This window comes from Paraburkholderia sp., assembly GCF_035501035.1.
Taxonomy (GTDB): domain Bacteria; phylum Pseudomonadota; class Gammaproteobacteria; order Burkholderiales; family Burkholderiaceae; genus Paraburkholderia.
On sequence record NZ_DATJWR010000288.1, the window covers coordinates 1 to 45,551 of the forward strand.

The following is a 45,551-nucleotide window of genomic DNA, read 5'->3' on the forward strand; positions in this document are numbered from 1 at the left end:
GAGCTCTTCGAGATCGGCACCCTCTTCGCCTTCGCCCAGTTCCTTCTGGATCGCCTTGACCTGTTCGTTCAGGTAATACTCGCGCTGGCTCTTCTCCATCTGGCGCTTCACGCGGCCGCGAATGCGCTTCTCCACCTGGAGGATGTCGATTTCGGCTTCGAGCTGCGCGAGCAGATGCTCCAGACGCTCCACGACCGGGAACATCTCGAGGATATGCTGCTTCTGGTCGAGCTTGAGCGGCAGATGCGCGGCGATGGTGTCGGCAAGACGACCAGCCTCGTCGATGCCCGACAACGACGTCAGGATCTCCGGCGGGATCTTCTTGTTCAGCTTCACGTACTGGTCGAACTGCGAGACGATCGCACGGCGCAGCGCTTCGGTTTCGGCGCTGTCGGCGTGATCGGGCTCGAGCGGCATCACTTCGCACGAGAACTGCGTTTCCTGCTCTTCGATAGAGAGCGTCTTCGCGCGCTGCAGGCCTTCCACGAGCACCTTCACGGTGCCGTCGGGCAGCTTGAGCATTTGCAGGATGTTGGCGATACATCCCACTTCGTACATGTCTTTTTCGGTCGGCTCATCCTTCGCGGCGGTCTTCTGCGCGACGAGCATGATGTGCTTGCCGCCTTCCATTGCCGCTTCGAGGGCCTTGATCGATTTCGGCCGGCCCACGAAAAGGGGAATCACCATATGCGGGAAGACTACGACGTCTCGCAGCGGCAGCAGCGGGAGCGTGGTGCGTTCCGGCGGGAGGAGTTGGGTTCCTGACATTTCATTTCCCCATGAGTGGAATCAATTGTTCGGTAAGTGAGGCCTGGCAAACCGATTGCAAGCCTCGCGCGTGTGGGAAAAGTTCAGTGACTCCAAAATAGTGCGCCATCGACCACAAGATTAAACGAAAAAGCCGTTCATCCCATTGCATGAACGGCTTTTTCCCGGAACTCTTTAGCCGATCACCACCATCAGTTCGACCCTGCAACCTTCGGAGCGTCCTCGTATATCAACAGTGGCTTGCCGTCGCCCTCGATCACGTTGTCGTCGATGATGACCTTGCTCACGCCCTTCATGGCCGGCAGTTCGTACATCACGTCGAGCAACGCCTGTTCCAGGATCGAGCGCAGGCCCCGTGCCCCGGTCTTGCGGCGGATCGCCTTGCGGGCGATGGCCTGCAGCGCGGCCGGGCGAATCTCCAGTTCCACGCGCTCCATGTTGAAGAGCTTGTGATACTGCTTCACGAGCGCGTTCTTCGGCTCGACCAGAATCTTCATGAGGGCGGCTTCGTCGAGCTTGCCGAGCGTGGCGACCACCGGCAGACGGCCGATCAGTTCGGGGATCAGGCCGAACTTGATGAGGTCCTCCGGCTCCGTCTCGCGCAGCACTTCGCCCGCGTCGCGTTCCTGCTTGCTCTTCACGCTCGCGCCGAAGCCGATGCCGGTCTTCTCGGTGCGGTCCGTGATGACTTTTTCGAGGCCGTCGAACGCGCCGCCGCAGATGAACAGGATGTTGGTCGTATCGACCTGGATGAAGTCCTGATTCGGATGCTTGCGGCCGCCCTGCGGCGGCACCGAGGCCATCGTGCCTTCGATCAGCTTGAGCAGCGCCTGCTGCACGCCTTCACCCGACACGTCGCGCGTGATCGACGGGTTGTCCGACTTGCGGCTGATCTTGTCGATTTCGTCGATATAGACGATACCGCGCTGGGCTTTGTCGACCTCGTAATTGCAGTTCTGCAGCAACTTCTGAATGATGTTCTCGACGTCTTCGCCCACGTAGCCGGCTTCGGTCAGCGTGGTCGCATCCGCGATCACGAACGGCACGTTCAGAAGGCGCGCGAGCGTCTGCGCGAGCAGCGTCTTGCCCGAGCCCGTGGGCCCGATCAGCAGGATGTTACTCTTGGAGAGTTCGACTTCGTCCTTCTTGTCGAGGTGCTTCAGACGCTTGTAGTGGTTGTACACCGCCACTGCGAGAATCTTCTTCGCGCGCTCCTGCCCGATCACGTACTGGTCGAGGATGTCGCGGATCTCCTGCGGGCTCGGCAGGTCCGAGCGCGACAGCGCCGCGTCGACGCCCGCACCTGCGGCCTCGTCGCGAATGATCTCGTTGCACAGGTCGATACATTCATCGCAGATGAACACCGACGGGCCAGCAATCAGTTTCTTGACCTCATGCTGGCTCTTGCCGCAAAACGAGCAATACAACAGCTTCTCGCTGTTAGAACCTTTTTTGTCCGCCATGGATAGATGAGCCTCCGGACACTCTGTTACATGATACGCCGTTTCCCCCAGCGAGGACCGGGGGGCGCGTGAACCGCTTGCTGTGACGGCGTTGGGGCCGCAGGCCGCGAAGCGCGTTTGCCGATTATTTCACAAGGTCTGCGCGGCGCCGACTATCCCCTTTTGTACGGGGGCGAATCGTCCCTGAACATCCCTTGGCGTCGATTTTTCGCCGCCGGATCGCGTTCCCCGCTTGCCGTGCACGGGGAACGACCCGGAATGCCGCTAGCGCCGGATCACGGACGCTTGTGCAGCACCTGGTCGACGAGACCGTACGCCTGCGCGTCGTCGCCGGACATGAAGTTGTCGCGGTCGGTGTCGCGGGCGATGCGCTCGACGGGCTGGCCGGTATGGTGCGCGAGCAACTGGTTCAGGCGCTCCTTCAGATACAGGATTTCGCGCGCCTGGATTTCGATGTCCGACGCCTGGCCGCGCGCCCCGCCGAGCGGTTGGTGAATCATCACGCGCGAGTTCGGCAGCGCGAAACGCTTGCCCTTCGCGCCCGATGCGAGCAGGAACGCACCCATGCTGGCCGCGAGGCCCATGCAAAGGGTCGAAACGTCCGGCTTGATGAACTGCATCGTGTCGTAAATCGCCATGCCGGCCGAGACCGAACCGCCCGGGCTGTTGATGTACAGGCTGATGTCCTTGTCCGGGTTTTCGCTTTCGAGGAACAGCAACTGCGCAACGACGAGGTTCGCCGTCTGGTCGTTCACTTCGCCAACCAGGAACACCACGCGCTCCTTCAGGAGCCGCGAGTAGATGTCATAGGAACGTTCGCCGCGGCCGCTCGTTTCGACGACGATCGGCACGAGGCCGAGCGCCTGCGGGTCGAAGTCCCGCGATGCGTGGGAGGTCAACGTATCCAGCGATTGAGCGCGAATGGTCATGCGGTGCATCCTTGTCTGGAAAGGTTATTCTGATAAACCCGTATGGCGACGGACCCCGGTTAAATCAACCACACAGTCAGCATGGCCAAGAACCGCAGATACAAAAACGGCGTGCTGACCGTCGGTGGCTCCGACAGCCGGCACGCCGAAAGCGGGCAGATTTAAGCCTGCGCCGTTGCGCTTGCCAGTTCTTCGAAGCTAACTTGCTTGTCCGTCACCTTGGCCTTGCCAATGACGAAGTCCACGACGTTCGATTCGACGACATAGGCTTCCATTTCGGCAAGACGCTGCTGGTTGGAATAATACCAGCGCACGACCTCCTTCGGGTCCTCGTAGCTTTTCGCGAATTCATCGACTTCAGCACGGATCTGCTCGGGCTTCGCCTCGAGGCCGTTGGCCTTCACGAGCTCGGCCAGCACCAGGCCCAGCTTCACGCGGCGCTCGGCCTGCTCCTTGAACATTTCGGCCGGGATCGGCGCGTCCTTCGCATTGGGCACGCCGCGCTGCGCGAGGTCGGCACGCGCCATTTCGACGAGGCGCTGCTGGTCCTGCTCGACGAGTGCGTTCGGCACGTCGAGTTCTGCGATCTTCAGGAGCGCGTCCATGACCTGGTTCTTCACGATGGCCTGCGTACGGCGCTTTGCCTCGCGCTCGAGGTTGTCCTTGATTTCGCCGCGCATCTTCACGAGGTCGCCATCGGCGATGCCGAGCGACTTCGCGAATTCAGCATCGATTTCCGGCAAGTGCGGCCACTCGATCTGCTGCATCGTGATCGTGAACTTCGCGGTCTTGCCCGCGACGTCCTTGCCGTGATAGTCCTCGGGGAAGGTCAGGTCGAATTCGCGCGCCTCGCCCTTCTTCAGGCCGAGAGCGGCCTTCTCGAATTCCGGCAGCATGCGGCCTTCGCCCAGCACGAACGCGAAGCCTTCAGCGCTGCCGCCGGGGAACGCAACGTCGTCGATCTTGCCGACGAAGTCGACCGTCACGCGGTCGCCTTCCTTCGCTGCGGTGTCGGCGCCGCCGTCACCGTGCTCGCCGGCTTCGCCGCGTGCGTGGAAGTGCACGCGCTGCTTGCGCAGGATGTCGAGCGTACGGTCGATTTCGGCTTCGGTGATGGTGGTGGTCGTGCGCTCGATTTCGGCCGCGCCGACGTCGCCGAGCTTCACTTCCGGGTAAACCTCGAAGGTCGCGTCGAACGCGTAGTCGCCCTCAGCGGCTTCTGCCTTCGGCGCGAAGCTCGGCTGGCCGGCGACGCGCAGGTTCTCGGCGCGGCTGATGTCGAAGAATTCCTTGCCGACCTTGTCGCTCAGGACTTCGGCTTCGACCTGCCCCGAATACTGCTGGGTCACCATCTTGAGGGGCACCTTGCCCGGGCGGAAACCCGGCATGCGCACGTTCTTCGCGAGTTTACGAATGCGCGACTCGACTTCTTTCTGCACGGCATCCTTCGGCAGGGAAATCGTCACGCGGCGTTCGAGCTTGCCGAGGTTTTCAACAACGTTAGCCATGGCTTCAATCGTCCTAAAATTGTTCGAGCGAATCAGTAATCTGTGGTCTTTGCGTGCCGCAGTCCGCTGGGGTCGTTCCGCTGGGGTGCTCCGCAGAGGCCGTCCCAATGTGGCAACCCGCAACGCCGGCGCCTCGGTGCGCTGCCCAACAGCGCCGAAATGGGCGGTTTGCAGTGCGGTTCCGTCAAAAGAGCCAAGTATTTTAGCAAACTATTTCGCGGACCCCATGGAATTGCCTTTCGGGCCTGCGATGCGAACTGCCTTGCGCGTGCGCGGGCCATCGGCGCCAGCCCATTCCGGCTCATTGCCAGCCGCCCCGCCTTGCTCTTCTTGTGCCCTTCGTGCGGCCGCGCGGCGCATCCCGCACCACCCCCGATGCGCGCTATCGCAACGCCGGTATCCAGCGCACGCGGCGAGGCTGTTAAGCTTACGCTCGCGCTGGACGCCCCGCCGGCCGCAGCCGCTCCCTACTATTCTTCCAGCAGAGACACCATGCCGAATTCGTCGACTGACGCTCCCGTTATCGTCATTGCTCCTGACTCGTTCAAAGGCTCGCTCAGCGCGGACGGGGTCGCCGCCGCGATCGCCGAGGGCATCCGCCGCGTGCGCGCCGACGCCGACATCCGCATACGCCCCATGGCCGACGGCGGCGAAGGCACCCTCGACGCAATGCTCTCGGTCGGCGGCGAGCGCCGCGTGATCACCGTCGAAGGCGCCGCGGGCCCGAAGCGCGATGCCGCCGTGGGCCTGCTGCGCGACGGCAGCGCAATCATCGAGACCGCCGAGATCGTCGGCATCACGGACCCGGTGGGCATGGGCGTGCCGGTGGCCGCGCGCAGCACACGCGGCATGGGCGAAGCGATCCGCGCGTTGCTCGACGAGGGCGTGCGGCGCTTTTACGTCGCGCTTGGTGGCAGCAGCACCAACGATGGCGGCGCGGGCCTGCTCGCGGGCCTCGGCCTGCGACTCTTCGATGCCGCCGGCAAACCGCTCGAGCCCACGCCCGAAGCGCTTGCGCAGGTGGCGCGCGTTGACGTCTCCGGGCTCGATGCGCGGCTTGGCGAAGCATCGTTCGTCGGCATGTCGGACGTCGACAATCCGCTGACCGGCGAGCACGGCGCCACCCCCGTGTTCGGTCCGCAAAAAGGCGTGACGCCCGAGCAGGTCGCGCCGATCGACGCCGCGCTCGGTCGCTTCGCCGACCTGCTCGAAGCCGCGCTCGGCCGGCATGTGCGCGACGAAGCGGGCTCGGGCGCCGCCGGCGGCCTCGGTTTCGCGTTGCGCATGCTCGGCGCGAGCTTCGAGCCCGGCGCCGAAGTGGTTGCGCGCACCATCGGTCTGGACGAAGCCCTCGAAAACGCGGACTGGCTCATCACCGGCGAAGGCCGCTCGGACGTGCAAACGCTACACGGCAAGGCCCCGTTCATCGCCTGCCGCCACGCCGCGAGCGCCGGCGTCGCCGCCACGCTGCTCTCGGGCGCCGTGGACCCGGCTGCGCTGCCGCGCCTTGCGCAGCACTTCAGCGGCTGCTTCTCGCCGGCGCCTGGCCCCATCACGCTCGAAACGGCGATTCGCGACGCGGCGCGCCTGCTCGCCAACGAAGCCGAACAACTTGCGCGCCTCAAATACGCTGCGCGTACACACATCTGAACTTTCGCGCCGATCGGACCTCGCTGACAAAATCTGCGCGGGCCCGATCGGCAGCCCGCGCGCGCCGCGCATTCCGCAGTAAGCGATTAATAGATTCGTGCGCTGCGCGGCCCTTTCCGAACAAGGGTTCGGATGCGTTGACCCGCGCGCCGGAAGGGACAACAATCATGGAAGCGCGACACGATCGCGTCCTTCCCAAGCGACCAGACCAGGACTCCCATGAAGGCAAGCAAAGCCGGACTCGAACAATTCCTCACCTATCGGCTGCATGTCCTGAACAAGCTCTCCGAACGGGGTGCCAGCGAACGCTACCAGGCCAAGCTTGGCATCACGCTGCCGGAGGCCCGGCTCATTGCAGCTGTGGGTGCGTTCGGCCCGTTTTCCGTGATGGAACTTGCGCGCCACGCGAATCTCGACAAGAGCCAGGCGAGCCGTGCCGCCGAGGCGCTGATGCGCCGAGGTCTCATGCGCCGCGACGCAAGCGAGGAAGACGGACGCCTCGTACTCGTTTCGCTCACACCCGACGGGCGCGCGCTCTATCGCAAGGTCATGCCCATCGCACGCAAATGGAATGTCGACCTCTTCGCGAGCCTCGACGACAAGGAACGTGACACGCTCGCGCGTGCGCTCGACAAGGTGATCGAAGCGATGCAGGCCGAGCTGTGACGCGGCAGGGGCAATAAGCGAAACAGATGGGGGGCCGCAGCGGGCCGCCATCGTCCGCGTGCGGGCCTGGAGAATCGATGCATTTCGTTTCGGGGCCACCAAAACAAAAAGGCCATGTACCGTTGGGTACATGGCCTTTTTGTTTTGGTGCGTGAGGCCGGACTCGAACCGGCACACCCTTGCGGGCGTCAGGACCTAAACCTGGTGCGTCTACCAATTTCGCCACTCACGCGAATTCTTGCGCTTGCTTCGTGCGCCTGGCAGGACCGCTGCGAATAACGCGTGCGATACAACCCTCTGCGACATGCCGACTGATCGAGTCCTCGTGAGACATCGGGCCGGTGTGTCGCACCTGGCCCGCAATCCGGCTTGCTTTCTGGCATTGCGCTGGCTTTGCGCGCCTGCAGCCACGCTTTTTTCCGCTTCTGACTCGCTTGTTACTCGCTTGTTACTATAAGCCAGCTTCACGCCAAGAAAGCGCAAGCGCGAGATTCTAACCGATTGCCCGGCGCTTGTCTGCACCCTGAAAACCAGGCGCGGCGATGCTTTGGCCGGGCTGCCGGCAAGCCCACCCGGGCCGGCCGAAAGTCGCCCCGATGCTAGAATCGCGGCTCTGCTGTCGTAGCGGCCTCCGGCCGGCACGCGAACGGCATCGCCACATACCCTCCGAACGCCGTGAACTTCGACGACTACTGCCAGGAAAAGGCGGCTCCTCCCGGATCGAGCACTTACTATGCGCTGCGCGAGGCCCGCGCCGCGCGCCAACCCCTTCTCACGGCCCTCTTCGCGTTGCGCCGCGAGTTCGAGGAATCCGCGAAGGAAACGAGCGATCCCACGGTCGGCCGAACGAAGCTCGCCTGGTGGCAAAAGGAACTGGCCGCGCTCGCCGCGGGCAATCCCTCACACCCGGTCACGCAGGCGCTCGCGCAGCATCTCGACGACACGAGCGCCGTTTATCCCGATCTGCAGGGGCTGCTCGCGGGCTTTGAAATGGATTTCGAGCAGGCACGCTATCTCGACCTGCCGAACCTGCGTCGCTATATGGATGGCGTGGGCGGTACGTTCGCCTCGATCGTCGCGCAACTAAGCGCTCGCACCGACGAGGACCGCCGCGACGCCGCGCGCTGGGCCGCGCCGCTCGGCAATGCGCTGATGCTCGCGCAGTTCGTGCCTGAAATCGGCAACGATGCGCGGCACGGTCGCATCTACGTCCCCATCGACGAACTGCAGCGATACAACGTCACCGCCGCCGATCTGATCAACCGACGCTACAGCGCGGAATTCACGGAGCTGATGCAGTTCCAGACCTCGCGCGCGCGCGAATCGGTGCAAGCCGCGCTCGACGCGATTCCCGCCGCCGCGCGCCGCGACCAGCGCACCTTGCGCTCGCTCGCGGCGCTCGCACTCGCGCTGCTCGACGAAGTCGAGCGCGAGGGCTTCCAGGTGCTGCATCAGCAAATCGTGCTCACACCCATCCGCAAACTCTGGATCGCCTGGCGCGCCGCCCGGCGCGGCTGATTCCGACGATGAGGCAGACGCCACCGTGGCTTGAAACGCCTGTGGGGTCCGATATCCCGTCACGCCCGCAACAGCGGCAACGGATCGAAGCGCTGCTGCAGCACGGCCTGCGCGTCGAGCCCCCACCAGGGCCCAAGCACTGTCGCGTAGATCTGCCTGAAGTCGACGCCCACTGGCAAGTTGCCGTTGCCGTCGAGACGCGCAAGCTGCGGAGCCTGCCCGTAAAGCCCACCCGCCACTCGCCCACCCGCGACGAAATGCGCCGACGCCGTGCCATGATCCGTACCGCGGCTCTGGTTCTCGCGTACGCGCCGGCCAAATTCCGCATACGTCACGATGAGCGTGCGGTCCCAGCGCCCCAGTTCGACGAGCGCAGAGCGCATCGACACCATGCCGGCCGCGAACTGGCGCAGCAGGTCGGCGTGACGCTGCGGCTGGTTCTGGTGCGTGTCGAAACCGTTTAGCGTCAGACGAATCGCGGCGACGCCGCGCCCCGGCATCGGCGCGCCTTGCGGCGTGTCGGCCGAGGCGAGCGCCTGCATGGCCGTCTTGATCGAGGCGCCGAACGCGCCCGGCGCGAACGCGGTCTTCAGCGCGTAGTCGCCCGTACGCGGCCGCAATTGATCGGCGGCGTGCACGATGTCGTTCTCGACGTCGAGAATATGCGCGAGCGCCGGGTTGCGCTCCTTGAGCGAGACCGGCGTGACCAGCCGCGAAGCGCGCGCGAACTGCGCGGGATTCACGAGCGCAATGGCGCGCGCGCCATTCGAAAGCGGCCCCATCTCGGCACTGCCCAGCACGAGCGCATCGGCGGCGAAACCGCCCGGCACCGGCTCGTGCGCGAACGCTCGCGTGAGCCAGCCTTCGCGCAAATATTGATCGGAGCGCGAAGCCGTGTCCCAGATCTCGATCGAGCGAAAGTGCGAGAGATTCGGCTGCGCGTAGCTCACGCCCTGAACGATCGCCAGTTCGTGCGCGCGCCACATCGGCATGAGCGGCGCGAGCGCCGGGTGCAGCGCCGTGCGCTCGTCGAGTTGCACCGCGTCACCGCGCGGCACGCCGATGGTCTGTCGATAGCTGTAGTAGAGCGGATCCGCGAAGGGCACGACGGTATTCAGGCCGTCGTTGCCTCCTTTGAGCTCGACGAGAATCAGCAGATTCTCGTAGCCGTTCGCACCGCCCGCGTGCGTGAGCGCCGCACCTTGCGCGCGCGCCACGCGCGGCAACCAGAGCGCCGAGCCGGCCATCGTGGCCGCGGCCGCAGCCGTTGCGCCGGCGGCAAGAAATTCGCGTCGCTTCATGTCTTGCCTCGCTCGTCTGTGCGGCGGCGAACGTTGCCGCCTCGAATTCGGCTGTTCATTTCAACGCTTCACTTCAACTGATACACAGGATCCGTCAGCAGTGCCTGGAGATACGAACCCGCACTGCTGCCCGCCGCGATCGCATCGACGGGAGCGAGCGGCAACAGTGCATGCTGCATCTGCAACTGTGCCGAGAGCCCCGGCGTGGCGTCGGCGGTGAGGCCGAAGTGCGAAAGCCAGGCATCCAGATCGAAGTGCAAACCGCCCTGCGATGCGTCGCGCCGCGGCGCGTTCTGCGTGTCTTGCGCGTCTTGCTGCATCGCCGCCGCGATCTTCGTCATGGTGCCTCGCGCGTGCGAAGGTCCCGCTTGCGTCGCGCGAAACAACTGCTCCACGAACTGCTTGCGCGAGAGCAGCGACGAGCTGTTGATCCATGCGGCCCCGCCCGGCCAGCCCTTCACGTTCGGCGGATTGAACAGGTTCTCGCCCAATGCGGCCGATCGGCGCGCGAGCGGCAGCGTGTCGCCATAAGCCAAGTCGAAGCGTCGTATCGTACCGGCGATGAACTCCACTGGCGAACTCACGAGCACGCCGCGATTACGCTCGTCCCAGAACGCGGGCGTCATGAGCAACGCGCCGAGCGCCGCCTTGTTGTCGTAGCCGCTCGCGCGAAAACGCTCGGCGACGACTGCGAGCTGCGCGTCGTCGGGCGTGTCGGAGACGAACTCGCGCCAAAGCTTCGCCGCCACGTAACGCGCAGTTTGCGGCTGCTCGAGCAGGATGTCGAGCACCTGGTCGCCACCGAATGCGCCGCTGCGCCCCAGCACGGTCTTTTCGCCGTCATCGTGCAGGTCGGGACGCCAGACGAAACCCAGCGTATCGGGATCCAGGCTCCAGCCCGTGTACGCGCGCGCGGCTTCGGCAACGTCGCGCTGCGTGTACTGCCCTTCGCCGAGCGTGAACAGCTCCATGACTTCACGTGCGAAATTCTCGTTCGGCCTGCCCTTGCGATTGCTCGCCCCATCGAGGTAAAGCAGCATCGCCGGATTCTTCGCGACGGCATGCAGCAGCGTCGCGAAACTGCCCAGCGCGTCACGGCGCAAGAGCACGTTCTGCGCGGCCATCAACTGCGGCTCGTAGACCTTGTCCTGCCCCGAAGCGAAGTGGTTGTGCCAGAAGAGCGTCATGCGCTCGGTGAGCGGCGCAGGCGTGTCGAGCATTTCGCGCATCCACCACGCGCGCAGCTCGTCGTAGCGCGCGCCGCGCTGGCGCTGCGCCTCGCGGCGCTCGTCGGGTGTCCACGCGCGGCGCTGGGCGCGGCTCGGCGGCACTTCGGCGGTCCATGCGGGCAGCGGCGTGAGTGCCTCATTGCGTGCCGTGCCGATGAGACGCGCGACGGCCTGCGCGCGCGTCAGTCCCACATAAGGCGAGACTTCGCTCGCGCGCGGCGCGAAGCCCGTGCGGATGATGAGATGGCGGGCGTCGTCGGCATCGAGTAGCGCGGCATCGCCGTCGCTGTCAGCATCGCCGGATGCCGATGCCGATGCCGATGCAGATGCCGATGCCGCGGCGCGAGACATCGCGTTCGGTCTGGACCGTCTGGAGTCGCTCATGATGAATGGGCGCACGACGAAACCGCCGGCGCATCAAACGAATGTACCGGCTTAACGGCCGCCCGAGAACGCATGTTGACCGCGCAATTGCTACGATATTTTTCAGCGCGATTCGAAACCCGGCCGATATCAGCGCTTATACAGTTCGCGCACGGCGTCTTCGATATGCTGACGCAAAAGGCGACGCTCTTCGGGCGTCATATGGCCGTCGCGGCGACGCTGATCGAGATCGGGGGGAACGGCAGGACGTGGGTTGATGTCAGAGGCGGGACGCGGAGGGGAATCGCTGCGAAAGCGCCGTGCCGGGTATTTACCGTTTGGCCCGCGAGCGGGAGGCTGCGCGTCCTCGTACCGGTCTGAGGAGGGCTGGGCCCGGACCGGCGCCGACTCCAATGCGGCTACCACGCCACCGGCAAGCGCCAGTGCAAGCATGGTGTGGCGCATTGTCGGCCTGACCCCTCCCATCGTTTTGTTCCCTTCTTGACGCGGCAAACGGCTACCTCGAATACATGTGCGAACCCAACTGTGCGTGGGCCTGGAATATAAAGTCGATTGAAGTATCTACCGAACAGCCGCTTTACGCAAAATAGTCTATCTGTCAGTGGTTGATGCCGTGGCACAGCACGGGTAAATTTTGTAACTGACTGTAACCCGATAATTGGTGCAAACTCGCATCACTATCCAATCGCGCTAAGATGCCAGGCATGGAAACCAAAAACCCGTCCAAAATTCTCGTTGTCGATGATGATCCCCGGCTTCGGGACCTGCTGCGCCGCTACCTCGGCGAACAGGGCTTCAACGTGTACGTAGCCGAAAACGCGCCCGCCATGAACAAGCTGTGGGTGCGCGAACGTTTCGACCTGCTGGTGCTCGACCTGATGCTGCCCGGCGAAGACGGCCTGTCCATCTGCCGGCGCCTGCGCGGCAGCAACGACCGCACGCCCATCATCATGCTCACTGCCAAGGGCGAGGACGTGGATCGCATCGTCGGCCTCGAAATGGGCGCCGATGATTACCTGCCCAAGCCCTTCAATCCTCGCGAGCTGGTCGCGCGTATTCACGCCGTGCTGCGCCGCCAGGCGCCGTCTGAATTGCCGGGTGCGCCCTCGGAAACCACCGAGGTATTCGAGTTCGGCGAGTTCGCGCTGAATCTCGCCACGCGCACGCTCACCAAGGCCGGTCAGGAAATTCCGCTCACCACGGGCGAATTCTCGGTCCTCAAGGTGTTCGCGCGTCATCCACGCCAGCCGCTCTCGCGCGAAAAGCTCATGGAGCTCGCACGCGGGCGCGAATACGAGGTGTTCGACCGCAGCCTCGACGTGCAGATCTCGCGCCTGCGCAAGCTGATCGAGCCCGATCCGGGCAGCCCGCGCTTCATCCAGACGGTCTGGGGCCTCGGCTACGTATTCATTCCCGACGGCGCCGCCTGACCCCTGGATGGATGGCGTAGCGTTGCCTGCACTACCTCTGTTGACGGGAAGGGCCCATGCGGATTGACCGGCGTTTGCTCACGCTCGCGTTCGGCGACCTGTTCTGGCGCACCTTCCTGCTGATCGCACTGCTCATCGCGGTCAGTCTCGCGGCATGGTTCCAGAGCTTTCGCGTGATCGAGCGCGAGCCGCGCGCGCAGCGCGTGGCGTTGCAGCTCGTCGCGGTCGTCAAGCTCACGCGCACCGCGCTCCTCTACTCCGATCCCGATCTGCGCCGCGCGCTCTTGCAGGATCTCGAGAGCAACGAGGGCGTGCGCGTGTACCCGCGCGAAACCACGGACAAGTACAAGCTGCAGCCCGACGAGTCGCTCAATCGCCTGATCGAGCATGACATTCGCGGGCGCCTTGGCGACGACACCGTGATCGCGCAATCCGTCAACGACATTCCTGGCGTGTGGATCAGCTTCAAGATCGACGACGACGACTACTGGGTCGCGCTCGACCGCGACCAGCTCGACAACGTCACGGGTCTGCAGTGGGTCGGCTGGGGTATTTCGGCGCTCGCGCTCTCGCTGTTCGGCGCGGCCTTCATCACGAGTCTCGTGAACCGGCCGTTCGCGCGGCTCGCCATGTCGGCGCGCATGCTGGGCTCCGGCCAGTCGCCCGCGCCGCTGCCCGAAAGCGGCATGGGCGTGGCGGCCGAAACCAATCGCTCGTTCAACCAGATGGTGCGCGACCTCGAGCAGCTGGAAGCCGACCGCGCGCTCATGCTCGCGGGCATTTCGCACGACCTGCGCACGCCGCTCGCGCGCCTGCGGCTCGAAACGGAGATGAGTCCGTCCGATCAGGCGACCAAGGACGCCATGATCGACGACATCGAGCAGATGGATTTGATCATCGGCCGCTTCCTCGATTACGCGCGCCCCGTGCAGCGCATGCCCGAGCGCGTCGATCTGTCGGTCATCGCCGGCGAGATGGCCGCGCGCATGGCGAGCGAAGATGGCGTGCGTCTGATCACACGGCTCGCGCCCTCGGCCCTCATCGAGGCCGACGACACCGACATGCGCCGCGTGGTGGGCAACCTGATCGAAAACGCGCGCAAATATGGCGCAAGCGAAACAGATGGCATTCCGCACATCATGCTCGAAACGCGCGTCTCGCATTCGCGTGTCGAGCTTTCGGTAGTCGACGAAGGCCCCGGCATTCCCGAAGATCAGCTCTCGCTCGTCACGCGCCCGTTCTACCGCGTCGATACCGCCCGCACTCAGGCGAACGGCACCGGCCTCGGCATGGCCATCGTGCAGCGGCTCGTGGGCCGCTATCGCGGCGCGCTGCGGCTGCGCAACCGCCTGCCCGGCCCGGGGCTAGAAGTGACGATCGAATTCCCGCTCGCCAAAGGCGCCTGAGCCCAACCCGGATTCAATGCGCCGCCGCCGCGGCGCATGCTCACGGCGCGCACCGGGCGCACCTGCCACAATCGCGTTCATGGGGACGCGCATGCATGCGCCGTCGAAACGGGCCGACCGGCCCGCCTCTCGCCTGAGGAACTGCGCCATGAAAACCGTCGGCGACAAGCTCGAAGCCTTCACCGTCACAGCCGCGAAGCCTGGCTTCAACCATCCCGAAGAAAACGGCGAAACCGCATTCGTCGAAATCACCGAGCAATCCTTCCCGGGCAAGTGGAAGGTTCTCTATTTCTACCCGAAGGATTTCACGCTCGTCTGCCCGACCGAGATCATTGCTTTCGCCCGCCTGATCAAGGAATTCGACGATCGGGAAACGGTCGTGCTGGGTGGCAGTTGCGACAACGAGTACGTGAAGCTCGCCTGGCGGCGCGAAGACAAGGAACTCGACCGCCTCAACCATCTTTCGTTCGGCGACGTGAAGGGCGAGCTCATCGACCAGCTCGGCATACGCGACCAGGAGGCCGGCGTCGCGTTGCGCGCGACGTTCATCGTCGATCCCGACAACACGATCCAGCATGTCACGGTGAACAATCTGAACGTCGGGCGCAGCGCCGAGGAAGTGCTACGCGTGCTCGATGGCCTGCAGACCGGGGAGTTGTGCCCGAGCGGCCGCGAGATTGGCGGCGCGACGCTTTAGGGCGTTGCCAGAGGGCGACGCTTGTCGCGACGCTGCGTCGTGCGTCACGTCTGGCTTGCCGCCGCGCGTGCGGGCAGGCGGTTGCGGATCGCCGTTTCGAGCGGCCGCTTCCATTCGAGCACGCGCTTTTCCAGCACCTGCCACGACAGATGGGCAAGCAGCACGGCCAATGCGAACTGCAGCGCGAGCGCGAGGACAGGCTGCGCGGCATCGGGCACTTGCAGCCGCGCATAGAGCCCAGGCGCCACGCCGAGGCGCGACGGCACGAGGTTGTGGAACAGATAGAAGCCATAGCTGATGGTGCCGAGATGCGCGAGCGGACGCACTTCGAGCGCCGCAACGAACGCGCTGTCCTGGCGACGCACGAGCCACAGGAACAGCGCGCCGAGCGAGAGCGCGAGTCCGATGTCGAAAAAGCCGGGCAACACCGCGCTCGCTTGCACCGCGCCCGGCAGGCTGCACGTGCAATCGGCATGCGCCAGCGCGAAGCCGGCGATGGCCGCCCAGGCCCCGGCGAACCATACGAGGCCCGCCGCCCCTGCCGGCAACGGCACGCGCTCGCCGCCGATCGCCAGCGCGCCGCCCAACGCGAGCATGGCGAAATTCCAGGGCGAAAACGCATAGATGAGCGGCGCGCTCGCTCCTTCCCGATAAAGCGCGAGATGGGCGAGCGCGGCAGCCGCGATCACCACCGCGCATAACGTGAGATGGCGCGAGGCGCACGTGAACAGCAGTGCGAACGGCGCGACCAGATAGAACTGCTGTTCGACCGCGAGGCTCCAGAAGTGCGAGACAGTGCCGGGCCAGCCGTCGTGCACCACGCCGATCCAGTAATTGGAGAGGAATGCGAAATGCCAGGCGAGGCCAAGCTCGACATCGCGCTGATAGAAGCTCGCGTGCGCGATGGTGAGCGCGACGAGCAGGAGGTAATACACGGGCAAGATGCGCAACGCGCGCTTCATGAAGAAGACGTACAGTAGCGCAGCCGTGCGCGCGCCGTGCTGCTCGAAGCGCAGCCGGCTACGATGCAAATCGCCGACGATGAGATAGCCGCTGATCAGAAAGAACAGCCAGACGCCAATCTTGCCCGCATCGACCATGTCGACGTGGGCCTTGTGCGAGAGGAACACTAGCACCACCGCGAGCGAGCGCATGCCGTCCAGGCCTTTCACGCGTCTTTCAACTGCCGCCATTGCCCTCCCCACTTCCGTTACCGGCTCAGTATGGGACGAAAAAAACGGAAATTAATCGGCAAGAAAAGCCGCGGCGACGATTGCAAGTGCAACCATCGCCGCGATGCCGCGAGTGGGCACGCGCCCTGCTCCCGCTGGCCAGCCCCGGAAATGCGAGGCTCGGAAGCCCGTCAAGCGCGCATGATCAGCACGGCGGCCTGCGCTTCGATGCCCTCGCCGCGGCCGAGATAGCCGAGCTTCTCGTTCGTTTTCGCCTTCACGTTGACGCGATCGATCGGCAGGTTCAGGTCTTCGGCGATCGTCTTGCGCATCGCCTCGATGTGGGGCGCGAGCTTGGGCGCCTGCGCGATCACCGTGGTATCGACGTTGATGAGCGTGAAGCCCGCCTCCTGCACGCGGCGCAGGCATTCGCGCAGCAGCACGCGGCTGTCGGCGCCATAGAACTGCTTGTCGGTGTCGGGGAAATGGCGGCCGATGTCGCCTAGCGCAGCGGCGCCGAACAGCGCGTCGGTGATGGCGTGCAGCAGCACGTCCGCGTCCGAGTGGCCGAGCAGGCCGCGATCGTAGGGCACCGTCACGCCGCCGATCACGAGCGGGCGTCCGGGCACGAGCGCGTGCACGTCGTAGCCTTGTCCGATTCTGATGTCCATGTGTGGGGTTCCGGGTTGAGGGGTTGCGGGACGCGTCATCTGCCAGGCGTGCCCGGAGCGCTTATTCAGCGGGCCGGCTGAGGATCGCCTCGGCGAGCGCGAAGTCCTCGGGGTACGTCACCTTGAAGTTGCGCAGGCTCCCCTGCACGAGACGCGGCGCGTGGCCGAGCCACTCGATCGCGCTGGCTTCGTCGGTGAGGTCGTGGCCGTCCTGTTGCGCGCGTTCGATGGCGCTGCGCAGCATGCCGATGCGGAACATCTGCGGCGTCTGCGCCTGCCAGAGACCGTCGCGCGCCTCGGTGCGAGCGATGCGCGCGACGGGTGCGGCGTCGTCTTTTGGCGCGACGCGCTTGAGCGTGTCCGCCACGGGCAGTGCCATGATCCCGCCCACGGGGTCGTCCCTGAGCGCCTCGACGAGCGTGCGGATCAGCGCGGGCGTAATGCCGGGGCGTGCCGCGTCGTGCACGAGCACCCAGTCGTCGTCGCGCGCACCGAATTCCGCGAGCGCGGCGAGGCCGTTGTAGACCGAGGCCTGGCGCGAAGCGCCGCCGCAGCGACGCACCGCGAAGCGCAGGCCGCCGAAGCGGCGCGCGTCGAAGTGGTTATCGTCGGGGGAAATCACCACGAGCGTCTGCGCGAACTCGTTGCAGGCGTCGAAAGCGGCGAGCGTATAGTGCAGGAGGTCACGACCGGCTACGATTCGATATTGTTTCGGCATGGCCGACCCTGAACGGCTGCCGGTGCCGGCGCACGGAATCAGGGCAAAAAGGCGTGAAGTCACGATGTCGCAAGCCGCATGAGTCAAAGTAAAGGACGGATTTTATAATAGGTCCCTTATCCGCACGCCGGACGCCCGCAAAACGCGCCGCATTCGCAAGAGTTCGAGCCGCGGCGCGCGCCCGCGCCGGTCGCCCGAATGGCGCCTGCCCGCCCGCCTCACGCGGCTGCGTGGCGCTTTTCGAATGACCGCCCAGGCCCGGCCAGTGCGGCCACGCGCATGGTTTTGCATTTGAAGGCCCGAACCCGGCCCCCAAATTCTGGCGTTGAGCCTGGCCTGAATCTGCCAGCCGGAGACTGCCAGCATTCACGGCCACCCTACCGACACAAGCGTCGGCCACCCTGTTGCCTATGTCCGATATCGCCGCTTCCCCGCAGTCACCGTTCCGGTCTCCGTCTCCCGTCACCGTCGTCAAGGCGGGGCAGCGCTACGCGTTCGACGGTACGCACGGCTCGTCCGATGCGCTCCTGATCGCCCGCTACCGCGAGGCGGCGCGCGCCAGTGCCGCTGCTGCGCCGCTTCTCGCCGTGATCTGCGCGAGCGCCGTGGACGCGCAGCGGCTCGCCCAGGAAATCCCGTTCTTCGCGCCCGAGGCGCGTGTGCGCCTGCTGCCCGACTGGGAAACGCTGCCGTACGACACGTTCTCGCCGCACCAGGATCTCGTCTCCGAGCGGCTCGCCACGCTGCACGACCTGGGCGAAGGCCGCTGCGACGTCCTCATCGTGCCGGCCACCACGGCGCTCTACCGCATGCCGCCAGCCTCGTTCCTCGCGGCCTATACGTTCTCGTTCTCGCAGGGCGAGCGCCTCGACGAGGCGAAGCTCAAATCCCAGCTCACGCTGGCGGGCTACGAGCACGTGAGCCAGGTGGTGCGCCCGGGCGAATACTGCGTGCGCGGCTCGCTGATCGACCTCTTCCCGATGGGTTCGCCGCTGCCCTACCGCATCGATCTCTTCGACGATCAGGTCGATTCGATCCGCGCGTTCGATCCGGACAGCCAGCGCAGTCTCTACCCGGTGAAGGACGTGCGCCTCTTGCCGGGCCGCGAGTTCCCGTTCGACGAAGCGTCGCGCACGGCATTTCGCAGCCGCTGGCGCGAAGTGTTCGAAGGCGACCCGAGCCGCGCGACGATCTACAAGGACATCGGCAATGGCGTGCCCTCGGCGGGCATCGAATACTATCTGCCGCTCTTTTTCGTGGAAACGGCAACGCTGTTCCACTATCTGCCCGACAACGCCCAGCTGGTGTTCTCGGGCGACCTCGACGCTTCGATCCGCCGCTTCACCAACGACACGAAGCAGCGCCACAGCTTCCTCTCGCACGACCGCGAGCGGCCGATCCTCGAGCCGCAGCACCTCTTCCTGACCGACGAGGACTTCTTCACGCTCGCCAAGCCGTTCGCGCGCCTCGTGCTGCCAGCCGCGAGCGCGGGCGGCTGGGCCACGGCGCTGCCGAACCTCGCGATCGACCGCCACGCCGACGACCCGCTCGCTTCGCTGCGCACCTACCTGGACTCGACGAAGAACCGCGTGCTGTTCGCGGTGGAGTCGGCGGGCCGGCGCGAGACCATCGCGCAACTGCTCGCCGACAACCATCTGCGCCCCGCCTCCGCCGACAGCTACGAAGACTGGCTCACCGGCGACGAGCGTTTTGTGCTGGGCGTCGCGCCCCTCTCCACGGGCTTCGCGCTGCCAGGCGAGGAGCTCGCGGTCATCACCGAAACCGAGCTCTACGGGCCGCTCGCGCGCCGCGCCGGACGCCGCCGCCAGGAGCAGGCGAGCAACGTCGATTCGATGGTGCGCGACCTCTCCGAGCTCAAGGTGGGCGACCCGGTGGTGCATGCGCAACACGGCATCGGCCGCTACCACGGGCTCGTGACGATGGATCTCGGCGAAGGCGACACCGAGTTCCTGCACCTCGAATACGCGAATGGCAGCAAGCTCTACGTGCCGGTTTCGCAACTGCACGTGATCTCGCGCTACAGCGGCGCCGACCCCGATAGCGCGCCGCTGCACGCGCTCGGCTCGGGCCAGTGGGAAAAGGCGCGCCGCAAGGCCGCGCAGCAGATCCGCGACACGGCCGCCGAGCTGCTGAATCTCTACGCACGGCGCGCCGCGCGCGAGGGCCATGCGTTCAAGCTCGATCCGCGCGACTACGTGAAGTTCGCGGAGAGCTTCGGTTTCGAGGAGACGCCCGACCAGGCGGCGGCGATCGCCGCCGTGATCGGCGACATGACAAGCGGCAAGCCGATGGACCGCCTCGTGTGCGGCGACGTGGGCTTCGGCAAGACCGAGGTGGCGCTGCGCGCGGCCTTCATCGCCGTGATGGGCGGCAAGCAGGTGGCGATCCTCTCGCCCACCACGCTACTCGCCGAGCAGCACACGCAAACTTTCACGGACCGCTTCGCCGACTGGCCCGTGCGCATCGCCGAGCTCTCGCGCTTCAAGTCCGCGAAGGAAGTGAGCGGCGCGATCCAGCAGATCAACGACGGCAGCGTCGACATCGTGATCGGCACGCACAAGCTGCTCTCCTCCGACGTGCAGTTCAAGCGCCTCGGCCTCGTGATCATCGACGAGGAGCACCGCTTCGGCGTGCGCCAGAAAGAAGCGCTCAAGGCGCTGCGCGCCGAGGTCGACGTGCTCACGCTCACGGCCACGCCGATCCCGCGCACGCTCGGCATGGCGCTCGAAGGCCTGCGCGACTTCTCGGTCATCGCCACGGCGCCGCAAAAGCGCCTCGCGATCAAGACCTTCGTTCGCCGCGAAGAAGACAGCGTGATTCGCGAGGCGATGCTGCGCGAGCTCAAGCGCGGCGGCCAGGTCTATTTCCTGCACAACGAAGTAGAGACGATCGAGAACCGCCGCGCGATGCTCGAAGCCCTCGTGCCCGAGGCGCGCATCGTCGTGGCGCACGGCCAGATGCACGAGCGCGAGCTCGAGACCGTGATGCGCGACTTCGTGGCGCAGCGCGCGAACGTGCTGCTCTGTACCACGATCATCGAGACCGGCATCGACGTGCCGAGCGCCAACACGATCCTCATCCACCGCTCCGACAAGTTCGGCCTCGCGCAGCTGCACCAGTTGCGCGGGCGCGTGGGCCGCTCGCACCACCAGGCGTACGCATATCTGCTCGTGCACGATCCGCAAGGCCTCACGAAACAGGCGCAGCGCCGTCTCGAAGCGATCCAGCAGATGGAGGAACTGGGCTCGGGCTTTTATCTGGCGATGCACGACCTCGAGATTCGCGGCACGGGCGAAGTGCTCGGCGACAAGCAGTCGGGCGAGATCCAGGAGATCGGCTTCCAGCTCTACACCGACATGCTCAATGACGCCGTGAAGGCGCTCAAGGACGGCCGCGAGCCCGACCTCAACGCGCCGCTCGCCGCGACCACGGAGATCAATCTGCACGCGCCCGCGATCCTGCCCGCCGACTACTGCGGCGACGTGCAGGAGCGCCTGTCGCTCTACAAGCGGCTCGCGAACTGCGAGCACGACGATTCGATCGACGGCATCCAGGAGGAGCTGATCGACCGCTTCGGCAAGATGCCGCCGCAAGCGCATGCGCTGATCGAAACACATCGTCTGCGCCTGGCCGCCAAGCCGCTCGGCATCACGAAGATCGACGCGGGCGACGCCGTGATCGGTTTGCAGTTCGTGCCGAACCCGCCCGTGGACGCCATGCGCATCATCGAGATGGTGCAGAAGCACAAGCACATCAAGCTCGCGGGCCAGGACAAGCTGCGCATCGAAACGCGCAGCCCCGACCTCGCCGTGCGCGTGGCCACCGTGAAGGAGACGCTGCGCGCGCTTGGCGCGCCGACGCGCGCGGGCGCTACGCGCTGAGCCGCTACAGGCCTTCGGAGCCCGCGCGCAACGGCAGACGCGCGGGCGATGTTGCGGCGCGTCATCGCCCGCGAACGCAATGCAGCATGGTGTGCGCCGGCGCGTTGGGCATTGGGCTTTGGCTTGCGTGATTCTTTTTGGGTAAGATGAAGAACACAAGCAAGCTGGAGTCCAACATGTCGCATGCCGCTGCATCAGCGCAGTCGTCCCCGCAGTCCGCTTCCCTTCCCGCCTCGCTCCCCTGGGTCACCCGCCTCGTCTCGATGGATACGGTCAGCCGTCATCCGAATCTCGGCCTGATCGAGATCGTGCGCGACGACCTTCGCGCGCGCGGCATCGAATCGACGCTCACCTATGGCCGCGACGGCAAGTGGGCCAACCTGTTCGCCACGCTGCCCGCGCACGACGGCTCGACGAACGGCGGCATCGTGCTCTCGGGCCACACCGACGTGGTGCCCGTGGACGGCCAGAAGTGGGACAGCGACCCGTTCAAGCCCGAGATCCGCGAGGGCCTGCTCTATGGCCGCGGCACCTGCGACATGAAAGGCTTCATCGGCGCGGCGCTTGCGCTCGTGCCCGAGTTCCAGCAGATGAAGCTCGCAAAGCCGCTGCACCTGGCGCTCTCCTTCGACGAGGAAGTGGGCTGCGTAGGCGCGCCGCTCATGCTCGAAGAACTCGTGAAGCGCGGCGTGAAACCCGAAGGCTGCATCGTGGGCGAGCCCACGAGCATGCGCCCCATCGTGGCGCACAAGGGGCTCAACGCGTATCAGTGCTGCGTGCGCGGCCACGCCGCGCATTCGTCGCTCACGCCGCGCGGCCTGAACGCGATCGAGTACGCGGCGCGTCTCATCTGCTACATCCGCGATATGGCCGACGAGTTCCGCGCGAACGGCCCGTTCGACGAGTTCTACGACGTGCCGTTCACGACCGCGCAAACCAGCACGATCGAAGGCGGCAACGCCATCAACACGGTGCCGGCCGAATGCCGCTTCGCGTTCGAGTTCCGCAATCTGCCGACGCTCGACCCCGACGTGATCTTCGCGCGCATCGAGCAGTACGCGCGCGAGACGCTCGTGCCGAAGATGCAGCGCGAACATCAGTCGGGCGCGATCGAGTTCACGAAGATCGCGGGGGCGCCGGGCCTCGACGCCACGGAGCAAGCCGCGATCACGCAACTCGTGCGCGCGCTCACCGCCGACCAGGCGCAACGCAAGGTGGCCTACGGCACCGAGGCAGGCCTCTTCGCGCGCGCGGGTATTCCGAGCGTGGTGTGCGGGCCCGGCGACATCCAGCAGGCGCACAAGCCCAACGAATATGTGTCGCTCGAACAGCTCGCGGCCTGCGAAGGTTTTCTGCGCAAGCTCGTGCACGGCATGTCCGTCGAAGCCCTGGCAAAGTGACGAAACCGGACGCGCATCATCATGTCCACCGCCGCGCCACTGCCCACCGACCACACGATCGACGGTGAGGCGATCCCCACCCTCGACGACATCGCCTCGCAGCATTTCGCGCTGGCGCCGTGGGTGCTGCGCACGCCGGTGTTCGACCGCCATGATCTGTCCACGCTCGAAGACACGCTCGTGAACTTCAAGTTCGAGCTGCTGCAATCGAGCGGCAGCTTCAAGGTGCGCGGCGCATTCACGCATCTGCTCGCGCTCGACGCCGCGCAGCGCGGTGCGGGCGTCACCTGCGTCTCGGGGGGCAATCACGCAATCGCGGTCGCGTATGCGGCCATGCGCCTGGGCATCAGCGCGAAGGTCGTGCTCTTTCGCACCGCGAGCGAGGCGCGCATCGAGCAATGCCGACGCTTCGGCGCGGAGATCGTCGTGGCCGACAACAGCACCGAGGCCTTCGACATCGTGCGACGCATCGAGACCGACGAGGGCCGCTACTTCGTGCATCCGTTCAACGGCTATCGCACGGTGCTGGGCACGGCGACGCTCGGCTACGAATGGGCCACCCAGGCGCCCGACCTCGACGCGGTGATCGTGCCGGTTGGCGGCGGCGGGCTTGCGGCGGGCGTCTCCACGGCGCTGCGCCTCGCCAATCCGCGCGTACGCGTGTACGGCGTCGAACCCGAAGGTTCGGACGTGATGAACCGCAGCTTCGCCGCGAACCACACGGTGCGCATGACCCATATGCACTCGATCGCCGACTCGCTGATGTCTCCGCACACGGAGCAATACAGCTATACGCTGTGCCGCCGCCATATGGAGCGCATCGTCACCGTTTCCGATGACGCCTTGCGCAGCGCGATGCGTGTGCTCTTCTCGCAACTCAAGCTCGCTGTCGAACCGGCCTGCGCCGCGGCCACGGCGGGACTCCTCGGGCCGCTGCGCGACACGCTGCAAGGCAAGCGTGTGGGCGTGCTCCTGTGCGGCACCAACACCGACCCCGCGACCTTCCACGAGCAGATCTCACTCGCGCGCTGAGGACGAGGCACGCGCGACGGGCACGCAGCATGCGCATGCCGGGACTTCGTCGAGCGCCCGTGGAAACATCAGGCAATGTCAAACTGCTACCGCGATACGGGTGCCTTCGTTATCATTGCGCGAATACGTCGTTTTGACCCCCAGGCTTGTACCGCGCCAATCATGGAGAGCCCGCTCATGAGCATGATCAAGGAGTTCAAGGAATTCGCCGTCAAAGGCAATGTGATGGATCTCGCGGTCGGTGTGATTATTGGCGGTGCGTTTTCGAGCATCGTCAACTCGGTCGTGAAGGACCTCATCATGCCGGTCATCGGCGTGGTCACAGGCGGCCTCGACTTCTCGAACTTGTTCGTCCGGCTCGGGCACATTCCCGGCACCTATAAAGGCAACCCCGATTCGTACAAGGATCTGCAGACAGCGGGCGTGGCCGTATTCGGCTATGGCTCGTTCATCACGGCAGTGATCAACTTCGTCATCCTCGCGTTCATCATCTTTCTGATGGTGAAGTTCATCAACAAGCTGCGCACGCCGGCTGAAGCCGCGCCCGCCGCGCCGCCGCCCACGCCCGAAGATGTGCTGCTGCTGCGTGAGATCCGCGATTCGCTGAAGGAAAGTCCGCGCTGAACATTGCGCCCCCGGCATCAGCCCGCGCCGCTGCATGAACTGCACCCCGTAAGTTGGACACCGATCCAACTTTTGGGGTGCAGCTCACGAGGCCGCGCGGGCTTTTTTGCGCCGGGGTGTGACAGGCCGGCGCTCAGCGCGCGGGCCGGGCCGATTCAGGACTGGCAGGCGTCGCGTGTGCGGCCGCGGCTTCTTCGATCAGCCGTTCGAGATGCTCGTAGTTGACCGGCTTCGTGAGATGCGCGGTGAAACCCGCTTCGACACTGCGGCGCACGTCATCGTCGGTGCCGAAGCCGGTGAGCGCGATGGCGGGCGCCGATGAATGCGTACGGAACGCGCGGATGAAGTCGATGCCCGATCCGTCCGGCAGGCCAATGTCGCTCACCACGAGGTCGAAGCGCGCACTTGCCGTCAGCGCGAGCGCACCGGCGACGCTGCCCGCCACCGCCACCTCATGGCCGCCCGCGCGCATCAGTTGCGACATCACCTCGGCCGTGTCCTCGTGATCCTCGATCAAAAGAATATTCAACGCGCCGGCGCGCTGCGGCCCGCGCAACTCGGCAATCGCCGTGGCGCCCTCGCCCGGCGCCGCGGTCGGCAGGACGATCGTAAAGGTGGCGCCGCAATGGGCGCCCGGGCTCTTCGCGCTCACGCGCCCGCCATGCGCCTCGGTCAGCGCACGGGTCACGGCAAGCCCGAGGCCGAGCCCGCCGAACTGGCGAGTGAGGTTGTGGCTGCCCTGCTCGAATGCATGAAACAGCTTGCCGATCTGCTCGGGCGCAATGCCAATGCCGGTGTCCTCCACCTCGATCTCCACGTGCATGCGCTCGTCGCGCGTACGCACGTAGATATGGCCGCCGTCGGGCGTGAACTTCGCGGCGTTGCGCACGAGATTCCACAGCATCTGCTGCAGGCGCGCTCGGTCGCCGCGCACGTAGTGCTGCTGTGCACGCAGATCGACGTGCACGTCCTGCTGCTTGATCTGGATTTCGCTGTGAAAAAGCTCGAGTACTGCCTCGATCACCTCGTGCACGTCGACCGTTTCGAGTGCGAGGCTCAGCTTGCCGTTGGCCACGCGCGTGAGATCGAGCAGGTCATCGATGAGACGCGCTTCGAGCTCGATGTTGCGGCGGATCATCAGCACGCCCGCGCGAGCCGCCTCGGGCAGCCCGGGGATCTGTTCGAGTAGCCGCGTGCCCGCGAGCACCGGCGTGAGCGGCGTGCGCAACTCGTGCGAAAGCATGGCGAGGAAGCGGTCTTTTGCGCGGTTGGCCTCTTCGGCGATTTGCCGCGCAGCCTGTTCGGAGGCGAGCAAGCGTTCGCGCTCCTCGGTCGCTTCGCGTTGCGAGTCGATGTCGGTGCAACTGCCGAACCATTGGTTCACGCCGCCGCGCGGGTCGCGCATCGCAACGATTCGGACATCGAACCATCGGTAGACGCCGTCGTGGCGGCGAATGCGCAGTTCGTGGCGATAGTCGGTCGCGCCGCTGCCCACGGCCTTGAGCCACGTGTGGCGAACTTCTTCGCGATCGTCTGGGTGCACGGCGTCGAGCCACGCGAGGCCATGCGAATGGCGCGCGTCGAGCCCCGTGTAGTCGAGCCACTGCTTCGAGAGAAAGTCGCAATTGCCGTCCGCGCCGCAGGTGAGCACGAGATGCGGCAAGGCCTCGGAGAGCGTGCGGTAATGCTCCTCGCGATCGCGCAGCAGCAGCGCTTCGTCGGAGGCGCGCTGGAGCGCGACCTGCGAAAGCACGCGCGCAACCGCCTCCGGCAGGTAGTCGAGATAATCGCCCGACTTCGGCACGACATCCGAGACGCCCGCGCGCAACGCGGCGATCACGCGCGACTCGTCGGTGAAGCCGGTTACGAGAATGGCGGGCACGCGTACGTCGTCTGCACGCAGCCGGCGGAAGAAGTCGAGGCCCGTTTCCGCGCCGTCGAGTTGATAGTCGAGCACGAGCACATCGGGCGCCTGCACGGCCAGCAGCGCGCGCGCTTCCCCGACCCCGGTGCAGGTGTCCACGCGCGCACCGGCGCGCAGCAGCGACTTGCGGGCGAGGCGCAGGATGCCTTCGTCGTCGTCGACGACGAGCACGCGTGCGCCAGCCAGCATCGTGGATTCCTCAGTCATGCGCAAAGCGTCCCTTGGGGCACGGGCCTGGCTTGCGGCCGTTTGCCAATGCGTGATGATTCCATGCGTGATGCGCGAGCCGGTTCCAGCGGATCAAGGCTGGATGAAGCGCTGCCCCGGCGGCAACTTGACGACCTGGAGGAAAAAGCCGAGACGCCGCACGGCCTCGATAAACGCGTCATATTCGACCGGTTTCGTGATGTAGACGTTGCAGCCGAGCTCGTAGCAACGCTCGATCTCGCGCGGGTCGTCGGTCGTCGTGAGCACGATCACCGGCACCGAAGCCGTGGTGGGCTCCGCCTTCAACCGCCGCAGCACTTCGAAGCCATCCACGCGCGGCATGCGCAGGTCGAGCAGCACGACGAAATTCGCGAGTTGGTTGCGCGACGGATAGATCGCCTCTGTGGCCGGATCCGCGCCCGGTGCGCCGAAAAAGTAATCGAGCGCCTCCTGGCCGTCGCGAAAACGCAGGAAGCCGTTCGAAATGCCCGAGCGCCGCAGATTGCGCTCGACGAGCGTGGCGTGCCCGTCGTCGTCTTCGATCAGTACGATGCTGACCTGTTCCCCGTTAGTCATCTCGACTCTCCCACACCCTGCTTTGTCTATTGGTGCTCGTTGAAAGATTGCCGCCATGCCCGCTAGGTGGAACGCAGCGGCTGATCCGGCAGCGCGACGAAGAACGTCGAGCCTGCGCCCTCGGTCGATTCGACCCAGATGCGCCCGCCGTGCCGCTCCGCGATGCGCTTCGCAAGCGCGAGGCCCGTGCCCTGCCCGGCCGATTCACCGCCGTGCAGCCGCTGGAAGGCACGGAAGAGCTTCGGCAGGTACGCCTGCGCGATTCCTACACCATTGTCGCGCACATAGTAAGTGCGTGTATGCCCGGCTGCCTCGCTGTCCGCTTCCTTGCCAACTTCCCTGGCAGAATCACCGACGATTTGATCGCCCACGTCGCTGTCCGCCTTGAGCGCGCCGATTTCGATGTGGCCCGGCCGCCGCGGATCGAGATGCCGCAGCGCATTGTCGATAAGGTTGCCGAATATCTGCTCGAGCGCGGCCGGATCGCCCCACGCGGGCGGCAGGTCGCGCACGTCGATGCGCGCGGCATGCGCGAGTTCGCCGGCGAGGCCGCCCAGCACGCGCTCGACCACCCGCGCGACGCTCACGCGCTGCCAGCGGTACTCGAGCCGCCCCGCCCGTGAAATGCGCAGCAACGCGTCGATGATGGCCGCCGCGCGCGAGACCGCGAGGCGCAGGAATTGCAGCGATTCGTCGACTTCGCCGTCGAGCAGTTCGGCCATCGCGCGGTGCTCGTGCTCAGGCAAGCCCGCCGCGTTTATCCGCGCGCGCAGGTCGCCGCAGGATACCTCCAGTTCCTTCGAAAAACCCTGGAGATTCACGAGCGGCGAGCGTAGATCGTGCGAGACGCTGTAGATGAACATCTCGTTGTCCTGAGTCTCCTGGCGCAGATGCTCGTTGGCGCCCGCGAGATCCGCGGCGCGCGCCTGCAGCTGCGCCTTGAGTGCAGCCTGTTCGCGATCGGCGTCGAGTAGCCGTGCGCTCGTCTGGTGCAGCACGGCATCGAGCGCGGCGATTTCGTCGTTGCCCGAAAGCGACGGCGCGAGCGCCGCTCCCTCGCCCAGACGCTCGGCGTTCGCGCTGAGCGCGGCAAGACGCACGCCCACATTGCGTGCGAACGCCACCGCCGTGAACGCCCAGATCAGCATCGAGCCCACGACCGCGAAAATGAGCGCGTACTGCTGGCGCTCGCGCGAAATGCGCAGCATGGCAGCGCGGGCCTCGTCGAGCCGGGTTTCCTCCGCGATGAAATCGCCCAGCACCTCGCGCACCGTCTCGATCTCGGCCGGCAAGCCGCCACCGGCCGCACGCGCGAACGGCGTGCCGTGGCCCATGCGCAGCGCATCGGCGATATCGCTCGCCTGCTTGCGCCATGCGTAAGCGGCGGCGCGCATGTGCTCCACGCGCGCGAGTTGCGCTGGATTGTCGGCGACCATGCGCGCGAGCAGCGTGATGCGATCGGAAAACTCGGTCCAGACAGCGTGGCGGTCGATGAAGGAAGGGTCTTCGAGCACGATGCCGGTGCGCACGCGCGCAGCCTCGCGCAACAGCGGATCGGCGACGCTCGAAGCTTGCCAGAGGATCTGCTGGCTGTTCTCGGCGCGCCTTGCCGCGAGCGCGGCCTCTCCCTGGGTATCGAACACGACGCCGAGCAGCGCCAGTTCGACGGCGCTCGGAATCGCGATCAGCAGGAGCCCCTTGGCGAAGAGTTTCATGTCGCTCTGGTTCAGTGGCGGGTCTAGGCAGCGCGTCGTGCCTTGTGCCGTGTCTCGCGCCGCGTCCGCCCGCGCGACGCGTGTCGGCCGCAGGCACCAGGACCGCAACATTATCGGCGTGAAATTTCAGGATGACAATGTATGTGACATCACGCACGCTGCCTCGTGGAAAACCCGCTTTTTTGCGGCAATTCGCCACACTGCGCGCACACTCAGGTCTATTATTGAGACCGGAGACAAGCGAGAGAGCGCCGGGAGATCTACATGAGCGCGACGTGCGATCCGGCATGGCGTTTGCTGACGCAGTGAGGGTTTGGACAGGGGCATTATGGGCGGATCGCACAAGTCGACCCGCACGCCGTCTCGGCGGACCGTCCCCATCTCTATCCTCGTGAACCCTGCAAATCCGTGTGCTATAAAGGATCGACGTGCGGCGCACCAGTCCGGGAGTGGTCGCATGGGAACGCTGCGTGTTTTGCAATCCACCTTTTTCAGGCGAATTTTTATGTCCTTCCCGAAAAAGCGCAAACGCATCAAGGCCGACGGCGACGAGTCGTTTCTCGCCGTGCTGAGCCACTTCAAACCGTTCGGCCAACTCGATACCAAGATCGCGCGGGCGCGCGCGCAGGACGAACCTGTCCTCTATGCGCATATCCTGCCTGGGCTCGATGTGCTCCTGTGCAGCGTGCGCGGTGCACAGCCGCCTTATCCGGGCACGAGCGAGTTGCGCAAGCGCTGCATCGAATCGATCGCTCACGCGCTCGAGCAGCCGATCGAAGGCCTCGAAAACGGCGGGTACTGGTATGAGGCGGACGGCTTCGGCTTTCTCGTCTTCGCGAGCCGCGCGCGCGGGCGGATCCTGCCCGAGTTCGGGGCGACGCGTCCGGCCATGACCTCCTCGCGGCGCGTCACGCGTCGCCAGGATGCGGCCGGCGACACCGCACCACGTTCGCTGCGCTAGCCGAGCTACGCCATCTTCAGTCGGTGCGCCGGGTGCAGGTCACCCGACGCATTTCTCGTCAGCTTCCCCGGTAGAGATTCGACGGCCCCGTTTGCGGCGCTTTCGGCGTGGGCGCCGAAGGTTGCGCGCGCGTGGCCGGGGTGCCTGTGGCGGGCTTCGGGAGCGCCGCCGCATGCATTTTCTGTCCCGGGGGCGGCGCTACGGGGTGCTGGCGCATCTGCGCGAACAACGCATCGCACGGCAGCGGCTGATTGTTGCTCGGCGCGATCAGCGGAATGAGCGCGGCAAACGGATTCAGCAACCCGAGCCCGACCATCGCGCCGCCACGCAGCGCGAGCGCCGTCGCATCGACGCCCACGCGCGGGTTCTTGAAGGTGCCCTTCACGTAAAGCGGCGAGCGCAGCGTGAACACGCGAAAGCCCTTGGTATGCGGGTGGACCTTCATATCGAGCGATTCGTCGTGCAGGTTGATCGGACCGTCGATGTTGATCACGGCGTCGTCGGTGTCGAGCGCGAACACGCGCGGGTCGAGCAACCCATTAGTGGCGACGAAATCCGCCGCCGCGCAGTTGATCTTCACGTCGTGACTGCCGAACAGCTTCTCGTACACCACGTTCGCCACGTTCAGGCCCGCCGCCTCCATGAGCAGACGGCTGATCGTGCCCTGCGTGACGAGCAGCTTCACCTCGCCGTTCGAAGTCGATGCGAGCGCCGCCGGCGAATTGCCGGTGGCCGAGAGCGAAGCGTCGCCGTTGATCTCGCCGAGCGCCGACTGCATCGTCTTGAAGTTCGGGAACAGCTGCTTGAGCTTCAGGTGGCGCGCCTCGGCCGTGCCGCGCGCCTTGAGCGGCGTGCCGCTGCCATCGAGCGTGACGCGCGTGGCGAGCGTGCCGCCCGCCACGCCGAACTGTAGCGGATCGAGCACGAGCACACCGTCCGTCATCGTCACGTGCGTGTAGAGGTCCTGAATAGGCAAACTGCCTTGCTTGACGATGCGCCGGCCGGTGAATTTGACGTCGGCGTCGATGGCGTTCCAGCGGTCGGTGTGAAACGGCTCGACCGGAATCACGCGGTCGGCGGGCTGCGTGGCCGTGTCGCCGCGTTTGTGCTTGCTCGCGTTGCTGTCCGCACCGATGATCGGTGCGAGATCCGAAAATTGCAGCAGGTTCGAGACCAGCTCGCCCGACAGCAGCGGGCGAGTTGTGCGCTGCTCATAGACGAGCGTGCCGTGCAGGTCGCTGCCGCCCACGCGCCCCGTGAAGTTCTCATAGCGGAACACGCTCGCGCCGCGATGGAACTGACCGACGAAGCGGCCTTCGGTGGCATAGGGCGGCGTTTCGGGCAGCGTCACTCCCGTCAGGTTATAGAGGTGCGCCATGCTTTGGCCCTGCAGCCAGAGGCGCAGGTCGACGGCAGCCAGATGTGCGGGGTCGGTCAGCGTGCCGACCAGCGCAATGTGCATGTCGCCAGCGCGCACGTCGGCCTGGACCGGGAAGGGGCGCTTCGCGTCCTGCAGCGCGAGTACGCCGCCAAGCTTGCCTTCGCCCGAAAGCGGCGTCTTGTTGTACGTGCCCTTGATCGTCCAGCCGATCGCATAGAACGGCTCCTTGACGGGGGGCTCTGTGGTCGTGGCGCTCGATGCGCCGCCCGTGCCGCTTGAGGTGAGCGCCTGCGAGCCGGTTGCAGGCGCGCTTGCTGTGATCGCTGTACTGGCCGTGGCCGTCACCCCGACCGCAGACGCAACATTCGACGCGCTGGCCGCGCTGGCCCCACTCGCCGCGGCCGCCTCCGACGCCTCCTGCTCGCGCGCCTGCTGCGCGAGCCGGCTCGCCCCTGCGCGACCGATCACCTGCGCCGAGCCTTCGCGCGAAGTCGCTTCCTGCTGCTCCATCACCTTGCCGATCGGGATGCCGCGCCCAAGCAAGCTCACCGCGATCTTCACATCGGTTTTCGTCTGCTGGTCGCTCACGCCGATATTGCCGCTCGAAAACCTGATGTCATGCAGATCGAGCCGCCATGTGGACGGCCCGCTCGAGGCGGGAAGCTTGAAGGTCCAGTTGTTGCGGCCGTCGGCGAGGCGCTCGATGTCGACGGACGGGTTCACGAGGTTGATTGCCGGAATCACGATGTCGTGCGCAAGGAGCGGCAGTACGGCCACCTCGAAGTCGATCTCGTCGAGCGTGGCGAAATGCGGGACCTGGGTCCACGCGGGATTGGCAAGTTCGATCTGTGTGGCGGAAAACCGCGGCCAGGGCACCCAGGCGCGCCAGCCCGTCTCCCCGGGGGGCCTGCGCCAACCCACCCTGAGATCGCCAACGATGGCGAACGGGCGCCCGATTGCCTCGCTCACCTTCTCGTTCACATAGGGCTTCGCGTGATTCCAGTCGAACGTGAAGATGAAGGCGACCAGCACGCCGATCAACACGACGACAAGCACGACGAGCCATGCGATGATCCTGGCGAGCGTGCGGCCAAGGCTGAAGTCGCGGGCTTTCGTTTGCGGTGGCGTCATGCGCACTCCCGTGTTATGCGTTGTTGTTTCGTCTGGTGTGTTGCAACACCGCGAGAGCAGTCAGCGTGCCCGATTGCATTCGCCGGACTGCGAATGACTGCGATGCGGCCCGAATGCATGTCTCGTTTGCAATCTTTCGATGCTCAAGCACAATATTTCCGCCCCTCCCCACGCCGAAAGCGCGCCGCTCGTCGAAGCGCGCCAGATCGCCCGGCGCGACGCGCAACGCGACCAGTGGCTGCTACAGCCTGCCGATTTTGCCCTGCGCGCGGGCGAGCGCGCCGTGCTGACCGGGCCGTCCGGTTCGGGAAAGAGCGTGTTCCTGCGCGCGCTCGCCTTGCTCGACCCGCTCGAAGGCGGCGAAGTGCGCTGGAACGGCGAGCGCGTCACGCGCGCGCGCATCGTACGCTATCGCCGGCACATTGCGTATTTGCGGCAGCGGCCCGCGTTGCTCGACGGCACCGTGGAGGACAACCTTCGCTACCCCTACACGCTAGCGGTGTATCGCGACGTGCAATTCGACGCGGCGCGCGCCCGCGCGCTCCTTGGGGCCGCCGGGCGCGCGAGCGACTTCCTTGCACGGCCCACCTCCGAACTCTCGGGTGGCGAAGCGCAGATCGTTGCGCTCGTGCGCGTGCTCCAGCTCGCCCCCGAGGCACTGCTGCTCGACGAGCCGACCGCTTCGCTCGACCCTGAATCGGCGCGCGCGGTCGAGGCGCTCGTCGCCAGCTGGTTCGAGCGCGCGAGCATGCTGCGCGCGACCGTCTGGATCTCGCACGATCCCGCCCAGGCGCAACGCGTAGGCGAGCGGCATCTGACCATGCGCGCCGGCCTGCTCGAAGAACCTGCTACCCGCACGACGTCTACCCAGGGGGCGGCGCGATGAGCCCGGGCGTACTGCAGAATCTCGGCATCGGCGACGTCGCCATTGCGGCGCTGCTCGTCTTCGTCAACGGCGCGGTTTCAGTGCTGCTCAAGCTCGACCTCGAGCGCAAGCTGGCCTGGGCCGCCGTGCGCACCGTCGTGCAGTTGCTCGCGATCGGCTATGTGCTGGGCTGGGTGTTCGCCTTCGACCGCTGGTACGTCGTGCTGCCCCTGATGGTGCTCATGACGCTGATCGCCGGCTTCGCCGGAGCGCAGCGCGGCGCGCGGACCTATGGCGGCCAGCGCGCGGACAGCATCGTCTCGATCTGGGTGAGCGCGTGGCTCGTGGCGGCAGTTGGGCTCTTCGTGGTGATCCGCATCCGGCCGTGGTACGAGCCGCAATATGCGATTCCGATCCTCGGCATGATTCTCGGCAATACGCTCACGGGCGTGTCGCTCGGCGTGGAGCGCATGATGCAGGAGCTGACCGCGCGGCGCGACCGCGTGGAGAGCGCGCTGGCGCTCGGCGCGACGCGCTGGGAGGCGGCGCAGGCGAGCGCGCGCGAGGCGGTGCGCGCCGGCATGATCCCGACGCTCAACCAGATGGCCGTGGTAGGCGTGGTGAGCCTGCCCGGCATGATGACGGGCCAGGTGCTCGCGGGGCAGTCGCCGCTTCAGGCCGTGCGCTATCAGATCGTGATCATGTTCCTGATTGCGGCTTCGTCGGCGCTCGGCACGGTGGGCGCGGTGCTGCTCGCGTACCGGCGGCTCTTTTCGCACGATCACCGCTTTCTCGCCGCGCGGCTCATCGAGCGCAAGGCACGCGTATAGACACCTGCCGCGCGCGCGGCAGGCACGGCCGTGCCGTGCCGTGCACGCGCATGCATGCCGCACAAGCGGCATATGCGAAGCTAGCGGCGCGAACGGCTCGGGCGGATCAGCCCGCGGCGCCGCTAGCGCTGAGCCGAGATCGTGATCTGTGTGCCGTCGCTGAGCGTGAGCGTCTTCGCGGTGCCATTGGTCGGCATCGTGAGGTGGGCGACCTCGCTATGCGCGACCACTGCAGGGCACGTCAACGAAGCGCCGTTGCTCGACACCGACTGCGTGCCGTGCGGAGCCTGGGCGCGGAAGCTCACCTGCACGGTGGCCATGCCGTTGCTCGCAACGATCGGCGCGAGACGCACCTGGGTCTGCCGGACCATCGCGCCGTTCGCGTCGAGCGGCAGCGAGGCGTAGTCCGGACAGCCTTGCGGTGTCGCGACCGCGCCGCCAGGCGGCGTGGTGCGCCAGGTGAAGTCGTCCGTGTCGCCCGAGCGCAGTGTGCGGGTTTCCTGGGCGTTGCCGAACTGTTTGGACGCGACCCGCACGGTATAGCGGATCGGCCCGTCGGTTGCGCCCTTCGAGGTGACCGTGATCGGCGTGGCCGCAATTGCGGGCAGCGCGATCGCGCAGGAAACTGCTACGGCGAACTGAACGAGCGCCGCGTGGGTGCGGCGAGTGTGGCGGGAGCTGCGGCAAGGCATGCGTCACCTCCTCTCATGAACGGCCGCGCCCGGTAGCATTGGCGGCGTACGCAACCAACGCGGCAAACCGCGATGGCGGGGACGACGCAGCGCTCTTGTCAGGCGGATGGCCTGTTACCAGTCTAGCGCGCCGCGCGACGCCTTGCGCCGAGGGCTCGCATCGAATGGACCAGGTTTTATCCTGCTTGCCATCGCGCTCGATTTCCTTGCCGTACGATGACGCGCGCCCGCACGCGCACTTGCGCCCGTTTTGCAGGCAGGCTGCCGGCGGCTCGCGCCGCCCGGCTACTTGCCCCCCGCTTCGAGGCCGATCGTCAGCTCCGCCGTGACCTTCTGGCGTACCAGCCCGTAGGCCGCCCAGGGATCGGCGTGCGAAAGCGTTGCGAGGCGTGCTTCGATGTTCGCGAGCGTCCATTGCGCGCCGCCCGTCGTCGAATCCAGCTCGTCCCAGCCGATCGGCACGGATACGCCCATGCCCGGCCGAGCCCGCACGCCATACGCGACCGCCGTGCTCGCGCCGCGCGCGTTGCGCAGGTAATCCACGAAGATCTTCTTCCTGCGATGCTCCGGCCCCATCGTGGCCGTGATCTGCGTAGGCCAGACCGAGGCCAGATGCTGCGCGAGTGCTCGCGCAAAGGCCTTCAAGTCGTCCCAGCCAGCCTCCGGGACGACAGGCACGACGACGTGCAGCCCCTTGCCGCCGCTCGTCTTGCAAAACGATTCGAGACCGAGTTCCGCGAGCAACGCACGCGTGCGCTGCGCCGCCTCGATCACGCGGTCCCAGCCGAGCGCCGGATCCGGGTCGAGGTCGAACACGACCCGATCGGGCCGCTCGATGTCGCCGACCCGGGCGTTCCATGTGTGCAGCTCGATCACGTCCATTTGTGCGGCGCTCACCAGCGCCTTGGGCGTATCGATGGTGAGCAACGCGGGGTGCCCCGGATCGAGCCCCTCGTGCTCCGTGAGTTCGGGCAGCGGCGCGCGCGCCCTATGGCGCTGAAAGAATAGCTCGCCGCCGAGTCCGCGCGGGGCGCGCACCAGCGATACTGGGCGCTCGCGCAGATGCGGCAGAATCCAGTGCGCGGCGCGCTCGTAGTAGCGCACGAGCTCGAGCTTGTGCGTGCCGCTGTCCGCATCGACGATACGCCGCGCGCTCGTGATGCGTATGCCGGCGATTTCGCTTTCGGCGCTGTCGTCGTGGCGGCGCCTGGTGGCGCGAGGCGAGTGGTGCGCGGACTGCGCAGGCGCGGCCGGCGCGGCGGTGTCCGACGGGAGAGCCCGCTCGCCGCGCGGCGTTCGGGCAGGTATCGTGGTTGGGGCCTTGCGAGCGTCCTGCATACCGGTTCCCCTGGCGCGCCTTCGCGCACATGACGCATCGCGCGACGCGAGTCGCGACACGTTCGGTTGACGGCACGCGGCGGCCGCCCCCGTCGGACCGCCGCACGAGCTTTCATTGTGCATCGAACGGGCGCTTTCGTCGCTGTAAGGTGTACGTGACGCAAGCGCAGGAAAAACGGGAAGGTATCGGCATGGGCCGTAGCGCGGCGGCTCTTCCGGGTGCCCCGGTTGTCCCGAACGAGACGCCGAGAAGTTACAATGATGGGCTTTGTCGCACGCAGGCGCCTCTTTCGGGCACGACACAGCACGACGTAGCATGACATCCGCCCTTTTCATCCGATCGCCCCATCGACGCCGCGCAGGGGTTTTGCCCGTTCAGCCATGAATCTCGTCATCCAGAGTCCCGCTCCGCTCGACACCGTCCATCACAAGCCGCTCCTCGCGCTCGCGCGCGGCAGCCGCCTCACGCCGATCGACGCACACGCGATCCGCATCGAGAACGCCGAGCCGGGCCAGCGCGCCGATCTCGACGTCTACTGCGGCACGCACCTGCTCGACTACGCATTCGTCGAAGCGGACCGCGCACTGGCCGATTTCGGCCTCGTGGCGATGGACATGGACTCGACGCTGATCACGATCGAATGCATCGATGAAATCGCCGACTTCTGCGGCCTGAAGGCCGAGGTCGCGGCCATTACCGAAGCCGCGATGCGCGGCGAGATCAAGGACTTCAACGAAAGCCTCACGCGCCGCGTGGCGCTGCTCAAGGGGCTCGACGCAAGCGCTCTGGAACGCGTCTACGAGGAGCGCCTGAAGCTCTCGCCGGGCGCCGAGCAGATGCTTGCGGGCGCGAAGGCCGCGGGCCTGAAGACACTGCTCGTCTCCGGCGGCTTCACGTTCTTCACCGAACGCCTGAAGGCGCGGCTCGGGCTCGACTACACGCGCGCGAACACGCTCGAAATCGTCGACGGCAAGCTTACGGGCCGTGTGACCGGCGAAATCGTCAACGCCGATGTCAAGGCGCGCACGCTCGCCGAAACCTGCGCGCAGATCGGTATCGAGCCGAGCCGCGCAATCGCGATGGGCGACGGCTCGAACGACCTCAAGATGATGGGCGCCGCGGGTCTCTCGGTTGCATTCCGCGCAAAGCCCGTGGTACGGGAAGCGGCGAGCGTGGCGTTCAATTTCGTCGGGCTCGACGCGCTGCTGCGCCTCTTTTGATAGGGCGTCAGCCGCAGCCAGAAACGACAACGGCCGCTCGCGTCCCCATGGACGCGAGCGGCCGTTGTCGTTTTACTTGGGCCTGGCTCGGACGTTACTCGGCCTGCGCAGGCGCGCTGGCCTGCGGCGCGAGTGTCGCGAGCGCGCGCTCCATGTCGGCGCGCAAGTCAGCTTCATCTTCGAGACCGATGTAGAAGCGCACCAGCGTGCCGCGATGCGGCCAGCGCGCGGCCGTGCGCATCGATGCGACGTCGTACGGCATCACGAGGCTGTGCGCCCCACCCCAGCTCCACCCCAGCGCGAAGAGTTCGAGCGACTCGCAGAACCTGTCGATCTGCGCCGCGCTGTAGCGCTCGTCGAACACCACGGAAAAGAGGCCGCCCGCGCCCGTGAAATCGCGCTCGTAGAACTCGTGGCCCGGGCAGTCTTCGAACGCCGGGTGCAGCATCGCCGCGATCTCCGGACGCGTCTTGAGCCAGCCGGCCAGCGCGAGCGCGCTGCGGTCGTGCGCTTCGAAACGCGCCTTCATGCTCGGCAGTGCGCGCAGCACGAGCGAGCAGTCGTCCACGGACACGCCGATGCCCAGCCGCATGCGCGCCGCCTTGAGCTTCAGATACAGGTCGCGATCGGTGGTGATGGTCGCGCCCATCAGCACGTCGCTGCCGCCCGATTGGTACTTCGTGAGCGCCTGCACCGAAATGTCGATGCCGTGCTCGAACGGCTTGAACGCGAGGCCCGCCGACCACGTATTGTCGATCGCCGTGACAACGTTGCGTGCACGCGCCGCCGCCGTGATCGCGCGCACGTCGGGGACTTCCATCGTCACCGAGCCGGGCGCTTCGAGCCAGATCAGCTTCGTGTTCGGCTGGATCATCTCGGCGATCCCCGCACCGATCATCGGATCGTAATAGCGCACCGTAAGGCCGAAGTCGCGCGCGAGCCAGTCGCCGTGGTCGCGGTTCGGCGAGTAGACGTTATCGGGAATCAGCACGTCGTCGCCGGACTTCAGCAGTCCGAAGTAGACGTTCGAGATCGCCGAAAGACCCGAAGGCTGCAACAGCGCGTGCTCGCCGCCCTCGAGCTCGGCGAGCCGCTTCATGAGCATGGCCGAGGTAGGCGTGGCGTGCAGGCCATAACGCCATTGCGCGTCGTTGCGCCAGTCGAGCGCGCGAACCGTCGCGAGGTCGGGGAACACCACAGTCGAAGCCCGCGTGACAGGTGCGGCGAACGATTCGAAGCCGGGCGTGAGGTCGTCTTGCGGGTGGATGATGCGCGTCTGCAACGCGCGGCTGGAGTCGGTTTTCTTCATGTCGGTGCGAGTACGGTTGAGGCGCCATGACGTTGCGGCGCACCTCTGGCTGGATGGCGCGCGCAACGCCGCATACCGAAGATTAACACCCGCGGCTTCCGGCGCCGTCCACGCGCGTGTAACGCGTGTGTCGCAGCACCGCCGCGGCAGCGCTTATTGCCCGATGACGAGATTGCTCACGCCGTTTACGGCCTGCACCCCCTTGGCCACCGGTGCGGGCGACGCAAGCGCAGCCGTACCGCTCGACATCGCCGGAGCCGCTGCGCCCGGCGCGAGCGGCTTCAGATCGAACGGCACCGGGTTCGAATCGTCGGGCTCCATGCGCTCGCCCGAGAGGGAGCCGTCCTCGTCGAACGTGCCCACCCAGTTGCCCGTGATGTGCGTGCCGTCGTTCGAATCCTCGGCTTCGAGCGTGGTGCCGTCGCGGTCGCCCGCGATCAGGATCACCTCGCCGGTATCCGTGAACTGATATTCGCCATGCACGCCGCTCGGGTCGTCGTCCCCGGTTTTGGGTCCGAGACGCATCACGATCTGGCGCTTTCCGAGCGTGCCGACGTACTTCGGCAGCCCCGCGAACTCGGGGTTCGGCTTGAGCGTCGACGTGAGCGCCGGCGGCGTGGCCGTGTCCTGCGCGCGCGCCGCGAGCGGCAGCGCGAGCGCCACCGCTGCCGCTACGGCAATCGCGATCCGGCCGCGCGCCCTCATCGCGCTGCCCCGTCGGGCGGCCGCGCTCGGCGGCCGCTGTGCTTGCACCGCAACTTCCATCTGGGTGATTCCTTTACTTGCAAGGCGGACGGGGCACGCCGGGCGTCAGATACGCTCGAAGATGGCCGCAATGCCCTGGCCGCCGCCGATGCACATCGTCACGAGCGCATAGCGCCCGCCAATGCGCTGCAGTTCATAAAGCGCCTTCACCGTGATGAGCGCGCCTGTCGCGCCGATCGGGTGGCCAAGCGAAATACCCGATCCGTTCGGGTTGACCTTCGCGGGGTCGAGCCCGAGTTCCTGCGAAACCGCACAGGCCTGCGCCGCGAACGCTTCGTTGGCCTCGATCACGTCGAGGTCGCCGACCTTGAGGCCGGCCCGCTCCAGCGCCTTCTGCGTGGCCGGCACCGGGCCGATACCCATATACGCCGGATCGACCCCCGCATGGGCGTACGAGACGAGGCGCGCGAGCGGCTTCAGGCCTCGCGCGCTGGCGGCATCGGCGCTCATCAGCAGCACGGCGGCAGCCGCGTCGTTGATACCCGATGCATTGCCCGCCGTCACCGTGCCGTTTTCCTTCGCGAAGACGGGCTTGAGCTTGCTGAAGTCTTCGAGCGTGGCGTTCTGGCGCACGTGCTCGTCGGCGTCGAACACCACTTCGCCCTTTTTCGACTTGATCGAGATGGGGAGGATCTGCTCCTTGAAGCGGCCTTCGGCATGTGCGCGCTCGGCGCGACGGTGCGATTCGAGTGCCAGCGCGTCCTGCGCCTCGCGCGTGATGCCGAACTTCTTCGCGACGTTCTCCGCCGTGACGCCCATGTGTATCGTCTGGAACGGGTCGTGCAGCGCGCCGATCATCATGTCGACGAGCTGCGTGTCGCCCATGCGCTGGCCGAAGCGCGCGGCTGGCATCGAGTAAGGCGCGCGGCTCATGTTTTCCGCACCGCCGCCGATGGCAATGTCGGCGTCGCCGAGCAGAATGGTCTGCGCCGCCGAGACGATCGCCTGCAGGCCCGAGCCGCACAGGCGGTTCACGGTCAGCGCCGGCGTGTGCTGCGCCACGCCGCCGTTGATCGCCGCCACGCGCGCGAGGTACATGTCCTTCGGCTCCGTGTGCACGACGTTGCCAAACACCACGTGACCCACCGCGTCGCCTTCCACGTTCGCGCGGGAGAGCACTTCGCGGACCACGCGCGCGCCGAGATCGGTCGGCGAAAAGTCCTTCAGGCTGCCGCCGAAGTCGCCAATTGCCGTGCGCACACCGCTTACCACCACTACTTCGCGTTCCATCGTCTTCCTCCTTGCCTACCTGATTAAATGAATCTTCTTCGTGGCGCCAGATCGTCTCGCGTGCTCAGCCAGTTGACTGTGCGGCCAGTATGCGCTCGACGTCCTCGCGGTGCGGGATTGGCGCGACCGCGCCATAGCCCTGGGTCGAAAGCGCGGCGGCCGCGTTCGCATAGCGCGCGGCCGCAAAGGGATCGTCGCCCGCCGCGAGGCGCGCGATGAACGCGCCGCCGAAGCAGTCGCCCGCACCCGTTGCGTCCACGGCTGCCGCGACATGGCCCGCCACAATGCGGCGCTCCTCGGGCGTCGCAACGTAAGCGCCGTCTTTACCGAGCTTGAGCGCCACCACGCGCGCGCCGCGTTCGAGCAGATAGTCGACGATCGCGTCGCGCTCGTCGAGGCCCGTGAGCACCGCGACGTCGTCCCAGCTCGGCAGACAGATGTCGGTTAAGCGCAGCACCTCGTTCATCACGGCGCGGGCGCGCGCGAGCGGCCAGAGCTTCAGGCGCAGATTGGTGTCGAAGCTCACGCGCACGCCGCTGGCGCGCGCGTGCTCGATGGCGGCGAACGCCGCATCGCAGGCGCTGTCGCTGATCGCCACGCTGATGCCCGAAAGATGCAGCACGCGCGCAGCCGCAATCGCAGCGAGCGGCAGGTCGCGCGGCGTGTAGCGGCTCGCGGCCGAACCCTTGCGCAGATAATCGAAGGCATGGCCACCCGGGCCGTGCGAAACGAAATAGACGCCGGTGGGCGCCGTGGCGTCGACGCGCACCGTCGACGTATCGACGCCCTCGCGGATCCAAAGGTCGATCAGCAGGCGGCCGAAATGATCGTCGCCGACAGCCGAAACGAAACCCGTGCGCGCGCCCTGGCGCGCCGCCGCGATCGCAAAGTTCGACGTGTCGCCGCCGAAGCCCTGCAGATACTCGGGCCGGTCCTTTGATGCCTGGTTGAACTCGATCATTGCCTCGCCATACGCGAGGACTTGCGCGGCGGCGCTCGTCATACCGTTCAGACCTCGCCCCAGAGGTCGTGGCCGTCGGCACCCGTGATCTTCACCGAGACGAAATCGCCGACCTTGTAGCGCTTCGACGCCTTGGTCGCGGGCGCGACGTAGACCACGCCGTCGATCTCGGGGGCGTCCGCCGCGGTGCGGCCGATGCCGCCGTCGGCGTTGATCTCGTCGATCACCACCTTGAGCGTCTTGCCGACCTTGCGCTGGATGCGCTTGGCCGACACCTGCTCCGCCACCTCCATGAAGCGCGCGCGGCGCTCCTCGCGCACCTCGTCGGGCAGCGCGCCGTCGAGCTCGTTCGCGCTCGCGCCCTCTACCGGTGAGTAGGCGAAGCAGCCCACGCGGTCGAGCTCGGCCTCGCGGATGAAGTCGAGCAGCGTTTCGAACTGCTCCTCGGTCTCGCCGGGGAAGCCCGCGATGAAGGTGCTGCGGATCGTCAGATCAGGGCAGATCTCGCGCCAGGCCTTCACGCGCTCCATGACCTTTTCGGCGTTCGCGGGGCGCTTCATGCGCTTGAGCACCTCGGGATGCGCGTGCTGGAACGGCACGTCGAGGTACGGCAGCACGTGGCCCTTGAACGGGCCTTCGGCCATCATCGGAATGACTTCGTCGACGCTCGGATACGGGTAGACGTAGTGTAGGCGCACCCACGCGCCGTACTGCGCGGCCAGCTCGCCGAGCGCGGCGACGAGATCCGTCATGCGCGTCTTGATCGGCTTGCCGTTCCAGAAACCGGTGCGGTACTTCACGTCCACGCCGTAGGCGCTCGTGTCCTGCGAGATCACGAGCAGCTCCTTCACGCCGGCCTTGAAGAGGTTCTCCGCTTCGAGCATGACTTCGGCGACCGGGCGCGACACGAGGTCGCCGCGCATCGACGGAATGATGCAGAACGTGCAGCGGTGATTGCAGCCTTCGGAGATCTTCAGGTACGCGTAGTGGCGCGGCGTGAGCTTGATGCCCGCGGCCGGCACGAGGTCGACGAACGGATCGTGAGGCTTGGGCAGGTGGCTGTGCACGGCCTGCATCACCTCGCCCACCGCGTGCGGGCCAGTGACGGCGAGCACCTTCGGATGCACTTCCTCGATCAGGTTCGAGCCGCTCGCGCTCGCCTTCGCCCCGAGACAGCCGGTCACGATCACCTTGCCGTTTTCGGAGAGCGCTTCGCCGATGGCGTCGAGACTCTCCTGCACGGCCTCGTCGATGAAGCCGCAGGTGTTGACGACCACGAGATCCGCACCGTCGTAGGAACCCGAGATTTCATAACCCTCGGCGCGCAGCTGGGTGATGATCTGCTCGGAGTCGACGAGCGCCTTCGGGCAGCCGAGGGAAACCATCCCGACGCGTGGAGCGGGATTGCGGGTGGTCGTTGATTCAACAGGGTTTTTCACGTGAACGTCCGGATGTAGGGCGCACGGCGAATAAAGCGCGGCGCGAGATCAAGCCAATCGACTATTTTACCCGGATGTCGTATCGTGCGGCGCAGCATAAGTGGCCAGCGCCGCGAGGCGCAAGGGTCGGATTGAATATCGACTGGATCAAGCTTCGCTCACCTTTTCGCCTCCCGACCACAGCGCAACCGCATAATTTTCGCCACCTGCGGCCTGTAAGCCATCAACGGCATTCCTCAACCGGCTGCGCGGAGAGAAATAGCGTGAGCAAGAAAATGGAGCCTTTTCAGGCCGACCTGTTGAAGTCGGCGCGCGACGTGAAAGCCAGTGGAGGTGGCTCTGGCGGGACCGCCCGCGCCCGCGTGGCGCGCCCTGGCTCCACAAGCGACAAAACTACCGTTGCAGCGCTCGCGCGGGCCCAGGCCGGGCTCTCGCAAAGCGCGTTCGCCGCCTTGCTGGGCGTTTCGAGGCGCACGCTGCAGGATTGGGAACAAGGCCGACGTCAGCCTACGGGCGCCGCGCAGACGCTGCTGCGGGTGGCCGTGGCACACCCAGAAGCCTTGCGCGACTTGCAACGCGCCTGAGGAAGGGTCACGCGGGTTTCGCTCCAATTGCGCCAATTGCGCCGAACACGCCACGGGGCGGTCATGGGGCGCGTCTCGCTCGCCACGAAATGCGCAGCGCGCGAAGCCACGGTGCGCCGCAAGGCGGCGCCCGCTGCACGCGTCTCGCCCCTTACTTCTTTTCTTCCTCGCCGCCCTCGGGTGTGCCCTGCGCGGGCGTCGCTGCCGCACCCGGCGTCACGGGCTTGAACGGGAAGCTGCTGAACATGTTCTTCGCCTGGTTCTGCATCTGCTCCTGCATCTGCACGAACATGTTCTTCGACTGCTCGATGTAGCTCGTCATCATGCCCTGCATCATCGGCGCCTGCATGTTCATGAACTGCGACCAGACCTCGGGGTTCATCGCGTTGCCTTCGTAAAGGCTCTTCGACTGGTCCGCGAGCTTGTTCTGGATGTCGATGAACGCCTGGATGTTCTTTTCCAGGTAGGTGCCCATCATGCCCTGCATCGCATGACCATAGAAACGGATGATCTGCGACAGCATCGACGACGAGAACATCGGCAGACCGCCGCTTTCCTCTTCGAGGATGATTTGCAGCAGGATGCTGCGCGTCAGATCCTCGTTGGTCTTCGCGTCGATGACCTTGAACTCCTCCTGATCCAGCACGAGTTGCTTCACGTCGGTCAACGTGATGTAGGTGCTCGTCTCCGTGTCGTACAGCCGACGGTTCGGATACTTCTTGATGAGTCGTTCGGCGGTTTTCTTTGTAGTCGTCATGTGTCGCCCTTGTTAGCGCCAACGCGCGGCGGCCACTGCCGTCGCGCGTTGGTCTGGTCCGCAAGCGTGGCTTGCCCCGGTATGCAAACAAGCCAGCTGCCGTCCTCGATCCCTGCATCGCGCGCCCCTCCCTGCAGGGCGCGCGGCGCGGGGATCAGCCCATGTGCAACCCGCCATTCAGCGAGAAGTCAGCACCGGTTGCGAAGCCTGACTCGTCGGAGGCGAGCCACGCCACGATCGACGCGATTTCCTCGGGCGCGCCGAGGCGGCGCACGGGAATCGTCGCGACGATCTTTTCCAGCACGTCGGGACGGATCGACTTCACCATATCCGTGCCGATATAGCCCGGCGAGACGGTGTTGACCGTCACGCCCTTGGTCGCCACTTCCTGGGCCAGCGCCATCGTGAACCCGTGAATGCCGGCCTTGGCCGTGGAATAGTTGGTCTGCCCGAACTGGCCCTTCTGGCCGTTCACCGACGAGATGTTGATGATGCGGCCCCAGCCGCGCTCGACCATGCCGTCGATCACCTGCTTGGTCACGTTGAAGAGGCTCGTGAGGTTGGTGTCGATCACGGCGGTCCAGTCTTCGCGCGTCATTTTGCGGAACACCACGTCGCGCGTGATGCCGGCGTTGTTCACGAGCACGTCGACCTCGCCGACCTCGGCCTTCACCTTGTCGAACGCCTGACGCGTCGAATCCCAGTCGCCCACGTTGCCCTCGGAGGCGACGAAATCAAAGCCGAGCGCCTTCTGGTCTTCCAGCCACTTCGTGCGACGCGGCGAATTCGGGCCGCAGCCGGCAACCACCTTGAATCCCTGCTTGGCGAGACGCTGGCAGATGCCCGTTCCGATGCCGCCCATACCGCCCGTTACATACGCAATACGCTCTGACATAAACCACACTCCATTTTCGTTTTCCGGGAGCGTCGTTCGACGGCTCCCGCGTCGCTCCTTCCTGCTGTCTCCGCCCGCCTGCCTGCGAACGTCGCACGGCCGAGGCGCGCCGCGTGGTGCCCGGTGCCCGCCTCAGCCGTCATAGATCAATAGCTCAGGGACGCTCGAGCGCGAGCGCCACGCCCATGCCACCGCCGATGCACAGCGAGGCGAGGCCGCGCTTCGCGTCGCGGCGCTGCATCTCGTACAGCAGCGTCACGAGAATCCGGCAGCCCGACGCGCCGATCGGGTGACCGATCGCA

Annotated in this window: 38 protein-coding genes, 1 tRNA gene and 1 pseudogene; 15 read left to right on the plus strand and 25 right to left on the minus strand. The window is 66.1% G+C overall.

The annotated features are described in order from the left end of the window. From VMJ11_RS21175 to tig, 4 genes are all read right to left on the minus strand, one after another. Positions 1-768 (minus strand): LON peptidase substrate-binding domain-containing protein (locus tag VMJ11_RS21175; protein ID WP_325621439.1); only part of this gene is annotated, 768 nt, incomplete at its 3' end. A gap of 191 nt (positions 769-959) precedes the next feature. Continuing rightward, the gene (clpX, locus tag VMJ11_RS21180; RefSeq protein WP_325621441.1) at positions 960-2,231 is read right to left on the minus strand and encodes an ATP-dependent Clp protease ATP-binding subunit ClpX; all 1,272 of its coding nucleotides are present in this window, start codon (positions 2,229-2,231) and stop codon (positions 960-962) included. A gap of 275 nt (positions 2,232-2,506) precedes the next feature. After that, the gene (gene clpP, locus VMJ11_RS21185) at positions 2,507-3,160 is read right to left on the minus strand and encodes an ATP-dependent Clp endopeptidase proteolytic subunit ClpP (protein WP_028213090.1); all 654 of its coding nucleotides are present in this window, start codon (positions 3,158-3,160) and stop codon (positions 2,507-2,509) included. 161 nt (positions 3,161-3,321) lie between these two features. Next, positions 3,322-4,668: a trigger factor gene (tig, locus tag VMJ11_RS21190; protein WP_325621444.1), complete on the minus strand. Its 1,347-nt coding sequence runs from the start codon at positions 4,666-4,668 to the stop codon at positions 3,322-3,324. A gap of 492 nt (positions 4,669-5,160) precedes the next feature. On the opposite strand from tig, the gene VMJ11_RS21195 reads away from it, so the two are divergent. Further along, positions 5,161-6,318 carry a glycerate kinase gene (locus VMJ11_RS21195; RefSeq protein ID WP_325621446.1) on the plus strand — a complete coding sequence of 386 codons (1,158 nt, stop codon included), beginning with the start codon at positions 5,161-5,163 and terminating at the stop codon, positions 6,316-6,318. A 219-nt stretch (positions 6,319-6,537) separates the two neighbouring features. Then, positions 6,538-6,984, plus strand: coding sequence for a MarR family winged helix-turn-helix transcriptional regulator (locus tag VMJ11_RS21200; protein ID WP_325621448.1), 447 nt, complete (start codon positions 6,538-6,540; stop codon positions 6,982-6,984). A 145-nt stretch (positions 6,985-7,129) separates the two neighbouring features. Here the strand turns inward: VMJ11_RS21200 and VMJ11_RS21205 are convergent. After that, a tRNA-Leu gene (locus VMJ11_RS21205) sits at positions 7,130-7,216 on the minus strand. A gap of 443 nt (positions 7,217-7,659) precedes the next feature. On the opposite strand from VMJ11_RS21205, the gene VMJ11_RS21210 reads away from it, so the two are divergent. Further along, positions 7,660-8,502, plus strand: coding sequence for a squalene/phytoene synthase family protein (locus VMJ11_RS21210; RefSeq protein ID WP_325621450.1), 843 nt, complete (start codon positions 7,660-7,662; stop codon positions 8,500-8,502). 59 nt (positions 8,503-8,561) lie between these two features. Here the strand turns inward: VMJ11_RS21210 and VMJ11_RS21215 are convergent, their stop codons facing one another. The 3 genes from VMJ11_RS21215 to VMJ11_RS21225 all read right to left on the minus strand — a co-directional run bounded on the left by VMJ11_RS21215 (position 8,562) and on the right by VMJ11_RS21225 (position 11,860). Further along, entirely contained in the window at positions 8,562-9,803 is a 1,242-nt protein-coding gene (locus VMJ11_RS21215) for a DUF1501 domain-containing protein (protein ID WP_325621452.1), read from the minus strand. A gap of 68 nt (positions 9,804-9,871) precedes the next feature. After that, on the minus strand, positions 9,872-11,383 hold the full coding sequence (locus VMJ11_RS21220; RefSeq protein ID WP_325621453.1) for a DUF1800 domain-containing protein: 1,512 nt from the start codon (positions 11,381-11,383) through the stop codon (positions 9,872-9,874). A 162-nt stretch (positions 11,384-11,545) separates the two neighbouring features. After that, the gene (locus tag VMJ11_RS21225) at positions 11,546-11,860 is read right to left on the minus strand and encodes a hypothetical protein (RefSeq protein WP_325621455.1); all 315 of its coding nucleotides are present in this window, start codon (positions 11,858-11,860) and stop codon (positions 11,546-11,548) included. 251 nt (positions 11,861-12,111) lie between these two features. Between VMJ11_RS21225 and ompR the strand changes: the two genes are divergently transcribed. The 3 genes from ompR to VMJ11_RS21240 all read left to right on the plus strand — a co-directional run bounded on the left by ompR (position 12,112) and on the right by VMJ11_RS21240 (position 14,949). Further along, positions 12,112-12,846 (plus strand): two-component system response regulator OmpR, encoded by a 735-nt coding sequence (gene ompR / locus VMJ11_RS21230; protein WP_027814652.1) that lies wholly within the window; start codon positions 12,112-12,114, stop codon positions 12,844-12,846. Between the two features lie 56 nt (positions 12,847-12,902). After that, complete coding sequence (locus tag VMJ11_RS21235; protein ID WP_325621458.1) at positions 12,903-14,252, plus strand: ATP-binding protein; 1,350 nt, start codon at positions 12,903-12,905, stop codon at positions 14,250-14,252. Between the two features lie 148 nt (positions 14,253-14,400). Next, positions 14,401-14,949, plus strand: a complete 549-nt coding sequence (locus VMJ11_RS21240; RefSeq protein WP_325621460.1) for a peroxiredoxin — start codon at positions 14,401-14,403, stop codon at positions 14,947-14,949. Between the two features lie 44 nt (positions 14,950-14,993). On the opposite strand, the gene VMJ11_RS21245 is transcribed toward VMJ11_RS21240, so the two are convergent. The 3 genes from VMJ11_RS21245 to ispD form a co-directional block, all read right to left on the minus strand. After that, on the minus strand, positions 14,994-16,121 hold the full coding sequence (locus VMJ11_RS21245; protein ID WP_325621462.1) for an acyltransferase: 1,128 nt from the start codon (positions 16,119-16,121) through the stop codon (positions 14,994-14,996). Positions 16,122-16,312: 191 nt separating this feature from the next. Then, a complete protein-coding gene (gene ispF, locus VMJ11_RS21250) occupies positions 16,313-16,792 on the minus strand; it encodes a 2-C-methyl-D-erythritol 2,4-cyclodiphosphate synthase (protein ID WP_325621464.1) in 480 nt (159 codons plus the stop codon). A gap of 61 nt (positions 16,793-16,853) precedes the next feature. After that, complete coding sequence (gene ispD / locus VMJ11_RS21255; RefSeq protein WP_325621466.1) at positions 16,854-17,573, minus strand: 2-C-methyl-D-erythritol 4-phosphate cytidylyltransferase; 720 nt, start codon at positions 17,571-17,573, stop codon at positions 16,854-16,856. 347 nt (positions 17,574-17,920) lie between these two features. Here ispD and mfd point away from each other — a divergent pair, with 347 nt between their 5' ends. The 4 genes from mfd (at position 17,921) to mscL (ending at position 24,468) form a co-directional block, all read left to right on the plus strand. After that, positions 17,921-21,412, plus strand: coding sequence for a transcription-repair coupling factor (gene mfd, locus VMJ11_RS21260; RefSeq protein WP_325621468.1), 3,492 nt, complete (start codon positions 17,921-17,923; stop codon positions 21,410-21,412). 176 nt (positions 21,413-21,588) lie between these two features. Then, entirely contained in the window at positions 21,589-22,812 is a 1,224-nt protein-coding gene (argE, locus tag VMJ11_RS21265; RefSeq protein ID WP_325621470.1) for an acetylornithine deacetylase, read from the plus strand. Between the two features lie 21 nt (positions 22,813-22,833). Continuing rightward, positions 22,834-23,844 carry a threonine/serine dehydratase gene (locus VMJ11_RS21270; RefSeq protein ID WP_325621471.1) on the plus strand — a complete coding sequence of 337 codons (1,011 nt, stop codon included), beginning with the start codon at positions 22,834-22,836 and terminating at the stop codon, positions 23,842-23,844. Between the two features lie 177 nt (positions 23,845-24,021). After that, complete coding sequence (gene mscL / locus VMJ11_RS21275) at positions 24,022-24,468, plus strand: large conductance mechanosensitive channel protein MscL (protein WP_325621472.1); 447 nt, start codon at positions 24,022-24,024, stop codon at positions 24,466-24,468. Between the two features lie 133 nt (positions 24,469-24,601). Here the strand turns inward: mscL and VMJ11_RS21280 are convergent, their stop codons facing one another. From VMJ11_RS21280 to VMJ11_RS21290, 3 genes are all read right to left on the minus strand, one after another. After that, entirely contained in the window at positions 24,602-26,599 is a 1,998-nt protein-coding gene (locus VMJ11_RS21280) for a hybrid sensor histidine kinase/response regulator (RefSeq protein ID WP_325621474.1), read from the minus strand. A gap of 93 nt (positions 26,600-26,692) precedes the next feature. Beyond that, entirely contained in the window at positions 26,693-27,175 is a 483-nt protein-coding gene (locus VMJ11_RS21285; protein ID WP_325621476.1) for a response regulator, read from the minus strand. Positions 27,176-27,237: 62 nt separating this feature from the next. After that, a complete protein-coding gene (locus VMJ11_RS21290) occupies positions 27,238-28,890 on the minus strand; it encodes a sensor histidine kinase (RefSeq protein ID WP_325621478.1) in 1,653 nt (550 codons plus the stop codon). Between the two features lie 457 nt (positions 28,891-29,347). Between VMJ11_RS21290 and VMJ11_RS21295 the strand changes: the two genes are divergently transcribed. Then, positions 29,348-29,851 (plus strand): hypothetical protein, encoded by a 504-nt coding sequence (locus tag VMJ11_RS21295; protein WP_325621505.1) that lies wholly within the window; start codon positions 29,348-29,350, stop codon positions 29,849-29,851. A gap of 58 nt (positions 29,852-29,909) precedes the next feature. Here VMJ11_RS21295 and VMJ11_RS21300 read toward each other — a convergent pair whose 3' ends face one another. Further along, positions 29,910-32,363 (minus strand): AsmA family protein, encoded by a 2,454-nt coding sequence (locus VMJ11_RS21300; RefSeq protein WP_325621480.1) that lies wholly within the window; start codon positions 32,361-32,363, stop codon positions 29,910-29,912. Positions 32,364-32,502: 139 nt separating this feature from the next. Between VMJ11_RS21300 and VMJ11_RS21305 the strand changes: the two genes are divergently transcribed. Further along, entirely contained in the window at positions 32,503-33,249 is a 747-nt protein-coding gene (locus VMJ11_RS21305; protein ID WP_325621482.1) for an ABC transporter ATP-binding protein, read from the plus strand. After that, positions 33,246-34,058, plus strand: a complete 813-nt coding sequence (locus tag VMJ11_RS21310; RefSeq protein ID WP_325621485.1) for an ABC transporter permease — start codon at positions 33,246-33,248, stop codon at positions 34,056-34,058. Before VMJ11_RS21305 ends, VMJ11_RS21310 begins: the two co-directional genes overlap by 4 nt. Positions 34,059-34,180: 122 nt before the next feature. Here the strand turns inward: VMJ11_RS21310 and VMJ11_RS21315 are convergent, their stop codons facing one another. Next, on the minus strand, positions 34,181-34,750 hold the full coding sequence (locus tag VMJ11_RS21315) for a DUF6013 family protein (RefSeq protein WP_325621486.1): 570 nt from the start codon (positions 34,748-34,750) through the stop codon (positions 34,181-34,183). Positions 34,751-35,035: 285 nt separating this feature from the next. Continuing rightward, on the minus strand, positions 35,036-36,088 hold the full coding sequence (ligD, locus tag VMJ11_RS21320; RefSeq protein WP_414694441.1) for a non-homologous end-joining DNA ligase: 1,053 nt from the start codon (positions 36,086-36,088) through the stop codon (positions 35,036-35,038). 381 nt (positions 36,089-36,469) lie between these two features. Between ligD and serB the strand changes: the two genes are divergently transcribed. Then, positions 36,470-37,309, plus strand: coding sequence for a phosphoserine phosphatase SerB (gene serB / locus VMJ11_RS21325; RefSeq protein ID WP_325621488.1), 840 nt, complete (start codon positions 36,470-36,472; stop codon positions 37,307-37,309). A gap of 94 nt (positions 37,310-37,403) precedes the next feature. Here serB and VMJ11_RS21330 read toward each other — a convergent pair whose 3' ends face one another. The 5 genes from VMJ11_RS21330 to rimO all read right to left on the minus strand — a co-directional run bounded on the left by VMJ11_RS21330 (position 37,404) and on the right by rimO (position 42,959). Further along, positions 37,404-38,618, minus strand: a complete 1,215-nt coding sequence (locus tag VMJ11_RS21330; protein ID WP_325621489.1) for a cystathionine beta-lyase — start codon at positions 38,616-38,618, stop codon at positions 37,404-37,406. Between the two features lie 153 nt (positions 38,619-38,771). Next, on the minus strand, positions 38,772-39,383 hold the full coding sequence (locus tag VMJ11_RS21335; protein ID WP_325621491.1) for a hypothetical protein: 612 nt from the start codon (positions 39,381-39,383) through the stop codon (positions 38,772-38,774). A gap of 45 nt (positions 39,384-39,428) precedes the next feature. Next, positions 39,429-40,613, minus strand: a complete 1,185-nt coding sequence (gene bktB / locus VMJ11_RS21340; RefSeq protein WP_325621493.1) for a beta-ketothiolase BktB — start codon at positions 40,611-40,613, stop codon at positions 39,429-39,431. 64 nt (positions 40,614-40,677) lie between these two features. After that, positions 40,678-41,616 carry a sugar kinase gene (locus VMJ11_RS21345; RefSeq protein ID WP_325621495.1) on the minus strand — a complete coding sequence of 313 codons (939 nt, stop codon included), beginning with the start codon at positions 41,614-41,616 and terminating at the stop codon, positions 40,678-40,680. Between the two features lie 5 nt (positions 41,617-41,621). Continuing rightward, the gene (rimO, locus tag VMJ11_RS21350; RefSeq protein WP_325621497.1) at positions 41,622-42,959 is read right to left on the minus strand and encodes a 30S ribosomal protein S12 methylthiotransferase RimO; all 1,338 of its coding nucleotides are present in this window, start codon (positions 42,957-42,959) and stop codon (positions 41,622-41,624) included. Positions 42,960-43,276: 317 nt separating this feature from the next. Here rimO and VMJ11_RS21355 point away from each other — a divergent pair, with 317 nt between their 5' ends. Beyond that, complete coding sequence (locus VMJ11_RS21355; protein ID WP_325621499.1) at positions 43,277-43,597, plus strand: helix-turn-helix domain-containing protein; 321 nt, start codon at positions 43,277-43,279, stop codon at positions 43,595-43,597. Between the two features lie 151 nt (positions 43,598-43,748). Here the strand turns inward: VMJ11_RS21355 and phaR are convergent, their stop codons facing one another. From phaR to VMJ11_RS21370, 3 genes and pseudogenes are all read right to left on the minus strand, one after another. Next, entirely contained in the window at positions 43,749-44,354 is a 606-nt protein-coding gene (phaR, locus tag VMJ11_RS21360) for a polyhydroxyalkanoate synthesis repressor PhaR (protein WP_325621501.1), read from the minus strand. Positions 44,355-44,508: 154 nt separating this feature from the next. Beyond that, positions 44,509-45,249, minus strand: a complete 741-nt coding sequence (locus tag VMJ11_RS21365; protein WP_325621503.1) for a 3-ketoacyl-ACP reductase — start codon at positions 45,247-45,249, stop codon at positions 44,509-44,511. A 154-nt stretch (positions 45,250-45,403) separates the two neighbouring features. Beyond that, positions 45,404-45,551: pseudogene (locus VMJ11_RS21370) on the minus strand (acetyl-CoA C-acetyltransferase); the annotation flags it as partial.

Excerpts from the sequence above, each read along its gene's own strand:
- clpX (WP_325621441.1), bottom strand. The coding sequence starts at position 2,231 with ATGGCGGACAAAAAAGGTTCTAACAGCGAGAAGCTGTTGTATTGCTCG.
- clpP (WP_028213090.1), bottom strand. The coding sequence starts at position 3,160 with ATGACCATTCGCGCTCAATCGCTGGATACGTTGACCTCCCACGCATCG.
- tig (WP_325621444.1), bottom strand. The coding sequence starts at position 4,668 with ATGGCTAACGTTGTTGAAAACCTCGGCAAGCTCGAACGCCGCGTGACG.
- VMJ11_RS21195 (WP_325621446.1), top strand. The coding sequence starts at position 5,161 with ATGCCGAATTCGTCGACTGACGCTCCCGTTATCGTCATTGCTCCTGAC.
- VMJ11_RS21200 (WP_325621448.1), top strand. The coding sequence starts at position 6,538 with ATGAAGGCAAGCAAAGCCGGACTCGAACAATTCCTCACCTATCGGCTG.
- VMJ11_RS21215 (WP_325621452.1), bottom strand. The coding sequence starts at position 9,803 with ATGAAGCGACGCGAATTTCTTGCCGCCGGCGCAACGGCTGCGGCCGCG.
- VMJ11_RS21220 (WP_325621453.1), bottom strand. The coding sequence starts at position 11,383 with ATGTCTCGCGCCGCGGCATCGGCATCTGCATCGGCATCGGCATCGGCA.
- VMJ11_RS21225 (WP_325621455.1), bottom strand. The coding sequence starts at position 11,860 with ATGCGCCACACCATGCTTGCACTGGCGCTTGCCGGTGGCGTGGTAGCC.
- ompR (WP_027814652.1), top strand. The coding sequence starts at position 12,112 with ATGCCAGGCATGGAAACCAAAAACCCGTCCAAAATTCTCGTTGTCGAT.
- VMJ11_RS21235 (WP_325621458.1), top strand. The coding sequence starts at position 12,903 with ATGCGGATTGACCGGCGTTTGCTCACGCTCGCGTTCGGCGACCTGTTC.
- VMJ11_RS21240 (WP_325621460.1), top strand. The coding sequence starts at position 14,401 with ATGAAAACCGTCGGCGACAAGCTCGAAGCCTTCACCGTCACAGCCGCG.
- ispF (WP_325621464.1), bottom strand. The coding sequence starts at position 16,792 with ATGGACATCAGAATCGGACAAGGCTACGACGTGCACGCGCTCGTGCCC.
- mfd (WP_325621468.1), top strand. The coding sequence starts at position 17,921 with ATGTCCGATATCGCCGCTTCCCCGCAGTCACCGTTCCGGTCTCCGTCT.
- argE (WP_325621470.1), top strand. The coding sequence starts at position 21,589 with ATGTCGCATGCCGCTGCATCAGCGCAGTCGTCCCCGCAGTCCGCTTCC.
- VMJ11_RS21270 (WP_325621471.1), top strand. The coding sequence starts at position 22,834 with ATGTCCACCGCCGCGCCACTGCCCACCGACCACACGATCGACGGTGAG.
- mscL (WP_325621472.1), top strand. The coding sequence starts at position 24,022 with ATGAGCATGATCAAGGAGTTCAAGGAATTCGCCGTCAAAGGCAATGTG.
- VMJ11_RS21280 (WP_325621474.1), bottom strand. The coding sequence starts at position 26,599 with ATGACTGAGGAATCCACGATGCTGGCTGGCGCACGCGTGCTCGTCGTC.
- VMJ11_RS21285 (WP_325621476.1), bottom strand. The coding sequence starts at position 27,175 with ATGACTAACGGGGAACAGGTCAGCATCGTACTGATCGAAGACGACGAC.
- VMJ11_RS21290 (WP_325621478.1), bottom strand. The coding sequence starts at position 28,890 with ATGAAACTCTTCGCCAAGGGGCTCCTGCTGATCGCGATTCCGAGCGCC.
- VMJ11_RS21295 (WP_325621505.1), top strand. The coding sequence starts at position 29,348 with ATGGGAACGCTGCGTGTTTTGCAATCCACCTTTTTCAGGCGAATTTTT.
- VMJ11_RS21300 (WP_325621480.1), bottom strand. The coding sequence starts at position 32,363 with ATGACGCCACCGCAAACGAAAGCCCGCGACTTCAGCCTTGGCCGCACG.
- VMJ11_RS21305 (WP_325621482.1), top strand. The coding sequence starts at position 32,503 with ATGCTCAAGCACAATATTTCCGCCCCTCCCCACGCCGAAAGCGCGCCG.
- VMJ11_RS21310 (WP_325621485.1), top strand. The coding sequence starts at position 33,246 with ATGAGCCCGGGCGTACTGCAGAATCTCGGCATCGGCGACGTCGCCATT.
- VMJ11_RS21315 (WP_325621486.1), bottom strand. The coding sequence starts at position 34,750 with ATGCCTTGCCGCAGCTCCCGCCACACTCGCCGCACCCACGCGGCGCTC.
- ligD (WP_414694441.1), bottom strand. The coding sequence starts at position 36,088 with ATGCAGGACGCTCGCAAGGCCCCAACCACGATACCTGCCCGAACGCCG.
- serB (WP_325621488.1), top strand. The coding sequence starts at position 36,470 with ATGAATCTCGTCATCCAGAGTCCCGCTCCGCTCGACACCGTCCATCAC.
- VMJ11_RS21330 (WP_325621489.1), bottom strand. The coding sequence starts at position 38,618 with ATGAAGAAAACCGACTCCAGCCGCGCGTTGCAGACGCGCATCATCCAC.
- VMJ11_RS21335 (WP_325621491.1), bottom strand. The coding sequence starts at position 39,383 with ATGGAAGTTGCGGTGCAAGCACAGCGGCCGCCGAGCGCGGCCGCCCGA.
- bktB (WP_325621493.1), bottom strand. The coding sequence starts at position 40,613 with ATGGAACGCGAAGTAGTGGTGGTAAGCGGTGTGCGCACGGCAATTGGC.
- VMJ11_RS21345 (WP_325621495.1), bottom strand. The coding sequence starts at position 41,616 with ATGACGAGCGCCGCCGCGCAAGTCCTCGCGTATGGCGAGGCAATGATC.
- rimO (WP_325621497.1), bottom strand. The coding sequence starts at position 42,959 with ATGGTTTCCCTCGGCTGCCCGAAGGCGCTCGTCGACTCCGAGCAGATC.
- phaR (WP_325621501.1), bottom strand. The coding sequence starts at position 44,354 with ATGACGACTACAAAGAAAACCGCCGAACGACTCATCAAGAAGTATCCG.
- VMJ11_RS21365 (WP_325621503.1), bottom strand. The coding sequence starts at position 45,249 with ATGTCAGAGCGTATTGCGTATGTAACGGGCGGTATGGGCGGCATCGGA.